The organism is Streptomyces sp. NPDC015345, from assembly GCF_043078805.1.
GTDB lineage: Bacteria > Actinomycetota > Actinomycetes > Streptomycetales > Streptomycetaceae > Streptomyces.
On record NZ_JBIBTX010000002.1, the window covers coordinates 1,319,815 to 1,371,092 of the forward strand.

Annotated in this window: 46 protein-coding genes, 1 tRNA gene and 2 pseudogenes (1 of these 49 running past the window's edge); 37 read left to right on the forward strand and 12 right to left on the reverse strand. The window is 71.6% G+C overall.

Translation table 11 applies throughout. The features are described 5' to 3' along the window. The 10 genes from hpnD to ACF062_RS12115 all read left to right on the forward strand — a co-directional run. A protein-coding gene (gene hpnD / locus ACF062_RS12070; RefSeq protein WP_392137615.1) for a presqualene diphosphate synthase HpnD crosses the window boundary here: on the forward strand, positions 1-385 show its 3' end. The gene continues 566 nt to the left of window position 1, outside the view; only the last 385 of its 951 coding nucleotides appear in the window; its start codon lies beyond the left edge, outside the window; it ends in the stop codon at positions 383-385. Positions 386-509: 124 nt separating this feature from the next. Further along, positions 510-1,919 (forward strand): hydroxysqualene dehydroxylase HpnE, encoded by a 1,410-nt coding sequence (hpnE, locus tag ACF062_RS12075; RefSeq protein ID WP_392137724.1) that lies wholly within the window; start codon positions 510-512, stop codon positions 1,917-1,919. After that, positions 1,916-3,064 (forward strand): polyprenyl synthetase family protein, encoded by a 1,149-nt coding sequence (locus tag ACF062_RS12080; RefSeq protein WP_392137616.1) that lies wholly within the window; start codon positions 1,916-1,918, stop codon positions 3,062-3,064. The genes hpnE and ACF062_RS12080 overlap by 4 nt, the downstream gene beginning before the upstream one ends. Before the next feature lie 101 nt (positions 3,065-3,165). Then, on the forward strand, positions 3,166-5,187 hold the full coding sequence (gene shc / locus ACF062_RS12085) for a squalene--hopene cyclase (RefSeq protein WP_392137617.1): 2,022 nt from the start codon (positions 3,166-3,168) through the stop codon (positions 5,185-5,187). Further along, entirely contained in the window at positions 5,187-5,840 is a 654-nt protein-coding gene (locus tag ACF062_RS12090; RefSeq protein WP_392137618.1) for a 1-hydroxy-2-methyl-2-butenyl 4-diphosphate reductase, read from the forward strand. The genes shc and ACF062_RS12090 overlap by 1 nt, the downstream gene beginning before the upstream one ends. Before the next feature lie 5 nt (positions 5,841-5,845). Then, on the forward strand, positions 5,846-6,868 hold the full coding sequence (gene hpnH, locus ACF062_RS12095; protein WP_223778117.1) for an adenosyl-hopene transferase HpnH: 1,023 nt from the start codon (positions 5,846-5,848) through the stop codon (positions 6,866-6,868). Between the two features lie 172 nt (positions 6,869-7,040). Then, positions 7,041-8,960 (forward strand): 1-deoxy-D-xylulose-5-phosphate synthase, encoded by a 1,920-nt coding sequence (gene dxs / locus ACF062_RS12100; protein ID WP_392137619.1) that lies wholly within the window; start codon positions 7,041-7,043, stop codon positions 8,958-8,960. Continuing rightward, entirely contained in the window at positions 8,957-10,342 is a 1,386-nt protein-coding gene (locus ACF062_RS12105) for an aspartate aminotransferase family protein (RefSeq protein ID WP_392137620.1), read from the forward strand. Before dxs ends, ACF062_RS12105 begins: the two co-directional genes overlap by 4 nt. Positions 10,343-10,425: 83 nt before the next feature. After that, the gene (locus tag ACF062_RS12110) at positions 10,426-11,052 is read left to right on the forward strand and encodes a helix-turn-helix domain-containing protein (RefSeq protein ID WP_392137621.1); all 627 of its coding nucleotides are present in this window, start codon (positions 10,426-10,428) and stop codon (positions 11,050-11,052) included. Between the two features lie 53 nt (positions 11,053-11,105). Beyond that, the gene (locus ACF062_RS12115; RefSeq protein ID WP_223779306.1) at positions 11,106-11,222 is read left to right on the forward strand and encodes a DUF6126 family protein; all 117 of its coding nucleotides are present in this window, start codon (positions 11,106-11,108) and stop codon (positions 11,220-11,222) included. Positions 11,223-11,238: 16 nt separating this feature from the next. Here the strand turns inward: ACF062_RS12115 and ACF062_RS12120 are convergent, their stop codons facing one another. Further along, positions 11,239-12,054 (reverse strand): tyrosine-protein phosphatase, encoded by an 816-nt coding sequence (locus ACF062_RS12120; protein WP_392137622.1) that lies wholly within the window; start codon positions 12,052-12,054, stop codon positions 11,239-11,241. A 181-nt stretch (positions 12,055-12,235) separates the two neighbouring features. On the opposite strand from ACF062_RS12120, the gene ACF062_RS12125 reads away from it, so the two are divergent. After that, positions 12,236-14,323, forward strand: a complete 2,088-nt coding sequence (locus tag ACF062_RS12125) for an alpha-galactosidase (RefSeq protein ID WP_392137623.1) — start codon at positions 12,236-12,238, stop codon at positions 14,321-14,323. Positions 14,324-14,456: 133 nt separating this feature from the next. Beyond that, positions 14,457-15,263 carry an SGNH/GDSL hydrolase family protein gene (locus ACF062_RS12130; RefSeq protein WP_392137624.1) on the forward strand — a complete coding sequence of 269 codons (807 nt, stop codon included), beginning with the start codon at positions 14,457-14,459 and terminating at the stop codon, positions 15,261-15,263. 69 nt (positions 15,264-15,332) lie between these two features. On the opposite strand, the gene ACF062_RS12135 is transcribed toward ACF062_RS12130, so the two are convergent. Then, the gene (locus ACF062_RS12135) at positions 15,333-16,019 is read right to left on the reverse strand and encodes a TetR/AcrR family transcriptional regulator (RefSeq protein WP_392137625.1); all 687 of its coding nucleotides are present in this window, start codon (positions 16,017-16,019) and stop codon (positions 15,333-15,335) included. A 142-nt stretch (positions 16,020-16,161) separates the two neighbouring features. Between ACF062_RS12135 and ACF062_RS12140 the strand changes: the two genes are divergently transcribed. From ACF062_RS12140 to ACF062_RS12165, 6 genes are all read left to right on the forward strand, one after another. Continuing rightward, positions 16,162-17,364 carry an MBL fold metallo-hydrolase gene (locus ACF062_RS12140; RefSeq protein ID WP_392137626.1) on the forward strand — a complete coding sequence of 401 codons (1,203 nt, stop codon included), beginning with the start codon at positions 16,162-16,164 and terminating at the stop codon, positions 17,362-17,364. Between the two features lie 393 nt (positions 17,365-17,757). Then, on the forward strand, positions 17,758-19,719 hold the full coding sequence (locus ACF062_RS12145) for an ATP-binding protein (RefSeq protein ID WP_392137627.1): 1,962 nt from the start codon (positions 17,758-17,760) through the stop codon (positions 19,717-19,719). A gap of 83 nt (positions 19,720-19,802) precedes the next feature. Next, entirely contained in the window at positions 19,803-20,237 is a 435-nt protein-coding gene (locus tag ACF062_RS12150; protein ID WP_223778127.1) for a roadblock/LC7 domain-containing protein, read from the forward strand. A gap of 2 nt (positions 20,238-20,239) precedes the next feature. Beyond that, a complete protein-coding gene (locus ACF062_RS12155) occupies positions 20,240-20,611 on the forward strand; it encodes a DUF742 domain-containing protein (RefSeq protein ID WP_356582502.1) in 372 nt (123 codons plus the stop codon). Then, positions 20,589-21,182 carry an ATP/GTP-binding protein gene (locus ACF062_RS12160; protein ID WP_356582500.1) on the forward strand — a complete coding sequence of 198 codons (594 nt, stop codon included), beginning with the start codon at positions 20,589-20,591 and terminating at the stop codon, positions 21,180-21,182. The genes ACF062_RS12155 and ACF062_RS12160 overlap by 23 nt, the downstream gene beginning before the upstream one ends. Beyond that, positions 21,179-21,745 (forward strand): GAF domain-containing protein, encoded by a 567-nt coding sequence (locus ACF062_RS12165; RefSeq protein ID WP_392137628.1) that lies wholly within the window; start codon positions 21,179-21,181, stop codon positions 21,743-21,745. Before ACF062_RS12160 ends, ACF062_RS12165 begins: the two co-directional genes overlap by 4 nt. A gap of 17 nt (positions 21,746-21,762) precedes the next feature. On the opposite strand, the gene ACF062_RS12170 is transcribed toward ACF062_RS12165, so the two are convergent. Both ACF062_RS12170 and ACF062_RS12175 read right to left on the reverse strand, forming a co-directional pair. Beyond that, positions 21,763-23,655, reverse strand: a complete 1,893-nt coding sequence (locus ACF062_RS12170) for a DUF2264 domain-containing protein (protein ID WP_392137629.1) — start codon at positions 23,653-23,655, stop codon at positions 21,763-21,765. Between the two features lie 117 nt (positions 23,656-23,772). Continuing rightward, positions 23,773-26,244 carry a polysaccharide lyase 8 family protein gene (locus ACF062_RS12175; RefSeq protein ID WP_392137630.1) on the reverse strand — a complete coding sequence of 824 codons (2,472 nt, stop codon included), beginning with the start codon at positions 26,242-26,244 and terminating at the stop codon, positions 23,773-23,775. 398 nt (positions 26,245-26,642) lie between these two features. On the opposite strand from ACF062_RS12175, the gene tdh reads away from it, so the two are divergent. Further along, entirely contained in the window at positions 26,643-27,671 is a 1,029-nt protein-coding gene (gene tdh / locus ACF062_RS12180; protein ID WP_392137725.1) for an L-threonine 3-dehydrogenase, read from the forward strand. 76 nt (positions 27,672-27,747) lie between these two features. Beyond that, on the forward strand, positions 27,748-28,953 hold the full coding sequence (locus ACF062_RS12185; protein WP_392137631.1) for a glycine C-acetyltransferase: 1,206 nt from the start codon (positions 27,748-27,750) through the stop codon (positions 28,951-28,953). A gap of 54 nt (positions 28,954-29,007) precedes the next feature. Here the strand turns inward: ACF062_RS12185 and ACF062_RS12190 are convergent, their stop codons facing one another. Then, complete coding sequence (locus tag ACF062_RS12190; RefSeq protein ID WP_392137632.1) at positions 29,008-29,373, reverse strand: winged helix-turn-helix transcriptional regulator; 366 nt, start codon at positions 29,371-29,373, stop codon at positions 29,008-29,010. 128 nt (positions 29,374-29,501) lie between these two features. Here ACF062_RS12190 and ACF062_RS12195 point away from each other — a divergent pair, with 128 nt between their 5' ends. Continuing rightward, positions 29,502-30,002 carry a luciferase family protein gene (locus ACF062_RS12195; RefSeq protein ID WP_392137633.1) on the forward strand — a complete coding sequence of 167 codons (501 nt, stop codon included), beginning with the start codon at positions 29,502-29,504 and terminating at the stop codon, positions 30,000-30,002. On the opposite strand, the gene ACF062_RS12200 is transcribed toward ACF062_RS12195, so the two are convergent. Together ACF062_RS12200 and ACF062_RS12205 are read right to left on the reverse strand one after the other, a co-directional pair. Further along, on the reverse strand, positions 29,980-30,846 hold the full coding sequence (locus ACF062_RS12200; protein ID WP_392137726.1) for an aminoglycoside phosphotransferase family protein: 867 nt from the start codon (positions 30,844-30,846) through the stop codon (positions 29,980-29,982). The two genes, ACF062_RS12195 and ACF062_RS12200, sit on opposite strands and share 23 nt — an antisense overlap. 148 nt (positions 30,847-30,994) lie before the next feature. Beyond that, on the reverse strand, positions 30,995-32,014 hold the full coding sequence (locus ACF062_RS12205; RefSeq protein ID WP_392137634.1) for a helix-turn-helix transcriptional regulator: 1,020 nt from the start codon (positions 32,012-32,014) through the stop codon (positions 30,995-30,997). Positions 32,015-32,055: 41 nt separating this feature from the next. On the opposite strand from ACF062_RS12205, the gene ACF062_RS12210 reads away from it, so the two are divergent. The 7 genes and pseudogenes from ACF062_RS12210 to ACF062_RS12240 all read left to right on the forward strand — a co-directional run bounded on the left by ACF062_RS12210 (position 32,056) and on the right by ACF062_RS12240 (position 36,619). Further along, positions 32,056-32,421, forward strand: a complete 366-nt coding sequence (locus ACF062_RS12210) for a VOC family protein (RefSeq protein ID WP_392137635.1) — start codon at positions 32,056-32,058, stop codon at positions 32,419-32,421. A 71-nt stretch (positions 32,422-32,492) separates the two neighbouring features. Continuing rightward, positions 32,493-32,991: pseudogene (locus tag ACF062_RS12215) on the forward strand (integrase core domain-containing protein); the annotation flags it as partial. Beyond that, entirely contained in the window at positions 32,988-33,890 is a 903-nt protein-coding gene (locus ACF062_RS12220) for a LysR family transcriptional regulator (protein ID WP_392137636.1), read from the forward strand. The pseudogene ACF062_RS12215 and the gene ACF062_RS12220, both read left to right, overlap by 4 nt. A gap of 121 nt (positions 33,891-34,011) precedes the next feature. Then, positions 34,012-34,638, forward strand: a pseudogene (locus ACF062_RS12225) (ABC transporter substrate-binding protein); the annotation flags it as partial. Next, positions 34,635-35,462 carry an ABC transporter ATP-binding protein gene (locus tag ACF062_RS12230; RefSeq protein ID WP_392137637.1) on the forward strand — a complete coding sequence of 276 codons (828 nt, stop codon included), beginning with the start codon at positions 34,635-34,637 and terminating at the stop codon, positions 35,460-35,462. The pseudogene ACF062_RS12225 and the gene ACF062_RS12230, both read left to right, overlap by 4 nt. 51 nt (positions 35,463-35,513) lie before the next feature. Next, positions 35,514-36,077, forward strand: a complete 564-nt coding sequence (locus ACF062_RS12235; protein WP_392137638.1) for a helix-turn-helix domain-containing protein — start codon at positions 35,514-35,516, stop codon at positions 36,075-36,077. After that, entirely contained in the window at positions 36,074-36,619 is a 546-nt protein-coding gene (locus tag ACF062_RS12240; RefSeq protein WP_392137639.1) for a GNAT family N-acetyltransferase, read from the forward strand. The genes ACF062_RS12235 and ACF062_RS12240 overlap by 4 nt, the downstream gene beginning before the upstream one ends. 76 nt (positions 36,620-36,695) lie before the next feature. Here ACF062_RS12240 and ACF062_RS12245 read toward each other — a convergent pair whose 3' ends face one another. Beyond that, complete coding sequence (locus ACF062_RS12245; protein ID WP_392137640.1) at positions 36,696-37,523, reverse strand: sugar phosphate isomerase/epimerase family protein; 828 nt, start codon at positions 37,521-37,523, stop codon at positions 36,696-36,698. A gap of 123 nt (positions 37,524-37,646) precedes the next feature. On the opposite strand from ACF062_RS12245, the gene ACF062_RS12250 reads away from it, so the two are divergent. Continuing rightward, a complete protein-coding gene (locus ACF062_RS12250) occupies positions 37,647-38,630 on the forward strand; it encodes an alpha/beta fold hydrolase (RefSeq protein WP_392137641.1) in 984 nt (327 codons plus the stop codon). A gap of 36 nt (positions 38,631-38,666) precedes the next feature. Next, entirely contained in the window at positions 38,667-39,047 is a 381-nt protein-coding gene (locus ACF062_RS12255) for an MmcQ/YjbR family DNA-binding protein (protein ID WP_223778139.1), read from the forward strand. Positions 39,048-39,062: 15 nt separating this feature from the next. On the opposite strand, the gene ACF062_RS12260 is transcribed toward ACF062_RS12255, so the two are convergent. Beyond that, the gene (locus tag ACF062_RS12260) at positions 39,063-39,986 is read right to left on the reverse strand and encodes a transketolase family protein (protein WP_392137642.1); all 924 of its coding nucleotides are present in this window, start codon (positions 39,984-39,986) and stop codon (positions 39,063-39,065) included. Between the two features lie 71 nt (positions 39,987-40,057). After that, positions 40,058-40,780, reverse strand: coding sequence for a transketolase (locus ACF062_RS12265; protein WP_392137643.1), 723 nt, complete (start codon positions 40,778-40,780; stop codon positions 40,058-40,060). A 138-nt stretch (positions 40,781-40,918) separates the two neighbouring features. On the opposite strand from ACF062_RS12265, the gene ACF062_RS12270 reads away from it, so the two are divergent. Then, positions 40,919-40,992: transfer RNA gene (locus tag ACF062_RS12270), tRNA-Pro, on the forward strand. A gap of 151 nt (positions 40,993-41,143) precedes the next feature. On the opposite strand, the gene ACF062_RS12275 is transcribed toward ACF062_RS12270, so the two are convergent. Beyond that, a complete protein-coding gene (locus ACF062_RS12275) occupies positions 41,144-41,803 on the reverse strand; it encodes a response regulator (RefSeq protein WP_392137644.1) in 660 nt (219 codons plus the stop codon). Further along, the gene (locus ACF062_RS12280; RefSeq protein WP_392137645.1) at positions 41,800-43,038 is read right to left on the reverse strand and encodes a sensor histidine kinase; all 1,239 of its coding nucleotides are present in this window, start codon (positions 43,036-43,038) and stop codon (positions 41,800-41,802) included. Before ACF062_RS12280 ends, ACF062_RS12275 begins: the two co-directional genes overlap by 4 nt. 134 nt (positions 43,039-43,172) lie before the next feature. Between ACF062_RS12280 and ACF062_RS12285 the strand changes: the two genes are divergently transcribed. The 6 genes from ACF062_RS12285 to ACF062_RS12310 all read left to right on the forward strand — a co-directional run bounded on the left by ACF062_RS12285 (position 43,173) and on the right by ACF062_RS12310 (position 51,165). Further along, complete coding sequence (locus ACF062_RS12285) at positions 43,173-44,084, forward strand: ABC transporter ATP-binding protein (RefSeq protein WP_392137646.1); 912 nt, start codon at positions 43,173-43,175, stop codon at positions 44,082-44,084. Beyond that, positions 44,081-44,938 carry an ABC transporter permease gene (locus ACF062_RS12290; protein WP_392137647.1) on the forward strand — a complete coding sequence of 286 codons (858 nt, stop codon included), beginning with the start codon at positions 44,081-44,083 and terminating at the stop codon, positions 44,936-44,938. Before ACF062_RS12285 ends, ACF062_RS12290 begins: the two co-directional genes overlap by 4 nt. Before the next feature lie 282 nt (positions 44,939-45,220). Continuing rightward, positions 45,221-45,727 (forward strand): YbaK/EbsC family protein, encoded by a 507-nt coding sequence (locus ACF062_RS12295; RefSeq protein ID WP_392137648.1) that lies wholly within the window; start codon positions 45,221-45,223, stop codon positions 45,725-45,727. 305 nt (positions 45,728-46,032) lie between these two features. After that, on the forward strand, positions 46,033-47,616 hold the full coding sequence (locus ACF062_RS12300) for an MBL fold metallo-hydrolase (protein WP_392137649.1): 1,584 nt from the start codon (positions 46,033-46,035) through the stop codon (positions 47,614-47,616). Positions 47,617-47,716: 100 nt separating this feature from the next. Further along, positions 47,717-48,736 (forward strand): 4-hydroxyphenylpyruvate dioxygenase, encoded by a 1,020-nt coding sequence (gene hppD, locus ACF062_RS12305; protein ID WP_392137650.1) that lies wholly within the window; start codon positions 47,717-47,719, stop codon positions 48,734-48,736. Beyond that, entirely contained in the window at positions 48,733-51,165 is a 2,433-nt protein-coding gene (locus tag ACF062_RS12310) for an aminotransferase class I/II-fold pyridoxal phosphate-dependent enzyme (protein ID WP_392137651.1), read from the forward strand. Before hppD ends, ACF062_RS12310 begins: the two co-directional genes overlap by 4 nt. Positions 51,166-51,278 lie beyond the last annotated feature (113 nt).

Consider the following 51,278-nt stretch of genomic DNA (forward strand, 5'->3'; position numbering starts at 1 on the left):
TCGCGAGGACGCCGAGGGCGGGCGGACCTATCTGCCTGCCGAGGACCTCGCGAAATTCGGCTGCTCCGCCGGGTTCTCCGGCTCCGAGCCGCCCGCCGGATCCGACTTCGCGGGCCTCGTCCACTTCGAGGTCCGCCGCGCCCGCGCCCTGTTCGCCGAGGGCTACCGGCTGCTTCCCATGCTGGACCGGCGCAGCGGTGCCTGCGTCGCCGCCATGGCCGGCATCTACCGCCGCCTCCTCGACCGCATCGAGCGGGAACCGGAGGCCGTCCTGCGCGGCCGCGTCTCACTGCCGGGCCACGAGAAGGCGTACGTCGCCGTGCGCGGCCTGTCCGGTCTCGACGCGCGGAACGTCTCACGGCAGACCGTCAGGAGGCGTGCGTGATGCGTGACCGGAGTGGTCGCGGGGGAGCAAGGACGGCCCTCGCGAACCGATGGGCAACCCTCCGCTCCAAGGTCGCGTCCCTGACTGCAACGGCCGAAAAGGAGGGTGCGTGAAGAGCGACGACATGCGGCCCGAGGGGCTGACCGCGGACGCCGAAGGCCGCCCTGGTGGGGCGGCCGCCGTGGTGATCGGCGGCGGACTCGCCGGTGTCACCGCCGCGCTCTCGCTGGCCGACGCGGGGCTGCGCGTGACGCTGCTCGAAGGGCGGCCGCGCCTTGGCGGACTCGCGTTCTCCTTCCGGCGCGGCGAGCTGACCGTCGACAACGGCCAGCACGTCTACCTGCGCTGCTGCAACGCCTACCGGTGGTTCCTCGACCGCGTGGGAGGCGCGCACCTCGCCCCCTTGCAGGAACGTCTCGACGTGCCCGTGCTCGACGCCGACCGGGGCCGGCTCGGGCGGCTGCGGCGCACCGCGCTGCCCGTGCCGCTGCACCTGGCGGCGAGCCTTGCCACGTATCCCCATCTGTCGGTCGCCGAACGCGCCCAGGTGGGACGCGCGGCGCTCGCCCTCAAGGGGCTCGATCCGGCCGATCCCGTGCTCGACGGCCAGGACTTCGGCAGCTGGCTGGCCGCGCACGGCCAGTCGCCGCGCGCCATCGAGGCCCTGTGGGACCTCGTGGGAGTCGCCACGCTCAACGCCGTCGCGGGCGACGCCTCGCTCGGACTCGCCGCGATGGTGTTCAAGACCGGGCTGCTCTCCGACCCGGGCGCCGCCGACATCGGCTGGTCCCGGGTGCCGCTGGGCGAACTGCACGACACGCTGGCCCGCAAGGCGCTCGACGCCGCGGGCGTGCGCACCGAACTGAGGGCGCGGGTCACCTCCATCTCCCGTACGGGGACAGGCGGTTGGCGCGTGGACGTGCCCGGCGATGCCATCGACGCCGACACCGTCGTCCTCGCCGTGCCCCAGCACGAGGCGCACGACCTGCTCCCGGACGGCGCGCTCGACCAGCCCGACCGGCTCCTCGACATCGACAACGCCCCGATCCTCAACGTCCACGTCGTCTACGACAGAAAGGTGCTGAAGCGGCCGTTCTTCGCCGCCCTCGGCACGCCCGTCCAGTGGGTCTTCGACCGGACCGAGGCGTCCGGCCTCGCCGAGGGGCAGTACCTCGCCCTCTCGCAGTCCGCCGCGCACGACGAGATCGACGCGCCCGTCGCCGCGCTGCGCGAGCGCTACCTCCCCGAGCTCGAGCGGCTGCTGCCCGCCGCGCACGGCGCCGAGGTGCGGGACTTCTTCGTGACCCGCGAGCGCACGGCCACCTTCGCCCCCACCCCCGGCGTCGGTCGGCTGCGGCCCGGCGCCCGCACCAAGGCGCGCGGCCTCTACCTCGCGGGCGCGTGGACCGCCACCGGCTGGCCCGCGACCATGGAAAGCGCCGTACGCAGCGGCATCAGCGCGGCCGAAGCCGCCCTCTCCGCACTCGACCGCCCCCGTGATCACCTCTTCGCATTCGAGGAGGCGGCGGCGTGAAGCTCGACTTCCTGGGGTCAGGTCCCCAGCGAACCCGCACCGGAACAACCGGGACAACCGGAACAAGAGGAGAAACTGTGCCGACTGTGCCCTCGGCCGAAACGGCTGCCGACACGGTGGACGTGACCTCACTGCTCGAACGCGGAAGGACCCTGGCCACCCCGGTGCTGCGGGCCGCGGTGGACCGCCTCGCGCCGCCCATGGACACCGTCGCCGCCTACCACTTCGGATGGATCGACGCGGCGGGCAACCCGTCCGACGGCGACGGCGGCAAGGCCGTGCGCCCCGCGCTCGCCCTGCTCTCCGCCGAGGCCGCGGGCGCCGCCCCCGAGGTCGGCGTCCCCGGGGCCGTCGCCGTCGAGCTCGTGCACAACTTCTCGCTGCTGCACGACGACCTGATGGACGGCGACGAGCAGCGCCGCCACCGCGACACCGTGTGGAAGGTGCACGGCCCCGCACAGGCCATCCTCGTCGGCGACGCCCTCTTCGCGCTCGCCAACGAGGTGCTCCTGGAGATCGGCACCGTCGAGGCGGGCCGCGCCACGCGCCGCCTCACCACCGCCACGCGCGCCCTGATCGACGGCCAGGCGCAGGACATCTCCTACGAGCACCGCGAGCGGGTCACCGTCGAGGAGTGCCTGGAGATGGAGGGCAACAAGACCGGCGCCCTGCTCGCCTGCGCCGTCTCCATCGGCGCCGTACTCGGCGGCGCGGACGACCGCACCGCCGACACCCTGGAGAAGTACGGCTACCACCTCGGCCTCGCCTTCCAGGCCGTCGACGACCTGCTCGGCATCTGGGGCGACCCCGACGCCACCGGGAAGCAGACGTGGAGCGATCTGCGTCAGCGCAAGAAGTCCCTGCCCGTCGTCGCCGCGCTCGCCGCGGGCGGCCCCGCCTCCGAGCGCCTCGGCGACCTGCTCGCCGCCGACGCCAAGAGCAACGACTTCGACAGCTTCTCCGAGGAGGAGTTCGCCGCGCGCGCCGCCCTGATCGAAGAGGCCGGGGGACGCGCGTGGACCGCCGAGGAGGCCCGGCGCCAGCACACCATCGCCATCGAGGCGCTGGACACCGTCCAGATGCCGGACCGGGTCCGGGCGCAGCTCGTCGCGCTCGCCGACTTCGTCGTCGTACGAAAGAGATGATCACTATCGCCCGTATATGACTCGCAGTCGCCGGCCGGCGCCCAGCGCGTCGGCCGACGGCGGACCCAGAGCAGAGGAACCGACTGCACGAAGGGGAAGCCATGACAGCGACGACCGACGGAAGCACCGGAGCGGTGACGCCCCGCGCGGCCTCGGCCAGCCAGCCCGCCCACACGACCGCCACGACCGCCGCGACCACCACGGAGACAGACACCCGTGACATCGCCGCACGCGCCATACAACGCTCCACCGATTTCCTGCTCTCCCGGCAGGACGCCGAAGGATGGTGGAAAGGCGACCTCGAGACCAATGTGACGATGGACGCCGAGGACCTCCTCCTGCGGCAGTTCCTCGGCATCAGGGACGAGGAGACCACCCGCGCCGCCGCGCTCTTCATCCGCGGCGAACAGCGCGAGGACGGCACCTGGGCCACCTTCTTCGGCGGCCCCGGCGAACTCTCCACCACCATCGAGGCGTACGTCGCGCTGCGCCTGGCCGGGGACCGGCCCGACGAGGCGCACATGGCCAAGGCCGCCGCCTGGATCCGGGAGCAGGGCGGCATCGCCGCGAGCCGGGTCTTCACCCGCATCTGGCTCGCCCTGTTCGGCTGGTGGAAGTGGGACGACCTGCCCGAACTCCCGCCGGAACTCATCTACTTCCCGAAGTGGGTCCCGCTCAACATCTACGACTTCGGCTGCTGGGCCCGGCAGACCATAGTGCCTCTCACCATCGTCTCCGCCAAGCGGCCCGTGCGCCCCGCGCCCTTCGCGCTGGACGAGCTGCACCGGGACGCCGCCGATCCGAACCCGGCCAAAGCGCAGGCCCCGGCGACCAGTTGGGACGGCGTCTTCCAGCGGCTCGACAAGGCGCTGCACGCCTACCACAAGGTCGCGCCCCGCCGGCTGCGCAAGGCCGCGATGAACAGCGCCGCCCGCTGGATCATCGAGCGGCAGGAGAACGACGGCTGCTGGGGCGGCATCCAGCCGCCCGCCGTCTACTCCATCATCGCCCTGCACCTGCTCGGCTACGACCTCGGGCATCCGATCCTGAAGGCCGGGCTCGACTCGCTCGACCGGTTCGCCGTGTGGCGCGAGGACGGTGCCCGGATGATCGAGGCCTGCCAGTCGCCCGTGTGGGACACCTGCCTGGCCACCATCGCCCTCGCGGACGCCGGACTGCCAGCCGATCACCCGCAGTTGGTCAAGGCCGCCGACTGGATGCTGGGCGAGCAGGTCGTGCGGCCCGGCGACTGGTCGGTGCGCAGACCCGAACTTACCCCGGGCGGCTGGGCGTTCGAGTTCCACAACGACAACTACCCCGACATCGACGACACCGCCGAGGTCGCCCTCGCGCTGCGCCGGGTCGCGCACCCGGACCAGGAGCGCGTGGAGAAGGCGATCGAGCGCGGAGTGCGCTGGAACCTCGGCATGCAGTCGAAGAACGGCGCCTGGGGAGCCTTCGATGTCGACAACACCAGCCCGTTCCCCAACCGGCTGCCGTTCTGCGACTTCGGCGAGGTCATCGACCCGCCCTCCGCCGACGTCACCGGGCACGTCGTGGAGATGCTCGCCGTCGAGGGCAGGTCCCACGACCCGCGCACCCGGCGCGGCATCGCGTGGCTGCTCGCCGAACAGGAGCCCAACGGCGCCTGGTTCGGGCGCTGGGGCGTCAACTATCTGTACGGAACAGGGTCGGTGGTGCCCGCGCTGATCACGGCAGGGCTGCCCGCCGCGCACCCCGCGATCCGCCGCGCCGTGCGCTGGCTGGAGTCCGTGCAGAACGACGACGGCGGCTGGGGCGAGGACCTGCGCTCCTACCGCGACCGGGGCTGGGTCGGCCACGGCACCTCGACGGCCTCGCAGACCGCGTGGGCGCTGCTCGCCCTCCTCTCGGCGGGGGAGCGCGAGGCCGCGTCGGTGCGGCGGGGCGTGGAATGGCTGGCCCGGACGCAGGCCGAGGACGGCTCCTGGGACGAGCCGTACTTCACCGGCACCGGCTTCCCCTGGGACTTCTCCATCAACTACCACCTCTACCGGCAGGTGTTCCCCCTCACCGCGCTCGGCAGATACGTCAACGGAGAACCGTTCGCGGACGGCTCCGGTCACTTCGCCAAGGGGGGCTGATGGGCAGAGCCCCGGCTCGTCGGCCGGGCCCCGCACCGCTGCTGATCGCCTGCGCGCTCGGCATCGAGTGCCTCGCCCTGCGCACCGGCGACCGCGGCGGCGCCCCGGGAGCCATGACGGTGCTGCGCACCGGAATGGGCCCCCTCAACGCCGAGCGCGCCGTCAGGGGGGCGCTCGGCACCGAGCCGCTGCGGGACGCGGCCGTCCTCGCGACCGGGTTCTGCGCCGGGCTCGCCCCCGGCATGCACCCCGGCGACCTCGTCGTCGCCGAGGAGACCAGGGACGGGCGCGGCAGCACCCCTTGCACCGGAACCGGACTGCTGGTCGAGGAGCTGGTGCGGGCCCTGCCCGGACGCACCGTGCACACCGGGCCGCTCACCGGCTCCGACCACGTCGTCCGCGGCCCCGAGCGCGGCGCGCTCCTGGCCACCGGCGCCATCGCCGTGGACATGGAGTCCGCCGCGACGCTGCACAGCGCGGCGCGCGCCGGGCGGCGGCCCGTTGCCGCCGTCCGGGTGGTCGTGGACGCCCCGCAGCACGAACTGGTCCGCATCGGCACGGTGCGCGGTGGAATATCAGCGTTCCGCGTTCTCCGTGCCGTGCTTCCCGCTTTCTTCGAATGGCACCGTTCTTCTTTGCTCCCCCGGAGGTGAGCCAGATGGCCATGCCGCTGCGCCAGACCGTCAAGGTCGCTACGTATCTCTTTGAACAGAAGCTCCGCAAGCGCGACAAGTTCCCGCTGATCGTCGAGTTGGAACCGCTCTTCGCGTGCAATCTCAAATGCGAGGGTTGCGGAAAGATCCAGCATCCGGCCGGTGTGCTCAAGCAGCGCATGCCGGTGGCCCAGGCCGTGGGCGCCGTGCTGGAATCCGGTGCGCCGATGGTGTCCATCGCCGGTGGCGAACCACTGATGCACCCTCAGATCGACGAGATCGTGCGGCAGTTGGTGGCGAAGAAGAAGTACGTGTTCCTTTGCACCAACGCCATGCTGCTGCGCAAGAAGATGGACAAGTTCAGCCCTTCGCCGTATTTCGCGTTCGCCGTGCACATCGACGGCATGCGGGAGCGGCATGACGAGTCGGTCGCCAAGGAGGGAGTGTTCGACGAGGCGGTGGAGGCCATCAAGGAGGCCAAGAAGCGCGGCTTCCGTGTCACCACCAACTCGACGTTCTTCAACACGGACACCCCGCAGACCATCATCGAGGTGCTGAACTTCCTCAACGACGAGCTCCAGGTCGACGAGATGATGCTCTCGCCCGCCTACGCATACGAGAAGGCGCCCGACCAGGAGCACTTCCTGGGCGTCGAGCAGACCCGGGAGCTCTTCAGGAAGGCCTTCGCGGGCGGCAACCGGCGCCGCTGGCGGCTGAACCACTCGCCGCTGTTCCTTGACTTCCTGGAGGGCAAGGCGGACTTCCCGTGCACCGCGTGGGCGATCCCGAACTACTCGCTCTTCGGCTGGCAGCGCCCCTGCTATCTGATGAGCGACGGTTACGTCCCGACGTACCGGGAGCTCATCGAGGACACCGACTGGAGCAAGTACGGCCGCGGCAAGGACCCGCGCTGCGCCAACTGCATGGCGCACTGCGGCTACGAACCGACCGCCGTCCTCGCGACGATGGGGTCCCTCAAGGAGTCCCTGCGCGCCGCCCGCGAGACGGTCTCGGGAAACCGCGGGTGACGTCATCGACGCGGGGGCGCCGATCCGTATCGGGGGCACCGCGGGTCAGTGGCCCGCGGTGACCTCCGCCGCCGGCTTGTGAGGCTCGCCGCCCAGATGGAGAACGACGGCATCCCGTCAGGGGCGCCCGACGTCACCGTGAGCTGAGAAGAACCAGAGAGGGGGCCCGAGCATGACCATTCTCGACACCATTCGGGGGCCGCGCGACCTGAAGGCGCTGACCGAGGCCGAACTCGACGAACTGGCCCAGGACATCCGGGAGTTCCTGGTGCACGCGGTCGCAAGGACGGGCGGTCACCTGGGGCCCAACCTGGGAGTGGTGGAGCTCTCCATCGCCCTCCACCGGGTCTTCGAGTCGCCCGTCGACCGGCTCGTGTGGGACACCGGCCACCAGACCTACGTACACAAGCTGCTGACCGGACGTCAGGACTTCTCCAAGCTGCGCGGCAAGGGCGGACTCTCGGGCTACCCCTCGCGTGAGGAGTCCGAGCACGACATCGTCGAGAACAGCCACGCCTCGACCGCGCTCGGCTGGGCGGACGGCCTCGCCAAGGCCCACCAGGTACGCGGTGAGCCGGGCCACGTGGTCGCCGTCATCGGGGACGGCGCGCTCACCGGCGGCATGGCGTGGGAGGCGCTGAACAACATCGCCGCCGCGAAGGACCGGCCGCTGATCATCGTCGTGAACGACAACGAACGCTCCTACGCCCCGACCATCGGCGGCCTCGCCAACCACCTCGCGACGCTGCGCACGACCGACGGCTACGAGCGGGTCCTCGCCTGGGGCAAGGACATGCTCCAGCGCACACCCGTCGTCGGGCAGCCGCTCTTCGAGTCCCTGCACGGCGCCAAGAAGGGCTTCAAGGACGCCTTCGCGCCGCAGGGCATGTTCGAGGACCTCGGGCTCAAGTACGTGGGGCCCATCGACGGGCACGACATAGGCGCCGTCGAGTCGGCGCTGCGGCGTGCCAAACGCTTCCACGGGCCCGTCCTGATCCACTGCCTCACCGAGAAGGGGCGTGGTTACGAGCCCGCGCTCGCGGACGAAGCCGACCGCTTCCACACGGTCGGCGTCATGGACCCCCTCACCTGCGCACCCCTCGCGCCCGCCAACGGCCCCTCCTGGACCTCGGTGTTCGGCGACGAGATCGTCCGCATCGGCGCCGAGCGCGAGGACGTCGTCGCCATCACCGCCGCCATGCTGGAGCCGGTCGGCCTGAAGAAGTTCGCGGAGGCCTACCCCGACCGGGTGTGGGATGTCGGCATCGCCGAGCAGCACGCGGCGGTGTCGGCGGCGGGGCTCGCCACCGGCGGCCTCCACCCGGTCGTGGCCGTGTACGCCACCTTCCTCAACCGCGCCTTCGACCAGCTCCTGATGGACGTCGCGCTGCACCGAGGCGGGGTCACGTTCGTCCTCGACCGGGCCGGCGTCACCGGCGTGGACGGGGCCTCGCACAACGGCATGTGGGACCTGTCGATCCTCCAGGTCGTGCCCGGCCTGCGGGTGGCCGCGCCGCGCGACGCCGACCAGCTGCGGGCGCAGCTGCGGGAGGCCGTCGCGGTCGACGACGCGCCGACGCTGCTCCGGTTCCCCAAGGAGTCCGTGGGCCCCGCGATCCCCGCCCTCGGCCGGATCGGCGGCATGGACGTGCTGCTGCGGGACGCCGACGCCCCCGACGCCGAGGTGCTGCTCGTCGCGGTCGGAGTGATGGCGCCGGTCTGCCTCCAGGCCGCCGAGCTGCTCCGGGCGCGCGGCCTGCGCTGCACCGTCGTCGACCCGCGCTGGGTCAAGCCGGTCGACGCCGAGCTGCCCGGCCTCGCCGCGCGGCACCGTATCGTGGCGGTCGTCGAGGACAACAGCCGGGCCGCCGGGGTGGGCGCCGCCGTCGAGCTGGCGCTCGGGGACGCCGAAGTGGACGTACCGGTACGGCGGTTCGGCATCCCCGAGCAGTTCCTCGCGCACGCCAAGCGGGGCGAGGTCCTCGCGGATCTCGGGCTCACGCCGGTCGAGATCGCGGGGCGGATCAGCGCCACACTGGCGGTCAAGGAGAGCGCGGGGGAGCAGGGCGAAGGCAAGGAGCACAGCGCATGACCAAGGAGTTCGACCTCGGCCGCCTCCTCGCCGAGCGGGGCGCCGAGCGGTACGAGCTGCATGCCCGGCACCTCAACCACCAGCTGCCGCGCATGTTGCACACCATCGGCTTCGACAAGGTCTACGAGCGGGCCGAGGGCGCGTACTTCTGGGACGCGGACGGCAACGACTACCTCGACATGCTGGCGGGCTTCGGCGTGATGGGCCTCGGCCGGCACCACCCGGTCGTCCGCAAGGCGCTGCACGACGTCTTGGACGCCTCGCTCGCCGACCTCACCCGCTTCGACTGCCAGCCGCTGCCCGGTCTGCTCGCCGAGCAGCTGCTGCGGCACAGCCCGCACTTGGACCGGGTGTTCTTCGGCAACAGCGGTACGGAGGCCGTCGAGACCGCGCTCAAGTTCGCCCGGTACGCGACGGGCAGGCCGAGGGTGCTGTACTGCGCGCACGCCTTCCACGGGCTGACCACGGGGTCGCTCTCCGTCAACGGCGAGAGCGGCTTCCGGGACGGCTTCGCGCCGCTGCTGCCCGACACGGCGGTACCGCTCGGTGATCTGGACGCGTTGCGCGAGGAGCTGCGCAAGGGTGACGTCGCCGGGCTGATCGTCGAACCCATCCAGGGCAAGGGCGTCCACGAGCCGCCGCCCGGATATCTGCGCGCTGCCCAGGAGTTGCTGCACAGGCACAAGGCGCTGCTGATCGCCGACGAGGTGCAGACGGGCCTCGGCAGGACCGGCGACTTCTACGCCTACCAGCACGAGGAAGGCGTGGAGCCGGACCTCGTCTGCGTCGCGAAGGCGCTGTCGGGCGGCTATGTGCCGGTCGGCGCCACCCTCGGCAAGGACTGGATCTTCAAGAAGGTCTACTCGTCGATGGACCGCGTCCTCGTCCACTCGGCGAGCTTCGGGTCCAACGCGCAGGCCATGGCGGCCGGCCTCGCGGTCCTCGCCGTCATGGAGGACGAGAAGGTCGTCGAGAACGCCCGGACGACCGGTGAGCTGCTCAAGTCCCGGCTCGCCGCGCTGGTCGACCGCTATGAGCTGCTGAGCGAGGTGCGCGGCCGCGGCCTGATGGTCGGCATCGAGTTCGGGCGGCCGAAGTCACTGAAGCTGCGCGGGCGTTGGTCGATGCTCCAGGCCGCCCGCAAGGGGCTCTTCGCGCAGATGGTCGTCGTACCGCTGCTCCAGAAGCACCGCATCCTCACGCAGGTCTCCGGTGACCATCTGGAGGTCATCAAGCTGATTCCGCCGCTGACCGTGGGGGAGCGGGAGGTGGACCGCTTCGTCGAGGCCTTCACCGCCGTCATGGACGAGGCGCACAGCGGTGGCGGGCTGATGTGGGACTTCGGCAGGACGCTGGTGAAGCAGGCGGTCGCCAACCGCTGAGGCCGCGCATCGGAACGCCGGGGGCTTTTGCCTCTTAGGCAAGAAAGTTGCCCGGGAGGCAAGGCTCTGGCTCAATGCGGTGTATGAGCCCTGCCGAGCCCGTCGAGCCGCCGGAGGCGGCCGAAGCGCTGCCCGCCGTCGCGCCCCAGCTGCGTGAGCTGCGCCGCCGCGCGTCCCTCACGCTGGAGGCCGCCGCACGCACCGCGGGGCTCTCGCCCGCCCATCTGTCCCGCCTGGAGACCGGGCAGCGCCAGCCGTCGCTGCCGATGCTGCTCGCCCTCGCACGTGTCTACGGTACGACGGTCTCCGAGCTGCTCGGCGAGACGGTCGCCGACCGGGACTCGATCGTCCGCGCCGCGGACATGGAGCCGACCCGCGCGGGCGGCTGGACGTACTGGCAGGCGGGCGCCCAAGGGCGCGGCATGCAGGCGCTGCGCGTGCACGTCCCCCACGGGGCGCAGGGCGACATCGTGCGCGTCCACCCCGGCGAGGAGTGGCTGTACGTCATCGAGGGGCGGCTGCGGCTGTCCCTCGGGGACACCACGCACACCCTCGCGCCCGGGGACAGCGCGCACTTCGACTCGCTGACCCCGCACCGGATCGCCGCCGCCGAGCGGGGCGGCGCCGACCTCCTCTTCGTCCATACGTTGCTGCAGAGCCCCGCCACCGCGCTGTGCCTCGGCGGCCCCAGTCAGGGAGAACCGACATGACCGAATCCGAGCCGCAGGGACCCGCCCGACCGGAGCGGCCCGCCAAGAGCACGATGGAGGAGAAGTTCCCGCGGGCACTCTGGGTCCGGCTGATCATCTATGTGGCGGTCGGCCACGTCTTCGCGGCCTTCATCTACCTGCTGTTCGAACTGGGCGCTCAGAACAAGTGACGGAACCCTTGCGGCGTCAGTCGAGGAGGCGCTCCCGCAGCCGCTCACGCGTCTGCGGAGTCACCTTGAGGCCCTTCGAGAGGTAGGTGTCCGTGTCGCCCCAGGTCTGCTCGATCGTCTCGAAGGCCGCCGCCAGGTACTCGGCGCGGGCGTCGAAGAGCGGGTTGAGCAGCTCCATGACCTCGGGGGACATCGCGTTCGGGGAGTCGCTCGTGCGGTGCACCTTGTAGCGGCGGTGCGCCGCGTTCGATTCCAGGTAGTCCGCCTCGATGGCGTCGCGCTCGACGCCCACGGCGAGCAGCGTGACCGCTATGGACAGGCCCGCGCGGTCCTTGCCCGCCGCACAGTGCATCAGCGCCGGCACGCTGTCCTCGGCGAGCGCGTGCAGCACCTGGCTGTGCTCGGCCGTGCGCTCCTTGATGATCGTGCGGTACGAGGCCGACATCCGGCCGGCGGCCTTGCCGTCGGACAGGATCGCGCGCAGCTGGTCCAGATCGCCGTCGCGGACCATCTTCCAGAACTCGGCGCCGTCGGCCGGGTCGGTCAGCGGCAGGTTCACGTTGCGCACGCCGGGCAGCGCGACGTCCGGGCCTTCGAGGCGCTGGTCGGCGGCGTTGCGGAAGTCGAAGATCGTGTGCAGACCCAGCGACGTCAGGAACGCCGTGTCCTCGGCGGTGGCGTGCGCCAGGTGGCCGCTGCGGAAGAGCCGCCCCTGGCGGACGCGGCGGCCGTCCACGGTCGGCAGTCCGCCCACGTCACGGAAGTTGCGCACTCCGGTCAGCTCGGGCTCTGACAGCTCTGACTGCTCTGTGGACGGGACCTGCTGCGTCACGGGCTCTCCTCGGGCTCTGCTGCCGGCGCGGCTCGCCGGTGAATGCGCCTTCGACGATACGACACGGGTTTCCGGGGCGATCACCCCTTCGCAGACGTTGCCCGATCGACGGAGCGACCGCGAAGATGTGCGTGCACGCGCGTGCTTGTGCGTATCCCGGGACCGGTTCTGTGGGGGTTTGATGATCGAGGTCGGCGCCGACGGTCGTACGTGGCTGCTGTCGGGCCCCACCAGCAGTTACGCCATCCGGCTCACGGACCGGGACGAGCTGCTCCACCTGTACTGGGGGGCGCGGATCGCCCTGGCCGACGCCGAGGCCCTGGCGGCCGAGCCGCCGCCCCTGGAGCGGGGCTTCGAGTCGCCGCTCGACGGACGCGAGGAGTACCCCGTGGAGGGCGGCCCCCGCTTCGTGCGGCCCGTGCTGTCCGTCCGCGACGACACGGTCCGGGGCACCGAGTGGCACCACACCGGATCGGCGGTGGACAGTGACGCGCTCCAGGTCCACTTCCGTGACCCGCTGCACCACCTGCGGATCACCCTCACCTACCGGCTCCGCGGTGACGTCGTCGAACGGTCCGTACGCCTCGCTCACGAGGAGGGGCATGGGGCGCGGCCGCTGGAGGTGCTGCGTGCCGACTCCGCGACCTGGACGCTGCCACGGCGCGAGCGCTGGCGCCTGTCGCAGCTGCACGGCCGCTGGGCGGCGGAGTCGCGGCTGATGCGGTCCGATATCACGTACGGCGAAAAGGTCATCGGCAGCAGGCGCGGGCACACCGGACACCAGCATCTGCCCTGGGTCGCGCTCGACGCGGAGGGGGCCACGGAGGAGCAAGGGGAGGTGTACAGCTGCGCGCTCGCCTGGTCGGGGTCCTGGCGCATCGCCGTGCACCAACTGCCCGACGGCACCGTGCAGATCAGCGGCGGGATGGGGCACGACGACTCCGGCGTCACCGTCCTGGAGCCCGGCGTGGCGCTCACCACGCCTGTCTTCGCCGGGCTGTGGAGCGGGGACGGCTTCGGCGGCGCGAGCCGGGCCTGGCACGCCTACCAGCGCGAGCACGTCATCCCGGACGCGGACACGGTACGGCCGGTCCTCTACAACTCCTGGGAGGCCACCGGCTTCGACATCTCGGAGGAGCAGCAGCGGGCGCTGGCCCGCAAGGCCGCGGGGCTCGGCGTCGAGCTGTTCGTCGTCGACGACGCGTGGTTCGGCGGCCGGGTCAGCGACCGGTCCGGGCTCGGCGACTGGACACCCAACCCGGACCGCTTCCCCGACGGGCTCAAGCCGCTCGCCGACGAGGTGCACGGGCTCGGCATGCGGTTCGGGATCTGGGTGGAGCCCGAGATGGTCAACCCCGACAGCGACCTCTACCGTGCCCACCCCGACTGGGTACAGCATCAACCGGGCCGCACCCGGGCGGAGTTCCGCAACCAGCTGGTGCTCGACCTCTCGCGTGAGGACGTGCGCGCGTACCTGTGGGACCGGCTCGACGCGCTTCTGTCCGGCGCGCCCATCGACTTCGTCAAGTGGGACTTCAACCGGAGCTTCACGGACGCGGGGCGACCGGGCGCGGCGGGACGCGAGCTGTGGTGGGCCCATGGACGGCATCTGTACGGCCTGCTGGACCGGCTGCGCGCGGCGCACCCCGACGTCTCCTTCGAGTCATGCTCGGGCGGTGGCGGCCGAGTCGACCTCGGCATCCTCTCCCGCACCGACCAGGTGTGGACCTCCGACAACACCGACCCGCTGGACCGGCTCGCCATCCAGCACGGCTTCAGCCAGCTGCACCCGGCGCGCGTGATGGCCGCCTGGGTCACCGACAGCCCTAACACCCAGCTCAACGGCCGTGTCAGCTCACTGCGCTTCCGGTTCGTGAGCGCCATGGCCGGGGTGCTCGGGATCGGCGGAGACCTCGCCCGGTGGAGCGAGAGCGAGCTCGCCGAAGCGCGCGACTGGGTGGATCTCTACAAGGAGATCCGGCCCGTCGTACAGCTCGGCGACCTCTACCGGCTGCGGCCGCCGGAGGGCGGCCTCAGCGCCGTGCAGTACGTCCGTGGCGACGAGGCGGTGGTCCTTGCCTGGCTCCGGGCGCAGTCGTATGGGGAGGAGCCGGCACCGGTACGGTTGCGCGCGCTCGACCCGGCGGCGGTGTATGCCTGTCCGGACACGGGGAAGACGTACCGGGGCGCGGTGCTGATGCGGCGGGGGCTGCGGACCGGGCTCAAGGGAGATCTGGACGCGGGGGTGTTCCGGCTCCGGCGGGTGTGACGGTCAGGAACGCCGGTGGGGGGCGGTGCTTATTCCGCCTTTGAATGAATCTTGACCGGTGGCTTATCTCACGCACCGTCAACCCCTCCCTACGGTGGCGTAGGTCACTTAGGGAGGTGAAGGATGTGACGTCGTGAGCGCAGAGTCGACAACCTTCATCAATCACCCCATCAACAACGGCGTATTCAACTCCTACGCAGCGGTCGGCGACAGCTTCACCGAAGGCGTGGGTGACCCGGGCCCCGGCGGCACGTTCGTCGGGTGGGCCGATCGCCTCGCCGTCCTGCTGGACGACCGGGTACCCGAGCACACCTTCCGGTACGCCAACCTCGCCGTGCGAGGCAAGCTCCTCGACCAGATCGTCGCGGACCAGGTGCCGCGCGCCAAGGAGCTGGCCCCCGACCTCGTGACGTTCTGCGCCGGCGGCAACGACATCATCCGCCCCGGCACCGACCCCGACGAGCTGGCGGAGCGCTTCGAGCGGGCCGTCGTCGATCTGTCGTCGGCGGTCGGCACGGTCATGGTGACCACCGGGTTCGACACCCGGGGCGTCGCCGTCCTCAAGCATCTGCGCGGCAAGATCGCCACCTACAACATGCATGTGCGTGCGGTCGCCGATCGCCATGGCTGCCCCGTGCTCGACCTGTGGTCCCTCAAGACCGTGCAGGACCGCCGGGCCTGGGACGGCGACCGGCTGCATCTGTCCGCCGAGGGGCACACGCGGGTGGCGTTGCGTGCCGCGCAGGTGCTCGGCCTGGAGGTGCCGGCCGATCCCGACCAGGCATGGCCGCCGCTGCCGCCTCGCGGAACGCTTGACCTGCGGCGGGACGACATCCACTGGGCGCGGGAGTATTTGGTGCCGTGGATCGGGCGGCGTATTCGGGGGGAGAGCTCGGGGGATCATGTGGCGGCCAAGCGGCCGGATTTGTTGCCGCTTTAGCGCTCCGCCGGGTGGGGCGCTTTCTGGGTGCGGGGTGAGTGTGGTTGCTCGCGCCGCTCCCCGCGCCCCTTAGGGGGTGGGGGATGGGGTTGGGTTTTGGGTGCGGGTTTCTTGTGGTTGCTCGCGCAGTTCCTCGCGCCCCTCACGGGGCCGGGGTTGGGTGGGGTTCAGGCCCAGTTCTCGGGCCAGGGCCTCGTCCGTCCATCTGCGGGCCTTGGCTCGGGGAAGTGCTGCGTCGTAGGCCGTCATCTGGACCGCCAGGCCGTCGAGGAGTGCGGTGAGGCGCAGGGCCGCCCCCTCAGGGTCCGGGCAGTGGAACTCGCCCGCGGCCGAGCCCTCCGCGATGACCGCCGCCAGCGCCGCCTTCCACTGCTGGTCGAGGTCACGGGTCACCGCGCGTAGCGTCGGCTCCCGCAGGGCCGCGGACCAGCCCTCTATCCACAGCCGCCAGCCCTTGGCCTGGCCCGTCGGCGCGTACCACCGCACGGCCGCGCGCAGCCGGCGCAGCGCCGAGGTGCGGCGGCCCAGCAGCTTGCGCAGCCGGATGAGATCGCGCCGGGCGGCGTGCTCGAAGGCCGCGGCGAGGAGCTTCTCCTTGGACGAGAAGTGGTACAACACCAGCGCGTTGCTCACCCCGAGGGCGGCCGCGACGTCCGCGATCCGCACGGCCGCCACGCCCCGCAGCTCGATCTGTTCGACGGTCGCGACGAGCATCTCCGCCCGCCGCTCCGCCACGCTCAACCGCACCCCAGTCACGCCGTGCACCCTACCCAGGCCCGCGACTCCCGGATGCCGAAGGCCGGCCCCTGCGGAATCGGTCGGATCGGGCCTCCGGGAATGTGGCATCGCGGGGCGTGGACATAATGGTTAGGCCTATCCACCCCCCTCAGGAGGTCCCGTGTCCCGGTCCCTGATTCCCGGGCTCCGCTCGCTGCGGACCCCCGCCTTCGGAGCGGATCCGGCCGGTGCGCGGCTGGCGCGGATCCGCAGCTCGCCGAACTTCTCCGTGGCCGATGGCTCCTTCCAGAACCCCGTGGGGGCGCGGACCAGACCCTCGGGGTCCACCATGGAGTTCGCCAAGATCTACTTCCGCAAGGAGGAGCGCGTACGCCGTGGCCCCGCCGGCACGGTCCCCGTGCACGCCACGACCCTCGCCGACCTCGCCAAGCCACCGGCCGACGGGCTGCGGATCACCTGGATGGGGCACTCCAGCGTCCTCGCCGAGATCGACGGGCGGCGCGTGCTCTTCGACCCGGTGTGGGGCGAGCGGTGCTCGCCGTTCTCCTTCGCCGGGCCCAAGCGGCTGCATCCCGTGCCGGTGCCGCTGGCGGCCCTCGGCCCGGTCGACGCCGTGGTCATCTCGCACGACCACTACGACCACCTTGACATGCCGACGATCAAGGCGCTGGCCGGTACGGACACGGTGTTCGCCGTGCCGCTCGGCGTCGGCGCCCACCTGGAGCGCTGGGGCGTGCCCGCCGACCGGCTCCGCGAGCTCGACTGGCACGAGTCGGCGGAGGTGGCGGGGCTGACGCTCACGGCGACGCCCGCACGGCACTTCTGCGGCCGCGGCCTGCGCAACCAGCAGCACACGCTGTGGGCCTCCTGGGTGGTCGCCGGGCCCGAGCACCGCGTCTACCACAGCGGGGACACGGGCTACTTCCCCGGCTTCCGCGAGATCGGCGCCGCGCACGGACCGTTCGACGTCACGATGATCCAGATCGGTGCCTACAGCGATTTCTGGCCCGACATCCACATGACGCCCGAGGAGGGCATGCGGGCCCACCTCGACCTCCAGGGCGGCCACGCACAGGGGCTGATGCTGCCGATCCACTGGGGCACGTTCAACCTCGCCCCGCACCCGTGGTCGGAGCCGGGGGAGGGCACCCTCGCCGCGGCGCGCGGCGCGGGCGCAAGGATCGCGCTGCCCTGCCCCGGCGAGCCCTTCGAGCCCGGGGCCAAGGCCGTGCCCGGCGCCCCCTGGTGGCGCGGCGTCGCGATCGTGCCGGACGGCGGCTGGCCCGAGACGCCGATGGGCAGCAACGGGCCGCAGATCACGACGACGGACAGCGGCGACCAGGAAGCCGCGCCCGTGGCATAGCCCGGCCCCGGTCCTCCTAGCGAGCAGAAGAACAGCGGCGCCCCGGCCCACCGGCCGGGGCGCCGCTGTTCGTTGTCGGCGCCCGAACTGGCCTCCGGCCGCCGAATCGGACTTGAGTGCGAGTTGAATCGCATGGTCGTGCGAGGCGTCATACCAGAGCGGGACGCACCCCCGCTGACTTTGTCAACTGCCCACCGCACATGATGCGCTGCCGACTACCGTGAGTGGCCGTCGGGCGACGCAGCGATCACGACGCAGGCATGCCATCGCGACCTGTCGGTCGGCACGGCGATACCCAAACCATGCTGAACCTGCCGAACCTGCCGAAAACCATGCCGCAAAAGGGAGACGGGCCGCCCGCTGGAGCCCCGTCGCCACGTACCTAGGACGCAGATGTCTCACCTACGCGCACCGGCCGCCCGCGCAGACCGCCGTGAGGGCGGCCGGCACGGCAGGCCCGGGAGCCGCACCGCCACCGCCCTGCCCGAGACCCACATACGGCCGCAGCTCCTGCGTATCGCCGTGCTGCCCGCCGTCGCCGTAGGTCTGAGCGCCTGCGCGGCCGTGCTGTTCACGCTGCGGACGACCGGAGCGCGCCCCGGCCCCGCCCTGCTCGCCGTCCTCACCGCCGCGGCGCTCGTCGGGCTCACCGGCATCGTGGTCGCCGCCGTGGCGGCCGACCGTGCCGCCAGGTCCGTGCGCGACCGGGTCGGCGCCCTGCGCCGCGCCACCGCGCGCGGCCAGTCCGAGCTGCGCGATGTCGTCGAGCGGCTGCGCCGCGGCGACGGACCGCCCGCGCGCGGTACGCCGCCGCGGGCCCGGCCGGACGGCGACGAGTTCGACCGGCTCGCCGACGAGCTGACCCGCGCCCAGGACGTCGCCGTCGACGCCGTCCTCCAGGCCGCGCAGCTCTCCAGCCACGCGGGCAGCGAACAGAAGGTCGAGGTCTTCGTCAATCTCGCCCGGCGCCTCCAGTCGCTGGTGCACCGCGAGATCTCCCTGCTCGACGAGTTGGAGAACGAGGTCGAGGACCCCGAACTGCTCAAGGGGCTCTTCCACGTCGACCATCTCGCGACCCGCATCCGCAGGCACGCCGAGAACCTCGCGGTGCTCGGCGGCGCCGTCTCGCGCCGCCAGTGGAGCAGCCCCGTCTCGATGACCGAGGTGATGCGCTCCGCCATCGCCGAGGTCGAGCAGTACTCCCGCGTCAAGCTGGTGCCGCCCATCGACGGCACCCTGCGCGGGCACGCGGTGGCCGACGTCATCCACCTGCTCGCCGAACTCGTCGAGAACGCCACGGTGTTCTCCGCGCCGCACACCCAGGTCCTGCTGCGCGCCAACCTCGTGACCGCCGGGCTCGCCGTCGAGGTCGAGGACCGGGGCCTCGGCATGCCCCTCGCCGAGCAGAACAAGATGAACCGGCTGCTCGCCGACCCCGACCAGGTGAACGTGGCGAGTCTGCTGCAGGACGGGCGTATCGGCCTCTTCGTGGTCTCGGCGCTCGCCCGTCGGCACGGTGTCGCGGTCCGGCTCCAGGCCAACATCTACGGCGGGGTGCAGGCCGTACTGATCCTGCCGCAGGAACTGCTGGGCGCCGAACCGAGGGACGAGCCCGCCGCCCGCCGGTGTCCGGCCGCGGAGGCGGTGGCCCCGGGTGCCCCCGACGGCGTATTGGACGCGCCCGCAGGACCCGCTCTGCCCGCCGGGCGTCGTGACGAGCAGGACGAGCAGGACCAGCAGGACCAGCAGGATGGGTGGGACGCGCAGGGTGTCGGGGACGTGCGGGATGTACGGGACCTGCGGGACTCGCGGGACGTACGCGGTGACTGTGAGCCGGAGCCGCCGGCGTCCGCCCGGCCGGAGCTCCGCCAGGAGTCCGTGTCCGTGCCGCTCCAGCCGCGGCACGACACGGCGACCGACCAGGCCGGAACCCGGCCCCGCCCCCTGCCCGTGCGCGGCGCCCGCCAGGACCGGCCGACGCCCGCCGACGCCGTCCCCGGCATCCGCCCCGAGGACCGGCAGGCCGCGGCCGAGCACGCCGCCGCGCCGCTGACGCCCCTCGGCGGGGCCGTGCGGGGGCGGGTCGGCAGGCCCCGGCTCCCCAAACGACGCGCGCAGGAACACCTCGCGCCCCAGCTGCGGGGCTCCCCGGCGCCGCGCCCCGACAGCGACCACCCCGTGGGCCACGACCCGGGGCTGATGGCCGCGTTCCAGCGCGGCATCGGGCTGGCCCAGGCGCAGGACGCGCGTGACCTCACCCCCTGGGAGAACGGCACCGGCCGCCCCCGCGACGGGAGCGCACCCGGCGACGGCGGCCTTCCCCGGGACGGCGACGGCAGCGGCCAAGGCGGCTGAGCAGCACGATGACGCCCCACCACCCTCCACCACCTCTGCACACGCAGACCCTCGTACGTCGTACCTCAAGGAGTCGATCCACCATGGCGAGCGATGCGCCGACCGGCCATGTATCCGATCTCGACTGGCTGATGAGCGGACTCGTGCAGCGCGTGCCGCACACCCGCAGCGCCGTCCTGCTCTCCTCCGACGGGCTCGTGAAGTCGGTGCACGGCCTCGACCCGGACAGCGCCGACCACATGGCGGCCCTCGCCTCGGGCCTCTACTCGCTCGGGCGCAGCGCCGGCATCCGGTTCGGGGACGGCGGAGACGTCCGGCAGGTCGTGGTGGAGCTCGACTCCACGCTGCTGTTCGTCTCCACGGCGGGCTCCGGCACCTGCCTCGCGGTGCTCGCGGGCCGCGACGCGGACGCGGCCGTCCTCGGCTACGAGATGGCGATGCTGGTCAAGAGCGTGCGTCCGTACCTGATCACCGCGCCCCGGCAGCCGGCCGGGGAACCCGCGCCGATGAGGCGCTGACCATGGCGGCCCCGCACGACGGGCCCTGGCTCGACGACGCCGCGGGACGGCTCGTCCGTCCCTACACCGTCAGCGACGGACGGACCAGACCGACCACACAACTCGACCTGCTCTCCCAGGTGATGGCCACCGGCTCGACCCCGCTCGGTTACCTCGGACCCGAGCACTCCGCGGCCCTCGGCCTCTGTGGAGCCCCGGCCTCCGTCGCCGAGATCGCGGCCCAGCTGAAGCTGCCCGCGGTCGTGACCAAAGTGATCCTCTGCGATCTCCTCGACTCCGGGGCTCTCACCATGAAGGCCCCGGACTTCTACCACAACCCCACTGACCGGTCCCTGTTGGAGGCAGTGCTCGATGGATTACGACGACAGCTCTGACCCCTTCCCCACCGCCCTGAAGATCCTGGTCGCCGGTGGTTTCGGGGTCGGCAAGACGACCTTCGTGGGCGCGGTCAGCGAGATCGCGCCGCTGAGCACCGAGGAACTGCTCACCACGGTCAGCGAGGCCACCGACGACCTGTCGGGCGTGGAGAACAAGACCACGACGACGGTGGCCATGGACTTCGGACGCATCACGCTCGACCCCGAACACGTGCTGTACCTCTTCGGCACACCCGGCCAGGAGCGGTTCTGGTTCATGTGGGACGAGCTCTCCGAAGGCGCGCTCGGCGCGGTGGTGCTCGCCGACACCCGCCGCCTGGAGGACTGCTTCGCCGCCGTGGACTTCTTCGAACAGCGCGGCATGGGCTTCATCGTCGCGATCAACGAATTCGACGGCGCCTACCGCTACGAACCCGAAGAGGTGCGTTCCGCGATCGACCTCGACCCCGAGGTGCCCGTCGTGCGCTGCGACGCGCGCATCTCCAGCTCGGGCATCCAGACGCTCCTCGTCCTCGTCAAGCACCTCATCAACCACGCCCCGGCGCCCAGCTACGGAGCCCACACATGATGCCCGACCGACACCTGCTGCTCACCCCCGTCGACAAGGAGGCGCCCGCGCGCGTGCGGCGGCTGCGCGGTCTTGGCATCGGAGACCGGCCCGATGCGGCCCTCGACCTCTTCGCGGACCGGCTCGCGGAGCTGACCGGCGCGCCGTACGCGATGGTCAACTTCATCGACGAGAACCGGCAGTTCTTCGCCGGGCTGCACACCCCGGAGGGCACGCGCCCCGGCACGGACCTGGCCGCCGCGGCCGCGGCGGACGGCGGCCTCGGCCGCTACATGGCCCGCGACCACGGGTACTGCCCGCATGTGGTGGTGCGCCGCAAGGCACTCGTCCTGGAGGACGTCTGCGACTATCCGCGGTTCGCGGGCAACCCCGTCGTGGACGAGATCGGCATCCGCTCCTATCTGGGCGCGCCCCTCATCGACCGTACGGGCATCGTGCTCGGCACGGTCTGCGTCGTCGACGTCGAGCCGCGCCGCTGGGGGCGGGCGGGGCTCGACACGATCAAGATGCTGGCCGCGGAGCTGGTCGAGCAGATCCACCGGCGGGAGGACGGCGGCATCTGACGCCGGTCGAACGCCGGTCACAGCTCCAGCTCCGTCCCGTCGGGGAAGCGGACGCGGACCCGTACGCCGTCGTCGTCCACGGCACAGGTGATGGACGCGCGCAGCGCCCGCGGGTCGACCGTGTCCCGCGAGAGGGCGACCAGCGTGACGTGGACGCTGGGCCCGCCCGGGTGCTGAGGGAGGGTCAGGAACGGCGTCGCGGAGTGCGGTCCGTAGGCGTTGGCGGCGACCTCGCGGGCGATGCCCGTCTCCTCATGCCAGCCGCGCAGCGCGACCACGGCGCTGGTGAGCCCCGCCGACGTACGGGCCAGGGCCCAGCCGGGACCGCGTTCGGCGTGCGGAGGTGTTCCGTCCGCCACCGCGTGGCCGCCCTCGCGGACCGTCGCGCCCTCGGGGGCCCGCAGCCGGTGCGCGCGGATCTCCCAGGGGCCGTGCAGGGCGCTCGTCGTCACGACGGGGAACAGGTCGTCGTGGCCCGGCAGCCGGGCGTCGTGGCGGGACGAGGCGAGGCGTCCCTCGCACCTCAGAGGGTGGATGCGCAGGCGGCGCGAGGGCGTGCCGTCGGCGGCGATGAGGGCGAGATGGCCGTCGACGGTACGCTCCCACGCGCGCGGGGCGGTCTCGGGGGCCGTCGCCGTCGAGTAGCCGAACTTGGCGTAGTGCGGGTCGTCCTGGGCCGGGCCTTCGAGGGGGTTGTGGTCGCTGCCGTGGTTGACCAGCCGCACGATGCCGTCGTGCCGGGTGCCGTGCAGGAGCCAGCCGGGTGCGGGGAGCGCGGTGTACTGGTCGGACTCCTCGACGGGCAGCGGGAGTTCGCGTTCGGTCCACACCGGGTGGCCGGCGGGCAGCAGCAGGCCGAGGAACCCCTTGCTCGCCCAGTACGGTGATGCCGGACCCGAGTAGGCCTGGGTGGCGGGCAGGAACGTCCCGTACCAGCCGAGCGGCAGCAGGCCCCGCTCGTCGGGCACGCCGCGCTCCACGAAGTGCCGGGCCGTGCCGGAGGCGAGGCGCCGGGTCAGGCCAGGGGCGAGCGGCGTGCAGTTCGCGAGGGCGCCCATCCACACGGGTGCGGCGGCGGCGAAGCGGTAGGTGAGCGAGCGCCCCTGGTGGACGGGGGCGCCGTCGCCGCCGAAGAAGTGCGGGTAGGTCGCGAGGAACCGGCCGAGGCGCTCGCGGTAGACCTCGGCGCGTCCTCCGTCGCCACCGGGGCCCGCCATCCGCGCCGACAGCAGCGGATAGAGGTGCATCGCCCAGCCGTTGTAGTAGTCGTAGTTGCGCCCGTCGCCGTCGCTGTACCAGCCGTCACCGCGGTACCAGTCCTCGATGCGGTCCAGGCCGCCCTCGATGTCGGCCCTGCGGTGCGGGGCGCCGACCGAGGCCAGGAACTGCTCGGACACCACTTGGAAGAGGCGCCAGTTGTTGTCCCAGGTCTTCGCGCCGACGAACCCGGAGAGCCAGTCGACCACCCGCTCCTGGACCCGGGTGTCGAGCGTGTCCCAGATCCAGGGGCGGGTCTCGTGCAGGCCGATCGCGACCGAGGCGGCCTCGACCATCTGCTGGGACCGGTCGGTGAGTTCGGGCCACGCCTCGCCGCTGCCACGGTCGGTGCCCGCCGCCAGCCCTCGCGCGTAGCGTCCCACGAGGCGGGGGTCCACCTCGCCGCCCGCCCCCGCGATCCGGAAGGAGGCCAGCAGAAAGGAGCGCGCATATCCCTCAAGCCCGTCCGACACCACCCCGGAGCAGCTCACCCGCCCCGGCAGCCGGTACTGCGCGAACCTCGGCGTAGCGTAAGGAACCAACGCCTCCAACTGCCGGTCAGCAAGCGCCTCCCAGTGCGCGCGGCTCCACCCGGTGAACGGCGACAGAACACGGTCGCCGGGCGGCAGAAACAGATGAGGTGCCACGGTCATGGGCTTCCGCCACTCCTGGTCAGTGATGGGACGGGCAAGCCCTTAAGGGGCGCGGGGAACTGCGCGACAAGCCACGACGAACCCGCACACGACAACCAACGGACGGCGGCGGACGACTCACACCACCTCCACCGCATGCGTCCGCCCCCGAGAACCCCCCACCCGCACGGTCACCACACCCCGCCGCCCCACCACGACGGACACCGAATCATCCGCCCGCCGAACCCCCCGCACGGCAAAGGGCAGTTCCACCCGCACCGTCACCCCCGTACGCCCCGGATCCGCCACAGCCACCGACGCACCCCCACGCCCCCGCCGCACCAGGACCGTGCACGGGCCCGACGCCGCCAGCCCCGCCACCACGCCGGCCCGCCAGAAATGCACGGCGAGCACCCCGGACCGGCGCGCCTCGACCGCCTGCGCGACCGCGTCATTGGCCACGATCCGCACGGGCCGGGCCCGCGCCCACGCGGCGGTCGCGGACGCGCTCGCACCGGGCAGCAGGACATAGGCGTACGAGGCCGCGTCCGGGGAGGCGCCATGGTCCAGCCACAGCGTCAGATAGCGGCGGCTGAGCGGAGTCGTACCGCCCGCCGTGTCCGCCCCCGTGTTGATGTCCCGCCACCTTCCGCTGCGCTGCTCGCGCAGGGCGCGCAGGACGTTCGTGCCAGGGCCGTCCGCCCGGCCGGGGTAGTCGGGGAAGACGTACCCGCCGGTGTCCTGGAGATGAGCCCACCGTGCCTCGTCGAGCCGCGCCGACCAGCCGTCGTGGTCCGGCTGTCCGCGGCCGTCCACGGTCAGCGTCCGGGCAGGCCCGCCGGCGTACAGATTCCGGTTCTCGATCACCGTCTCGATGGTGCGGCCGTCGTGCGCGCCGATGCCCGCGCCGAGCGCGACGACCACGTCGTCCAGGCAGAACCACGCCTTCTGGGCGCGCAGGGAGCTGCCGTCGGCGATGAGCTCCATGGCCGCAGCGCCATGGCGTCCGTCCAGGACCGCGCCGCCCGCCACGGCGTTCTTCGGGCGGTACGTCCCCGTGCCGGCGCCGGAGCCGATGTCGGCACGCGCGCGGGTGTCCACGGTCGTGCCCGGCAGGCGGTACGGATCCACGGTGGCCCAGAAGCCGTCGCCGAACTGCCGGAGGTCGTCGCCGTCGTACAGATACGTCATGCCGTCACCGGTGTACCAGCCGTGCAGGTTCTCGCCGTTGCCCGCCTCGTACGCGGCGATCCGCTTCGAGGAGAGCGACAGCGTCAGCGCCCAGCCCGGCCGCCGGTGCACCACGCGGTCCATGTCAGCGAAGACGAAATGCCCGGTGAGCCGCTCCGTGGCCGGGACCGACGGATCGTCGAGGACGGCCTTGGCGCGTGCCAGCGCGGGGATGCCGACCAGGCCCAGATAGGGGGTGGCCGCGTTGCGGCGGATCCAGCCCTTGGCGAGCGCCCGCCAGCGCCGCGCGTACGCGTCCGGGGCTCCGGAGGCGAGATGGAGGATGTGGGAGACCGTCGCCGCGCCGTCGTTGTGGTCCCGCGCCCGCTCCCTGGATATCGCCCGGCCCCGCACGGCGTCCATCATCAGCCCGTCGAAGACCACCGGCGCGAAGGTCCGCTCCACCGCGTCGTACAGCACGGAGGTCTTCGGATCGGTGACCGCCCACGGAGAGTCCGCGAGCAACGCGATCAGCTGGCCCGTGCTGCCGAGCAGGACGCTGCCGTACGTACCCGTGTACGCGACGGAGCCGTGCTGGACGAACGACCCGTCCTCGTAGAAGCCGTCGCCCGAAGTGACGTACCGGAGAAGGCTGTTCCTGCCGCCGTCCCGGACGTCGGACAGACCGTCGCGGGCGAGCGCCACCGTCGCCGCGTCCCGGGCCAGCAGCCCGCGCAGGGCCACGATCACGGCCTTGTCGGCACGGTTGGCGCCGGTCTCGGAGAGCGAGGGGGCGTTGGTGCGGCGGTCCGGGTCCGGGCAGAACCTCGCGACCGTCGCCGTGTACGCGGCCAGGTCGGCGGCGGGCATCCGAGCCCGCAGCAGGACGCAGGTGTCCATCAGCGCGCGGGGCGCCCCGATCTCCCAGAACCACCAGTTGCCGGACTCCGGGCGGCCCGGGTGGTAGCCGGTGGAGTGGAGCAGGCGCAGCGCTTCGAGCAGGGCGTCGGCGACCTCCGTGCGGTCGGTGAGCGAGGTGCCCGGCGTGGCCCAGGCCGTGGCGAGGGTGCGCAGGCGGGTGTAGCTCTGGCTGAAGTTGCCGGGGTCCGAGGCGGGGGAGAGGTCGAGCCACAGGGCGGTTCTGCCCGCCGAGCGGTCCAACTGCCGCCACCAGGAGGCCGCCTGGGTGTCGAGGGTCTTCAGCGCCGCGGCGAAGTCGGGGTCCGTGGCGTCGAACGCGCCGCCGGTCAGCTGTGTCGCGGCGCGGGTGAGGAGGGTGTCGTAGGTGTCGGCGTTCTCGGCGCCCCTGGCGCCCTGGGCGTTCTCGTGGTCGGCGGCCCGGGCCGCGCCGCCCGCCGTCGACACGACGGCTGAAGCCGCCCCGGCGGTGAGCAGTGCGCGACGGCTGGGGCCGGTGGAGCCGGGAAGAGGCAGGGGCATGCGAACTCCCAGAGGTGTCGGGGGACATGGTCGGGGGCGCCCACGAGACGATTCCGCGTCAGCATGTAAGCGGTTGCTATAACGCGCAAGAGGCCGGGGAATCTTTCTGTGGCTTTCTGTGCCCGGCGTGGGCAGGGCGAGCTGTGGTCGAGGGGTAACCGTTCGCGGCGCGCGGTCGCAGATACGGCAGTAAACGATTACTAAGTCGCCGCCCGGCTGGCGGTGGTGGACTGACCGCCTATATCGAACGCGATCAGAGCCGCCGACCCACGAGGTTGTAAGGAAACCTGCGGCGGCGCTTAAGAAATCCTCGATGGACCGGGGCGCCGCCGTAGGGAAGATTCCTCTCTCGTCGAAGCAAGCAGCGACATACGCGACGTACGACAGGAGCCGTGGCCTTGAAGGCGCTGGTCAAGGAGAAGGCAGAGCCGGGACTCCGGCTGATGGACGTGCCGGAGCCGGTCATCGGCCACGGCGACGTCCTGATCAAGGTGCTCCGCACCGGGATCTGCGGAACGGATCTGCACATCCGGGACTGGGACGGCTGGGCGCAGCAGGCGGTCGCCGCGCCGCTGGTGGTCGGGCACGAGTTCGTCGGCGAGGTCGTGGAGACCGGCCGTGACGTCGTGGACATCAAGGCCGGCGACCAGGTCAGCGGCGAAGGCCACCTGGTCTGCGGCAAGTGCCGCAACTGCCTGGCCGGGCGCCGCCACCTGTGCCGCGCCACGGTGGGTCTCGGCGTCGGGCGGGACGGGGCCTTCGCGGAGTACGTCGCGCTGCCCGCGAGCAACGTATGGGTGCACCGTGTCCCTGTCGACCTCGACGTGGCCGCGATCTTCGACCCCTTCGGCAACGCCGTGCACACCGCCCTGTCCTTCCCGCTGGTCGGCGAGGACGTACTGATCACCGGCGCCGGACCGATCGGCCTGATGGCGGCGGCCGTGGCCCGGCACGCCGGGGCCCGCAACGTCGTGATCACCGACGTCAGCGAGGAGCGCCTGGAGCTGGCCCGCAAGGTGGGCGTCAGCCTCGCCCTGAACGTGGCGGACTCGACGATCGCCGACGGCCAGCGCGAAATGGGGCTGCGCGAAGGGTTCGACGTCGGCCTGGAGATGTCCGGCAACCCGCGCGCGATGCGCGACATGGTCGCCAACATGACCCACGGCGGCAAGATCGCCATGCTCGGCCTGCCGGCCGAGGAGTTCCCCGTCGACTGGTCGCGGATCGTCACCTCGATGATCACGATCAAGGGCATCTACGGCCGCGAGATGTTCGAGACCTGGTACGCGATGTCCGTGCTGCTCGAAGGCGGCCTCGACCTGGCCCCCGTCATCACGGGCCGCTACGGCCACAACGACTTCGAGGCGGCCTTCGACGACGCGGCGAGCGGCCGCGGCGGCAAGGTCATCCTCGACTGGACCTCCTGACCCTCCCCGGCTCACCGAAGGCCGACTGACGGCCCACTACCGGCCCATCACCGGCCCACCTCTGAAGGAATCCCGCATGTTCGACTCCGTACGCGAAGACCTCCAGGCCACGCTCGACGAGATCACCGCCGCGGGGCTGCACAAGCCCGAGCGCGTCATCGGCACCCCGCAGTCCGCCACGGTCGCCGTCACCTCCGGGGGCCGCCCCGGCGAGGTCCTCAACTTCTGCGCCAACAACTACCTCGGCCTCGCCGACCACCCCGAGGTCGTCGCCGCCGCGCACGAGGCCCTGGACCGCTGGGGCTACGGCATGGCCTCCGTCCGCTTCATCTGCGGTACGCAGGAGGTGCACAAGGAGCTGGAGGCGCGGCTCTCCGCCTTCCTCGGCCAGGAGGACACGATCCTCTACTCCTCCTGCTTCGACGCCAACGGCGGTGTCTTCGAGACGCTCCTCGGCCCCGAGGACGCGGTGATCTCCGACGCCCTCAACCACGCCTCGATCATCGACGGCATCCGCCTGTCCAAGGCGCGCCGCTTCCGGTACGCGAACCGTGATCTCGCGGACCTGGAGCAGCAGTTGAAGGAGGCGACCGGTGCGCGGCGGCGGCTCATCGTCACCGACGGCGTCTTCTCCATGGACGGGTACGTCGCCCCGCTCGCGGACATCTGTGACCTCGCCGACCGGTACGACGCCATGGTCATGGTCGACGACTCGCACGCCGTCGGCTTCGTCGGCCCCGGTGGCCGAGGCACTCCCGAACTGCATGGCGTCATGGACCGCGTCGACATCATCACGGGTACGTTGGGCAAGGCGCTCGGCGGCGCCTCCGGCGGCTACGTCGCGGCCCGCGCGGAGATCGTCGCGCTGCTGCGCCAGCGCTCGCGCCCCTACCTCTTCTCGAACACGCTCGCCCCGGTGATCGCGGCGGCCTCCCTGAAGGTCCTCGACCTCCTGGAGTCCGCGGGCGACCTGCGCGAGCGGCTCGCCGCGAACACGGCGCTCTTCCGCTCGCGGATGACCGAGGAGGGCTTCGACATCCTGCCGGGCGACCACGCCATCGCCCCGGTCATGATCGGCGACGCGGCCGTCGCGGGGCGCATGGCCGAGCTGCTCCTGGAGCGGGGCGTGTACGTGATCGGCTTCTCGTACCCGGTGGTGCCGCAGGGCGCGGCCCGCATCCGCGTACAGCTGTCCGCGGCGCACTCGACGGAGGACGTGAACCGCGCGGTGGACGCCTTCGTGGCGGCGCGCGCGGAGCTGGGGGAGCCGGGCGGGGCCTGACGGCGTCGGTGGCCTGCCCCTACCCCTACGCCACGCCTCCCCCCCACGCCACGCCTACGCCTGCGCCGCGTCGTAGGCGTGGCGGGCCGCTTCCACGCTCGCCAAGTGGACGTCCGACCAATCGGTGAGCGCCGCGAACACCGGGCCGAGCGACCGCCCGAGCGCGGTGATCTCGTACTCCACCCGGGGCGGGATCTCCGCGTGGTAGGTGCGTGTGACGAGCCCGTCCCGTTCCAGCTGACGCAGCCGCTGGGTGAGCACCTTCGGGGTGATCTCGGGCAGCCGCCGCTGGACCTCGACGAACCGCTGCCGGCCGTGTTCCTTGAGCACCCACAGGATCGGCGTCGACCACCGGCTGAAGACCAGGTCCACCACCGGGCTGATCGGGCACGCCTGGACGGGATCGGGGCGCGACGTCATACGGCCTCCATAGAGCCAGTACCTGCCTGCTGGGGAGTCACTATCTTCTAGGAACCTACTATCCCGCGGCTGTTAGCTTCCGTGGCGGATGCCGGGCCGTCCGGCACCGGCACAAGGAGGAACACGCCATGAGCACGCTTTCCCTGCCCCGCCGCGCCGGTGAACGCCCCCCGACCGGCCCTTCCGTTCCCCACGTCCAGCTCGGCCAGAACAGCCCGGACGCGCTGCGGGAGCGGTTGAAGGAGTGGATGACCGGCCATCTGCACGGCGCCGTCATCCGGCCCAGCGAGATCTCGGAGCCGGGAGCGCTGGCCTTCTTCCTCGGCGACACCACGCCCCTCTCGCCCGGCGCGGTGCTGCTGCCGCCCCGTCTGAACGCCGAGTTCGCCCACGTCCACACCGACGGCAGCCTCCACCTGGCGCTGTCGAGCGAGGACCAGCGGGAAGTCATCGAAAAGGGCTGGGGCGAGCGCCATCCCCTCTACTCGCCCACCGTCAATGTGGTGATGCTCTACGGCCCCCGCACCGACGAGGAACTGGCGAGCGCCCAAGCGGTCGTCGCGGCGTCCTATCGCTACGCCTCGGGTGACGAGCTCGCGCCGCGGCTCAGCCGGTCAGCGCCCCGGTGATCTGGCGGGTGGTCTGCGCGGCGACCCGGCGGTCGGTGGCGGCGTAGGAGGTGTAGGCGTTGAGGCCGGTGGCCAGTGCCCAGCCGCGGCCCCGGAGCCATGTGGCGTCGTCCACGCCGAGCGCGGCGCGGAACACGGCCCGGCTTTCGGCCGACATCAGGGTGAAGGCGATGGTCAGGTCGCAGGCCGGGTCGCCCACGCCGAGCTCGCCGAAGTCGATGACCGCGCTGAGACGTCCGTCGACGGTCAGCAGATTGCCGGTGTGGAAGTCACCGTGGAACCAAACCGGGTGCCGGTCCCACGCGGGGGCGGCGAGGGCGGCGTCCCACAGCCCGGTCATCGCCGCGCCGTCGAACACGCCGTCGACCTCCGCGATGGCGGCCCGTGTGTCGTGATCGCGGTCGGCGAGGCGGTTGACGGTGAGCGCCTCGCGGGCACCTCCGCTCCCCGAGCCCTCGGTCCCGCACCCCTGAAGAGCCTTGAGGAACCGCGCCAGTTGAACGGCGGCGCCCGGCGAGCCGCCCAGCGTCTCCGTGGTCGCCACCTCGCCGTCCAGCCAGCGGGTCACCGCCCACGGCCAGGGGTAACCGAAGCCGGGCTTTCCCACCCCCACCGGTTCGGGGACGGCCAGCGGCAGATGCGGGGCGAGCCGGGGGAGCCACGTGAACTCCTTCTCGGCCTGCCTGATGGCCCCCGAATGCCGGGGCAGCCGGACGGACAGCTCATCGCCGAGACGGTAGATCACGTGATCCGAGCCGGCCGGGCCGAGCCGCTCGAGCGGCAGTCCGGCCCACTGCGGGAACTGCGCTTCGACCAGTCGCCCGGCCAGAGCCGCGTCGATCATCGGACGGCGGTCGTTTCCGGCGGATGCGGTGCTCTCGGTCGGCAAGTGGGCTCCTCGTCGTGGTCACCCGCTCGTGCGGGGCGGCAGGCGGGCGTCTGGGTGTACTGAACGGAGACGTTGATTGAGGGCAGAACGTTCCGATCGGCGCTCACGAAGCTGGGGTTGAGTGCCTTTCAGCCAGGTCTCTGGCGAGCTGACTGATGCGTTCGCGGGCTGTCTCTGGGGTGAGTACCTCGATGTGGTCGCCGAACTGGAGGAGCTGACGCACTGACTCGATGTCGGGGTAGCGGACGACGACGGTGCACCAGCCGTTCTCCGGGTCGGAGATATCGTGGATGCGGTTGCCGAGGATGCGCCATGCCAGGTCGAGGCCATTTTCTGGCAGACGGACGGTCACGCTCACGCGACCTTGCCCCTCGGTACCTTCCTTCAATGCGGTCCATCTGGTGCGGAGGGTTTCGCCTGGTCGGAGAGCAGCGGGCGCGTCGAGTTGTTCGTAGGACGAGAGTCGTTCCAGAGCGAACAGTCGACCGTCCCCCTGGTCATCGGCGATGAGATACCAGCGGCCTGATTTCGCCACGATCCCGTACGGGTCGACCACCCGCGTTGAGGCCTGATTCTCGGCGCTGCGCCGGTACTGGATTCGCAGCCGTCGTCGGCGTCGCAGGGCCGAGGCCAGATCCGATACGTCGACCGCTGCCTTTGAGTCAGCAAACCACGCGGTGCTGTCCACCAGCACCAGGTCCGCCAGTTGCAGCAGGCTCGGCGACCCAGGTGCTACAGCCTGCCGGGCGGCTATCTTGCGCGCGGCCGACTCCCACACCGCAGACAGGCCCATACGCTCAAGTTGCGCGCTGTCCAAACCGGCTACGGAGAGGGCCTCCAGCTCTGGCGGTTCCAGATGGGATGCGTTGAGCCTTGCACTGGGGAGCAAGACGATCCCGCCGTTCCGCCCGCGTTCGGCATAGACAGGCACACCTGCTGTCGAGAGCGCCTCGACATCCCGCAGTACGGTCCGCCGAGACACTCCCAGACGCTCGGCGAGATCGGTGGTGGTGATGCGCTGACGGGTCTGCAGGAGCAGCAAGAGGTGCAACAGCCTCGAAGCCTTCATGCTGACTGATGTTCGCAGAAAAGGTGACAGGTTCTGTCGTGATGAGGCGATCACCTGGAGCGGTATCGAGACTTCAACGATCTGAGGAGCGCTCTATGCCCGCACCCAACCTGTTCCTGATCGGCGTCCGCGACGCCGAGGCCGCTACCGCCTTCTACAGCGACCTGTTCGAGATCGAACCGACCTTCATCAGTCCCCACTACGTAGCTTTCGAGGTTGCCCCCGGTGTCCTGTTCGCGCTGTGGACGGGCTACGGCGAGCAAGCGGTCCCGAGCACCCCTCGCACAAGCGAAGTCGGGCTGATGGTCTCCGGAGCAGCGACTGCGATTGACGAGATCTTCACGAGTTGGGTCTCGAAGGGAGTCCATGTCGTGGAGGAGCCGCACGACGCTGTCTTCGGCCGCACGTTTGTGATCACCGACTCCGACGGCAATCTCATCCGAGTCTCCCCGGTGGACTGATCTGCACGCCCCCTACCCACACGTCTAGTTGTCGACGGGCCGGCCACACGCGATGGTCGGCCCTTCAGTCTGTCCAGGAGCTCAGAAATGTCACATCCGGCCGGCGCTACGTCGGCCGCCGCCAAGGCGAGAAGCACCGCGTCGCGACTCCGGACGGCCGTGACCGCAGTCGGCGTGCTGCATCGCGCGGTGGAGTGGTTCGCCGAGCACGGCGTCACCATCGAGAGGGTGCTCTCGGACAACGGAGGCGCCTACCGGTCCTACGTGTGGCGCGACACGTGCGACGCCCTCTCGATCACGCCGAAGTTCACACGCCCTTACCGTCCGCAGACCAACGGCAAGGTCGAGCGCTTCCACCGCACCATGGCCGACGGCTGGGCCTACGCCCGCTGCTACACCAGCGAGCAACAACGCCGAGACGCTCTGCCACCGTGGCTGCACCAGTATGACCAGCACCGTCCGCACACCGCTTGCGGCAACCAGCCCCACCGTTTTTCACCGGGGCGCCGGAAGCCCGGCGAGACCGGTGGTGCGGGGGAGCCCGGCGGTTTGGGAGAATCGGCCGCATGATCGAAGCGCGGCGGCTGCACATTCTCCGTGCGGTGGCCGACCACCGCACGGTCACGGCCGCTGCCGCCGCGCTGTACCTCACCCCGTCCGCCGTGTCCCAGCAGCTCACGGCCCTGGAGCAGGAGACCGGCCACCGCCTGGTCGACCGCTCGGCGCGCGGCGTACGCCTGACGGCCGCCGGAGAGATCCTGCTCACGCACACCAACGCGGTCCTCGCCCAGCTGGAGCGGGCTGAGGCCGAGCTCGCCGCGTACAGCTCCGGTGAGGCGGGGACGGTCACCGTCGCGTCCTTCGCCACGGGGATCGGCCTGGTCGTCGGCCCGGCCCTGGCCCGCCTCGCCGACACCGCGCCCGGCATCAGGGTGCGCGTCCAGGACGCGGAGGGCGACGCCAGCCTCCCGATGGTGCTCGACCGGCAGGTCGATGTCGCGGTGGCCGTGGAGTACCGCGGCGCGCCGGGCGCGGACGACCCCAGGCTGACGCGCGTCCCCCTCTACGCGGAGCCCTTCGACGCGGTGCTCCCCCTCGGCCACCGGCTCGCCGAGGCCGACCGGGTCCCGCTGGCCGAGCTGGCCAAGGACGCCTGGATCGGCCCCTTCGTCGGCAACCCCTGCCACGACGTCGTCGTCCTCGCCTGCGAGCAGGCCGGCTTTCAGCCGGTGCTTGAGCACTGGTCGGACGACTTCCGCGCGGTGGTGGCGCTCGCCTCGGCCGGGGCGGGCGTCGCCCTCGTACCGCGTTCGGCGCTGCGCGGCATGGACGTGTCGGGCGCGGTGGTGCGTCCGGTGGAGGGCGCGGCCCCGACGCGCAGGGTGTTCGCGGCCGTGCGGTGCGGGGCGGAAGGCCATCCCCTGATCCGCCCGGTCCTGGCGGCGCTCGGAGAAGCCGCGGCGAGCTGAGGCGCTCGACGCCTTCCGCCTCCGGCGTTCCTCCTCCGGCGCTCCGGCCGCTCCCGTCACAGGCCGACCCTCCGCCGCTCCCGTCCCCCGACGCACACGAAACCCAACTCCGACCTATTGATCGGCCGGCGACGCGCTCACCAAGACCTTCCCGATCTTCCTGGAGAAGAACGGCATGGACGTCGAGGACGTCACCGTCCAGAACACCGACCCCGCGGGCAAGATCGCCGCGGTGATCTCCGGCAAGACGGACGCCCTGCTCGGCTACGCGAGCGACCAGGGGCCCACGATGCGGCACAAGGCGGAGAAGGACGTCTCGTATCTGCGGTTCTCCGAACACGGCCTGAACTTCTACTCCAACGGCCTGATCGCCGGTGCCAGGACCCTCCAGGGCCGGGGTGACCTCGCGCGGCGGATGGCCGCGGCCGTCAGCGAGGCGTGGGCCGCCGCGGAGAAGAGCCCGGGGCCCGCGGTCGCGGCCATGGAGGGCGCCTCCGAGCAACTCCCGCCGAAGGACGTGCTGTCCGAGCAGTTCAAGACGACCCTGACGCTGCTGCACACCGAGGCCACCGAGGGCAAGGCGCCCGGTGTCAACACGGAGGCGGACTGGAAGCGGACCATCGAGATCTTCTCCGAGGCGGGCCTGGTCAAGAACCCCAAGTCCGTGACGGAGTACTGGGATGCGGCCAACGGCGTCAAGGACTCCCATGGTGAGCACTCCGAAGGTGAGAAGGGGGCCAAGGGGTGAACGCTCCTGACGAAACGGCGTCGCTCGTGCGGGCCCCGGCCTCCCCGGGCCGCACGCCCGCCGTGCGGATCGACGACGTCGCCGTCCGCTTCCGTACGAAGAAGAAGGACGTCACCGCGCTGCGCGACGTCTCGCTCGACGTCGCCACCGGCGAGTTCACGGCGATCGTAGGGCCGTCGGGCTGCGGCAAGTCCACGCTGCTCAAGCTCGTCGCGGGGCTGCTCGCGCCGTCGGCGGGCGAGGTGCTCCTCGGCGGTGAGCGGGTGCGGGGGCCGCGGCGCGACATCGGATACGTCTTCCAGCGCGCCGCCCTGCTGGACTGGCGCTCGGCCCGGCGCAACATCCTGCTCCAGGCGGAGATGCGGAAGATCCCCGCGGACCGGGCACGCGCGCGTACCGACGAACTGATCCGCATGACCGGGCTCGGCGGTTTCGAGGACGCGTACCCGCACGAGCTGTCCGGCGGCATGCAGCAGCGCGTGGCGCTGTGCCGGGCGCTGCTGCACGAGCCGCCCGTGCTGCTGATGGACGAGCCGTTCGGCGCGCTCGACGCGCTCACGCGCGAGCAGATGAACGTGGAGCTGAACCGCATCTGGCGCCGGACCGGCACCACGGTGCTCCTGGTGACGCATTCGATCACCGAGGCCGCCTATCTCGCGGACCGTGTCGTGGTGATGAGCCCGCGCCCCGGCACGATCACGGAGACCGTCGAGGTCGGTCTGCCCGCGGAGAGGGAGTACGCGGGCACGCTCGCGTCCGCCGCTTTCCGGGCCGCGACCGGGCGGATCAGGGCACTTCTGGGGGCGGTCCCGGTCGACGACTGAGAGCTGGAACACACTTGCCCGTCATCTCATATGCGGGATAGCGTGCCAGATATGGAACACGAAGGAGTCGATGCGCGCCTGGCCGCCCGGCTGTCCGAACTGCGCGCCGAACGCGGCTGGTCCCTGGGCGAGTTGGCCGAACTGAGCGGGATCAGCCGCTCCACCCTGTCCCGGGCCGAGCGCGCGGAGATCAGCCCCACCGCCGCCCTCCTCAACCGCCTCTGTGCCGTCTACGAACGGACCATGTCGCAGCTCCTGAGCGAGGTCGAGGCCGAGCCCGCACAGCTGGTGCGCGCCGTCGACCAGGCGGTCTGGGCGGACGACGACGCGGGGTTCATGCGCTGGGCGGTGTCTCCGCCGCACATCGGGATGCGCGCCGAGCTGGTCGAGGGCCGACTTCAGCCGGGCGCCGACATCGCCTACGACCGGCCGCCCGTGTCCGGCCTGGAGCAGCACATCTGGGTGCTCGAAGGCGGCCTGGAGGTCACGGTGCAGGGGGAGGCGCACGCTCTGCGCACCGGCGACTGCCTGCGGTTCCGTCTGTGGGGCGCGTCGCGCTTCCGCTGCCTGGGGGAGCAGGCCGTGCGGTACGCGCTCGTGGTGGTGAAGCCGTGAGGGCGGGCTCGGCCGCCACCGGCCGGGACGTCGTCACCCGCCTCGACGCCGCCCGGCTCCTGGACTGCGCGGACAGCCTGGCCGGCCTGCTCGTCGACACCGTGCGGGGCGGCGCCTCGCTCGGTTTCCTCGCCGGTCTGGACCGCGCCGAGGCGGGCGCCTGGTGGCGCGGGCTCGCCGGAGCGGTCGAGTCCGGCGGCCTCGCGGTCTGGGCCGCCCATGACGGCACGAGGGTCACCGGTACCGTCGGCGTCGCCTTCGTCGACAAGCCGAACGGCCGCCACCGCGCGGAGATCATCAAGCTGATGGTGCACCCCTCCGCGCGCGGTCGGGGCCTCGCCCGCGCCCTCCTGGCCACCGCCGAGGAGGCAGCGGCGGACGCGGGCGTCACCCTGCTCGTCCTCGACACGGAGACCGGCAGCCCGGCCGAGTCTCTCTACGGCGGGGCGGGCTGGGTCCGGGCGGGGACCATCCCCGACTACGCGACGGACCCGGCCGGGACCCCGCACCCGACGACGCTCTTCTACGAGCGGCTCACGTGAACGCCCGGCCCGGCAAGCCGCCCGGCATCCGCCGCCTGGCGGCCCCCGGCCCCGCAGCCGCCGTGAGGGCCGCGCCTCAGTACCGCAGCGCCGCCAAGTAGCCGTAGCTGTCGCGTGCCGTCGCGAACGGATCCGCCGGGCTGTCGTGCTCGACCAGCCACTGCCGGACGCCGCCCACGCGCGCGTGGGCGAACATCGCGGCGAAGTCGAGCGTCCCCGAACCCACGTCGGCGAAGCCCCCGTCGGCCGCCATGTCCTTTACGTGCAGCGCGGGGAAACGGCGCGGGTGGCGCCGGAAGTACGTGCCGGGATCCGAGCCGCCCCTCACCGCCCAGTACACGTCCAGTTCGAAGCCGACCAGCTCCGGATCGGTCTCCGTGACGAGGATGTCGTACAGGCTGACGCCGTCGACCACCATGTGGTCCGTGCCGTGGTTGTGGAAGAGGACCGGCCCGAGCCCCGCCTCGCGTGAGGCACGGCCGATCCGGTTGAACCGCCGTGCCGCCTCCCGGAACCCGCCCGGCGTGTGCAGCGCGCCCGGCAGGCTCGGCACCACGGGCCACCGGGCGCCCAGGGTGTGCAGATCGTCGAGGGCCCTGGTCAGCCCGTCACCGGTGAGCGTGGCGTACGGGACGTGCTCCAGGACCGCGCGCAGGCCCGCCGCGTCCAGCATCCGCCGGATGCCGGCGGCGTCGTACCCGTGCCGTCCGCTGACGCCCACCGTCGCGTACCCGATCTCCGCGAGCTGCTCCAGCGTGCCCGTGAAGTCCCGCGCCAGGGCGTCGCGCATCGTGTACAGGTGCATGCCGATGCCGCCGCGCGGAATGCGGCGCCGGCGGCCCGGCGCCTCCTCGGCCGACGCCGGCAGTGCCCCACCGACCGCTGCCGCGAGCCCCAGCGACATACCCAAGGGGGTCAATGGGTCGGAAAGGGCGGACGCGGAGCCGGTTCGGCGAGTGATCCGCATGAGGCGCCGCACGTGGGGGAGGCTCAGCCGCAGGAACCACCACCCAAGGGAGCCCGCGCGATGCCCGACCGGCCCGACGACGACACCACCACCCCCAGCGCCACCCACACCGCGGGGCTGCTCAACGCGGCGGACGGCGTGCCCGTCGCCACGTACACCTGGCTGCCCGCCGACGGCAGGCCGCGCGCCTACGTCCAGATCGCGCACGGCGCCGCCGAACACGCCCTGCGCTACGACCGCTTCGCCCGCCACCTGACCGCGCACGGCTACGGCGTGGTGGCCTCCGACCACCGGGGCCACGGCGCCACCGCGCAGGCCACCGGCGGCTACGGGGTGACCTCCGGAGCCGACGGCGCCTCGGACGCCGACAGCTGGCGGGCGATCGTCGACGACCTCAAGGCCATCGGCGACCAGGTCCGCACCCTGCATCCCGGAGTGCCGTTCTTCCTCCTGGGGCACAGCCTCGGCTCGATGCTGGCGCGGGACTACGCCCAGGAGTACGCGGATGGCCTCGCGGGCGTGATCCTCTCGGGCACGTTCCGCTCGCTGCCCGGAGCCGAGCTCGACGGAGCGATCGCCCGCCTGGAGCGCGAGGTCGCCGAGCGGGGGCGCGCCGCGATCTCCTCGTACGTCCCCGACCTCTTCGCCTCGTTCAACGACCCGTACCCCCGCCGCACGGGCTTCGAGTGGCTCTCCAGGGACGAGGCCGAGGTGGACGCGTACGTCGCCGACGAACGCTGCGGGTTCGCCTTCTCCGCGGGCCTCTGCCTGGACTGGGTGCGCGCCGTGCGCAAGATCAACGACCCGCGCAACCTCGCGCGCGTGCCCGTGGATCTGCCGATCCACGTCGCGGTCGGCGAGCAGGACCCCTGCAACCAGCGGATGACGCTGGTCCACGAACTCCTGGAGGACTTCCGGTACGTGGGCGTGGAGGACCTGACGTGGAAGGGCTACCCCGACGCGCGCCACGAGATCCTCAACGAGACCAACCGGGACGAGGTCCAGGAGGATCTCACGGTGTGGCTGGACAAGCGGGTGCTGTGAGGCCTCCTGTCAGTGGCGTTGGCTACGGTTCATGCCATGTCGAAGTCCAGATCCCGGGCCCGCGTCACCTCCGATGACGTGCGCCGCATCGCCCTCGCCCTGCCGGACACGGTGGAGAAGATCGCGTGGAGCATGCCCACGTTCCGTGTCTCCGGAAAGATGTTCGTGACGGTTCCGGACGACGAGACGTCGATCGCGGTGCGCTGCCCGAAGGTCGAGCGGGACGAACTGGTCCTCGCCGAGCCGGACAAGTTCTGGGTCGCCGCGCACGAGGCGAGCTCCGCCTGGGTCCGGGTGCGCCTCGCGGCGCTGGACAAGGAGGAGCTCACCGACATCCTGGCCGACTCCTGGCGCCAGGCAGCACCGCCCCGACTCCTCGAAGAGCACCCCGAGTTGGGGCTCCCTGCCCCGGAGTGAAACCGCGCCCGCACCTCACGGCGTACGGGTGAGTGCCCCCTCGCCCAGGAAGCCGCTGATCCGCTCGCGCAGCGACCCCGCGTCGAGGCCGTGGGCGGCCAGATGCTCCTCGACCTGACCGTAACGACGCAGCTCGCGGCGGCTCACGCCCAGGCCGAGCACGCGGTGCGGCAGGTCGGCGAGCGCGTCGTTCACCGCGCCGGTCGACGTGCCGGCGAGGTACGGCTCGACGACCACGATGTCGGCGGAGTGAGCGGCTCCGGCGGCCCGGCGCAGCGCCTGCTCGTCGAAGGGCCGCACGGTGGTGGCGTAGAGCACACTCACATCGAGCCCCTCCGTCGCGGCCAGCACCTCGTCGAGGAGCGGCCCGACGGCGACCACCACACCCCCGCGCCCTTCGCGCACGGTGAGGAACCGCTCACCGTCCACGGGCAGCGCCCGCGCGTTGGACTGCACGGACAGGCGTACGTACACCTTGTCGTCGCCCGCCGCGACGGCGTGCCGCAGCAGCGTCTCGGCCTCGTCGGGGTGGCCCGGCACGTGCACGGTCCAGCCGTCGAGGGTGTCGAGCAGCGCGACGTCGCCGGGCGACATGTGCGTGAAGCCCCCGGCGGGCCAGTCGAAGGACGCGGCGGCGCTCACGAGGACGCCGCCGAGGCCCTGGTGTCCGAAGTCGAGCTTGATCTGTTCGAAGGGCCGCTCCACCAGGAAGCTCGCGAAGGTGTGCACCACGGGCCGCAGCCCGGCGAGCGCGAGCCCGGCACCCGCCCCGACGAGCAGCTGTTCCCTGATCCCGACGTTGATCACCCGGTCCGGGTGCCTGTGCATCGCCCCTTCGAAGGCATCCTTGCCGATCTCGGCGAGAACGACGGCGACGCGCGGATCCTCGTCCAGCAGCCGCGAGACGACGGGGGCGAAGCGGTCACGCATGGTGTCCATGACAGAACGGTCCTTCCGGAGTTACGGGGGGTGGGTAAGGGGAGTGGGTGAGCAAGGGGACGTCGGTCGACTCACTTGCTCTTGGGCTCGCCCGAGAACTCCTTGGGCTCGACCCGGGCGACCACCACGCGCGGCCGGCCCGGATGCGGCGCGGTGAAGGCCGCGTACAGCGCGTCGTGGTCCCGCCCGTCGACCGTCTCGGTGGACCACCCGGCGGCCTCGAAGCGGGCGGCGATCCCGCCGGGCCTGGCGTAGCTCGCCGAGGCGTTGTCGATCACCAGGGCGTGCAGCTGTTCGAGGGCGGCCGGTCCCGCGTAGGCGACTGCCTCGTGATTGCTGCCCTCGTCCATCTCCGCGTCCCCGACGAGCACCCATACGCGCGGCTCGGTGAGGCCCTGCGCCTTCAGGCCGAGCGCCGTCCCCACGGCGATCGGCAGCCCGTGCCCGAGGGACCCGCTGCCGATCTCGGCCCCGGGCACCAGCACCCGGTCCGGATGGTGGCCGAGCGGCGAGTCGTACGCCCCGAAGCCCTCCAGCCACTCGACGGGCAGGAACCCCTTGGCGGCGAGGACGGCGTAGTAGGCCATGGGCCCGTGCCCCTTGGACAGCAGGAACCGGTCACGGGCCGGGTCGTCGGCCCGCTCCGGCGTGACGTGGAGCACGCGGTCGTAGAGCACCCAGAGGGCGTCCAGTGTCGAGGTCGCGGCGGGCCCGTGCTTCTCGTCCCCGGTCATCAGCCCCATGAGGCGGGGCAGGTCCGCGTATCCGTACGTGGGTTCCGTGGTCGTCGTCATGCGAAGAAGCGTGCGACCTCAACCGCACTTGAGGTCAAGGGGTGGCCCCGGAAGGAAAGGGGTGAGCGATCACCGGTCGGAGTGCGGTATTGTTTCCGTGCGCGTTCGGCCAGGGGAAACCCCAGGTCACACGGGCAACGGGACGTGGCGCAGCTTGGTAGCGCACTTGACTGGGGGTCAAGGGGTCGCAGGTTCAAATCCTGTCGTCCCGACTCGAAAGAGTCGCAGGTCAGGGGCCGTTTCAGAGCAATCTGAAACGGCCCTTTGATCGTTCTTGGGGACCATTCGGGGACCACCGGGGACCAACCGGCCTCAAGGCCCTCGGCGCCGGTCTCGGAGGCGACCTGGCCGGCCCGGCGGTGCCTACCTCGGGCCGCCCACCAGCCCCGTCTCGTAGGCGGTGATGACCAGCTGGACCCGGTCGCGCGCGTCGAGCTTGGCCAGCAGCCGGGTCACATAGGTCTTCGCCGTGGCCACGCTGATGCTCAGCTCGGCGGCGATCTCCGTGTTGGACAGCCCGCTGCCCACCAGCGTCAGAACCTCGTGCTCGCGGTCGGTGATGCTGCCCAGTACGCGCGCGGGCGTGGCCGTCGCCGCCGGGCGCAGCGCGAACTCCTTGATCAGCCGCCGCGTCACGGCCGGCGCGATCAGGCCGTCGCCCGCCGCCACGACCCGGATCGCGGCCAGGATGTCGTCCAGCGCCATGTCCTTCACGAGGAAACCCGACGCCCCGGCGCGCAGCGCACCGTATACGTAGTCGTCCTCGTCGAATGTCGTCAGCACGATCACCTGCGGGCCGTCGGCTCCCTCCGTGATGCGCCGCGTCGCCTCGATGCCGTCCATACCGGGCATCCGGATGTCCATCACCACGACGTCGGGCCGTTCGGCCGCGACCAGCCGGACCGCCTCCTCGCCCGTCCCGGCCTGGCCGACGACCTCCAGGTCGGGCGCTTGGGCGATCACCATCTCCAGGGCGGTGCGCACCAGGGGCTGGTCGTCGACGAGTACGACACGGACGGTCATCGGGCTCCTGAGGTCGCGGTGCTCGGCAGGGGAAGACGGGCGGTGACCAGGAAGCCGCCGCCGGGGCGCGGCGCCGCGCTGAACTCCCCGTGCAGCAGGGCGACTCGCTCGCGCATCCCCGCGAGACCGTATCCCATTCCGGATGTCGAGCCGTCTCCCCGGCCACGGTCGGCGACCTCGATGGCGAGATCACCGGCGCGGTAGTCGACGGTCACCCGGCACACGTCGGCGCCGCGCGCGTGGCGTACGACGTTGGTCACCGACTCCTGGATGATCCGGAACGCGGAGAGGTCGATCTCCGGTGGCAGCGGCCTGTGTTCACCGAGCCGGCGCACCTCCACGCGCACCCCGGCCGCCGCCGTCGTGGTCTCGGCGAGCCGGTCCACGTCAGCGAGCCCCGCCACGGGAGCGAGCGGTGCCCCGGCGGCGTCCCCCTCGCCGTCCGCCAAATCCGCCTCGCGCAGGCTGCCGAGCATCCGCCGCAGCCCCGACAGGGTCTCCCGGCCCGCGCTCTCCACGGCGAGCATCGCCTCGCGCGCGCTCTGCGGCCGGGAGTCGACCACCCGGGCCGCCGCACCGGCCTGGAAGGCGATGATGCCGATACTGTGGGCCACGATGTCGTGCAACTCCCGCGCGATCCGCAGCCGTTCGGCGGCCACCGCGCGTCCGGCCGCCTGCGCCGCGAGTTGTGCGCGCAGCTTCTCGGCGTAATCACGGGACTGATGCACGGAGTTGCCCACGAGCCAGGCGATGACGACGGTCAGCGCCACATACGGCTCCGACGGCGTCCCGCCCTCCTCTCCGTACAGCAGCCGCCCGGTCAGGCAGAGCGCGAGGACGGCGAGCGCCGCCCCGGCGAACGGGAGCGAGGAGCGGCGCGGGCGCGTGGCGGCGACGTAGGCGAGGGCCACGTCGACGGAGAGGAACTGCGGGGGCGGGATCTCCCACTGCCGCCACGCCGCCGTGAAGGCGCCCGCCCCGGCGAGCAGCAGCGCGAACCCGGGCCAGGGGCGGTGCACGAGCAGTGCGCAGCCGGACAGGGCGAGGACCGCGGACAGGGCCAGGAACAGCTGCCCCCACAGGGACGCCAGAGCACCGCTCGGCCCGGCCGTCGCACCGGCCGCGATGGACGGCGACAGGAACAGCGGGTACAGCGCCGCCGCGCACCAGGCGGCGCCCGTCCAGACACCCGGCGGGATCCGCTTCAGCGGCGAGAGACGGGGAGTGACCAGCATGCCGCCGATGGTAACCGGGCGCTGTGGGGCGGGGATCGGACCACGGTTGTACAACCCAGGTCGACAGGAGCGCCCGCAGAGTGTCCACGGTGGTCCGATGACGCCCGGGGTGGCCCGGGGCCACGATGAACCACATGATCGAAGTCAACGAACTCACGAAGCGCTACGGTCCGAAGGCCGCCGTCAGTGACCTGAGTTTCACCGTGCGCCCGGGCCATGTCACCGGATTCCTGGGGCCCAACGGCGCCGGCAAGAGCACGACCCTGCGCATGATGCTCGGGCTGCACCGCCCCACCAGCGGCAGCGTCACCATCGACGGCCGCCCCTTCGCGGACCGCCCCCGCGGCATGCGCCACGTCGGGGCACTGCTCGACGCGCACGACGTCCACGGCGGCCGCACCGCCCGGGCGCACCTGACCGCCCTCACCGTCAGCAACCGCCTCCCGCGCCGCCGGGTCGGCGAGGTGCTGGATGAGGTCGGCCTCGGTGACGCGGGCGGGCGCCGTATCGGCGGCTTCTCGCTCGGTATGAAGCAGCGCCTCGGCATCGCCACCGCCCTGCTCGGCGACCCGCCGGTGCTGCTCTTCGACGAGCCGCTCAACGGGCTCGACCCAGAAGGCGTGAAGTGGGTGCGCGGTCTGTTCCACCGGCTCGCCGCCGAGGGGCGCACCGTGTTCGTCTCCAGCCACCTGATGTCGGAGATGGAGAACACCGCCGACTTCCTCGTCGTCATCGGCAGGGGCCGGCTCATCGCGGCCGAGAGCCTGAAGGACTTCGCCGCGCGCGGTACCCGCCAGAGCGTCAGCGTGCGCACGCCCGACGTCGCGGTGCTGCACACCGTCCTCACCGACGAGGGCGCCCACGTCGAGCCCCATGCCGACAACTCCCTGACGGTGACCGGCCTGAGCGCCTCACGCATCGGCGACCTGGCCTTCCAGAACATGGTCCCGGTGCACGAACTGACCCCGCACGCCGCTTCGCTGGAAGCGGCCTTCATGGAACTCACCGCCGACAGCGTCGAATACGCCGCAGGAGACACCCGATGAGCGTGACCGCCACTCCCCCCACCGCGTCGTCCGTGCGGTCCCGCGACACGACCGAGCCCCGTGCCCGCTTCGTCGACCTCGTCGCCGCCGAGTGGATCAAGCTTTGGTCGCTGCGTTCGACCCTCTGGTCGTTCCTGGGCGGCACGCTGGCCATCATCGGCTTCAACGTGTTCACCGCGTACAACGACTACAGCAACTGGCCCGGCTGGAGCGCCCAGCAGAAAGCCGAGTTCATGCCCAACTGGGCGATGCTCGACGCGTTCACCGACGCCGCCGTGCTGTGCCTGATGCTCACCGCCAGCGCGATGGGCGCCCTCACCGTCGTCGGCGAGTACAGCACCGGACTGATCCGTACGACGTTCACCGCCGTCCCCGCCCGCCGCTCGGTGATGGCCGCGAAGGTCATCGTCGTCACGCTGGTGACGACCGGGCTCGGCCTCGTCGCCGCCGGCGGCTCCTTCTGGCTGACCCAGGCCATCCTGTCCGGACGCGACACCGGCCTCTCGATCGGCGACGCGGGCGTCGTGCCCGCCCTCCTCGCCTCCGCCCTGATCGCCCCGGTCGCCGCGCTCGTCGGCATGGCGATCGGCGCGCTCGTACGGGCCAGCGCCGCCACCATGGGCGTGAGCTTCGCCGTGCTGCTGCTCGTCCCGATGGCCGTGAGCGACGACCACCACGGTACGGCCGTCGTCGACCACCTGCTGCCCTACAGCGCCTGGGCACGGCTCGCCCAGGTCGTCGAGAAGCCCGTGCACTTCCCGTGGTCGGAGGGCGGGGCATGGGCCGTGTACGCGGCGTGGGGCCTCGTCTCCGCCGTGATCACCGTGGTCGCGGTAGAGCGCCGGGACCAGTAGCCCACGCGTCACACGGAAAGCCGCCGTCGGAGATCCGACGGCGGCTTCGTCGTTTTTCGCGCACTCCTCCCGCGCCTCTTTCCGGGCCCTTTCGCGCGCCCCTTCTTTTCAAGAGGTTGCGCGACAGCAGTTGAACAGGTGCCCATTTCGGCAGGGGTTCCTAGGATGGGCGCACTCAAGATCATCGCGTACACCACGAGTCGTACGCGCATGCGCGAACGGGCGGTCAGATCCCGCTGGGCACGCTCCCTCTTCCCCCTTCTTCTCCCTCGCGGAGGCATCGTGCACCGCTGCCCTGATGAAACAGACGAACCCGACGTCTTCCGACGGCTCACCGACATGTTCTCGTCCGGCTCGGTCTCGTACCGGATGATTCCCCACGAGCCCGAGGGCTCCACAGAGGCTGCCAGCAGACTGCGAAGACATCCCCTGCAACAGGCCGCCAAATCCATCGTCGTACGGGTGGCCACGGGCAAGCGCTCACGGCGCTACGTGCTCGCGGTGGTCCCCGGCGACCGCCGCGTCGACCTGGCGGCGCTGGCCGAACGCTACGGCGGGCGGGAGGCGTCGTTCGCCGACCGGGCGGTCGCCGAGCGACTGGCCGGCAGCGTCAGCGGGTCCATCACGCCGTTCGCCTTCTCGTCCGAACTGGATCTCCTCGTCGACGAGAACCTGCTCGTCCACGAGGAGATCTACTTCAACGCCGGTCGGCTCGACCTGTCCGTCGCCCTGTCCGTGTCCGACTACCTCGACCTGGCGGAACCGACCGTCGCGCCGATAGCCGTGTGACGACGCGGCCGAACCAGAGAGAAAGGCGATGGCCCGCCGTGGCCGGCCGTTCAACCGCACCGAGTCAGCGGTTGAACGCCGGTACGAGCGGGCCATCGCCTTTCGTACGTGTTCAGACCGGCCGGTATTGAGCCATGAGACGCCCCCGGGGCATTCTGCTGCGGCAGGGCGTGCCGTGAACCGAGCATTCCCCGCCCTGCGTTTTTCCCCTTGTCATTTTCACGGTCCGCGGTTGCGTCATGGGTAATTGGCGCGTGCGCCCCGGGCGGTCCAATTTCTTCGGTTTTCCTGGAGGGAACGCGCACATGGCTGACGAGCAGCTGTATCTGCGGTCGAAAGCAATCATCGAGCCGCTCGTGGACAGGTTCTTCGCCTGGCCCTACACGATCGCGCCCGTACAGGCGGCGATGAACCTGGCCTTTCTCCAGGTACCGCTGCTCGAGTCCTACCTGCAGTCGCCGCAGGTACACGTCGCGGCCAGCAACAACCCGGAACTGCGCGGCGGTTACTTCATCAACATCCCGGAGGAGCGCGCCGACGAGGTCCGCGACCTGCTCGCCGCGATCAAGCGCGACCGGGCCGACATGCTCAGGTTCGCCGAGGCGATCGCCGCGGGCCAGGAGATCCTGCGCGCCAACGCCACCGGCTTCGACCTCACCCCGCTCTACCCCAAGCTTCCCGCCGAGCTCGGCGGCCTGGTCGAGCTCGCGTACGACACCGACAACCAGGCTCAGATGCGCTTCATGGAGCCGGTCGTCTACAAGAGCGCCGTCTACCAGGAGGCCCGCCAGTCGGTGCAGCTGTCGATGGAGACGGGCATCGAGCGCCCGTTCATCCTCAGCACCCCGCGTCTTCCCTCGCCCGACGTCCTGGAGCTGGACATCCCGTTCCGCCACGAGGGCCTCGCGGAGCTCTTCAAGGCCCGCGTGCACCCGACGACGCTGGCGCACCTGCGCGACGCGCTCGGCCTCGACGATGCCCAGGCGAAGCAGCTGCGTACCCTGCTCACCGACAAGCCGAGCCTCTCCGAGGACCGCCACATCGACAGCGGCGGCCGCATCCGCTACTTCGGCCACGCCTGCCTCGTCCTGCAGACACCCGAAGCGGCCATCGTCACCGACCCGTTCATCAGCGCGGACAGCGACAAGACCGACCGGTACACGCTGGACGACCTGCCCGACTACATCGATCTCGTCCTGATCACGCACGGCCACCAGGACCACATCGTCCTCGAGACGCTGCTCCAGCTGCGCGGCCGCCTCGGCGCGATCGTCGTCCCGCGCTCCTCGCGCGGCAACCTGGCCGACCCGTCGATGGCCCTGATGCTTCGTAACCAGGGCTTCCACGTCATCGAGGTCGACGACTTCGACGAAGTGGAGTTCCCCGGCGGCAAGATCACCGCGACGCCGTTCCTCGGCGAGCACTGCGACCTGGACATCCGCGCGAAGTCGACGTACTGGGCGGAGCTGGCCGGAAGGAAGATCTTTATCGGAGCCGACTCCTCCGGCATCGAGCCGAACCTCTACCGCTACGTGAAGAACCACCTGGGCCGCGCCGACATGGCCTTCCTCGGCATGGAGTGCGACGGCGCCCCGCTGACCTGGCTCTATCAGGCCCTGCTCACCATCCCGGTCACCAAGAAGATGAGCAACTCCCGCAAGCTGTCCGGCTCCAACGCCGAGCAGGCCGCCGCGATCATGACCGAGCTGGGCGCCGGTGAGGCGTACGTCTACGCGATGGGCGAGGAGGACTGGCTCGGCCACGTCATGGCCACGACGTACACGGAGGACACCTACCAGATCAAGCAGATCGAGGAGTTCCTGACCTGGTGCAAGGACCGCGACATCAAGGCCGGCCACCTCTTCAAGCAGCAGGAGTGGCGCTGGTAGCCGCTGCCTGACCACGCAAGTGACAACCCCAGGGCGGGGACCCGGACGCCGCACCGCGCGGCTCGGGTGCCCCGCCCCCGGCAAACAGGAGGTTCCCCCCGTGGTTGCGCATGACATGGCTTACGTGGAGCTGTTCACCAGGGACAAGCTCGCTGCCGTCGACTACTTCGAGTCCGCCATGGGCTTCACGCGCGTCGCCGACTCCGTGGAGGTCGACCGCAGCTCCATCCTGCTCAGACAGGGCGACGCCCAGATCGTCGTCACCTCAGGACGGGGCCTGTGGAAGTTCCTGGACGAACACGGTGACGGCATCGCCGACATCGCCATGACCTGCGACGATGTGGCCGCGACGCGAGACGCGGCCCTCCTCGCGGGCGCCGAGCCGGTCGCCTCCCCGCATGGCAGCACCGTCGTGTCCGGCTTCGGCGACGTGGTGCACACGCTCGTCCCCGCCACCGGCGGCCCCGCCGACCGCATGCCCCCCGGCCGCACCTGGAGACCCGCTGGGCGCGCCGCTCGCCCGCAGGGACGGATCCGGCTCCTCGACCACATCGCGGTCTGTCTCCAGGGCGGCTCGCTCGACGGGTACGCGGACCGCTACCGCGAGGCGTTCGGTTTCTCGCGCTTCTACTCCGAGTACGTCTCCGTCGGCGGCCAGGCCATGGACTCCGTGGTCGTACGCAGCGCGACGGGCGGCGTCACCTTCACCCTCGTCGCGCCGGACCCGGGCAAGGAACCCGGCCAGCTCGACGCGTTCCTCGAGCGCAACGGCGGCCCCGGGGTCCAGCACCTGGCGTTCCTCGTCGACGACATCATCCCCGCCGTACGGGAGTTCAAGGACCGCGGCATCGACTTCCTGACCACCCCGGACACGTACTACGACGTGCTCGTCGAGCGGTTCGAGCAGCTGCGCGGCATCGTCGACGAGTTGCGGGACACTCAGGTGCTCGCCGACCGCGACGAGTGGGGGCACCTGCTCCAGCTCTTCAGCCGGTCCCCGTACGAGCGCAACACGCTCTTCTTCGAGCTGATCCAGCGCCAGGGCTCGCGCGGCTTCGGCAGCTCCAACATCCGTGCGCTCTACGAAGCGGTGGAGCGCGAGCGGCTGACCGCCGGATGAGCGCCACGGACCCCGCAGCCGTACGCCCGCACGCCCTGGCCGACTACGCGGCCAGGGCGCGTCCGGCCTTCGAGCCCGACGTGTGGGACTTCCTGGAGGGCGGCGCGGGCGATGAACGCACCCTCGCCGCCAACCTCGCGGCCTTCGACCGGGTGTCGCTGCGGCCCCGGGTGCTGGCCGGACGCGGTACGCCCGACACCAAGACCGAGATACTCGGCCGTGGTTGGGCCGCCCCGCTCGCGGTCGCGCCGATGGCCTACCACACCCTGGCCCACCCCGACGGTGAGAACGCCACCGCGCGCGGCGCGGGCGCGGCCGGGGTGCCGCTCGTCGTGAGCACCTTCGCGAGCCGTACCTTCGAGGACATCGCGGCCGAAGCCCGGGGCCCGCTGTGGCTCCAGGTGTACTGCTTCCGCGATCGGACCGTCACGCGGCGGCTGGTCGAACGGGCCGAACGGGCGGGCATCGAGGCCCTCGTGCTCACCGTGGACACCCCGCGCCTGGGACGGCGGCTGCGTGACGTGCGCAACGGCTTCCGGCTGCCCGAGGGCATCGGACCCGCCAACCTGGACGGGACCGGCTCCGACTTCACCTCGCCGAGCGCGCACGCCGCCACCGAGTTCGACCCGGCGCTCGACTGGTCGGTGATCTCCTGGCTGCGGTCGGTCAGTTCGCTGCCGGTCCTGGTCAAGGGGATCCTCGCCCCGGACGACGCCCGGCGCGCGCTGGCGGCGGGCGTCGACGGCATCGTGGTGTCCAACCACGGCGGCCGCCAGCTCGACGGCGCCCCGGCCACCCTCGACGTCCTGCCGGAGATCGCGGCGGCCGTCGCCGGAGCGTGCCCGCTCCTCGTCGACGGCGGCGTCCGGCGCGGCGCGGACGTGCTCACGGCCCTCGCGCTCGGCGCCGACGCCGTGCTCATCGGCCGACCCGTCATGCACGGCCTTGCCGTGGCCGGGGACCGCGGCGTCGAGGACGTCCTGGCCCTCGTCACCGAGGAGCTGACGGAGGCGATGGCGCTCACCGGCACCGGCTCGGTCCGCGAGGCCGGACCCGAACTCGTCGGCGGACCGGAACTCGTCGGCGGACACGCCGTGCCTGCCCGCACGGTCCGCGCTCCCGGCCCCTCGGCCCTGCGCCGGGAGGACCTGCACGGCAGCGTCTCGGACCCGGTGCTGGACACGATGAACTTCCTCAACGAGATCACCACCCGCTACCCCGACGCGGTCTCCTTCGCGCCGGGGCGTCCCTACGACGGCTTCTTCGACACCGAGCAGATCTTCACGTACCTGCGCCGCTACATCGGCCACCTGGAGGCGCAGGGCGCCACACCCGCGCGGGTTCGCTCCGCGCTGTTCCAGTACGGACCGGCCGCCGGCCAGATCCGCGAGCTGATCGCCGACTCACTGCGCGAGGACGAGGACATCGACGTCCCTCCGGAGGCGGTCGTGGTCACCGTCGGCGCTCAGGAGGCCATGCTCCTCGCCATCCGGGCGCTGATCCGGGGCCCCGAGGACGTCCTGCTCGTCTCCAGCCCCTGTTACGTCGGGATCACCGGCGCGGCCCGGCTGCTCGACATCCACCCGACCGCGGTCGCCGAGGCCGAGGGCGGGTTCCGCTGCGCCGACCTGGCCGCCGCGATCCGCGCCGAGCGGGCCCGAGGGCGCCGCCCCCGCGCCTTCTACGTCATCCCCGACCACTCCAACCCCTCCGGCACGACGATGCCGCTGGAGACCCGGCGCGAACTGCTCGAACTGGCCGCTCACGAGGACATCCTCCTCATCGAGGACAGCCCATACCGGCTGGTCAGCCCCGGTCGGCAGCTGCCGACCCTCAAGTTCCTCGACCGGGCGCACCGGGTCCTGCACGTGGGCTCCCTGTCCAAGACGCTCTTCCCCGGGGCCCGTGTGGGCTTCGCGGTCGCGGACCAGCCCGTCACCGACGCGTCGGGCCGGACAGGCCTGCTCGCCGAGGAACTCACCAAGATCAAATCCATGGTGACGGTGAACACCTCACCGCTCAGCCAGGCTGTCGTGGCCGGCATGCTGCTCACCGTGGACGGCCGCGCCTCGGACCTCACCAAGGCCACCGCCGCGTACTACGGCGACGCGATGCGGGTCACCCTCCAGGCACTGGAGTCGGCCTTCCCCTACAGCCGGCGCGCCGCGCTCGGCGTGAGCTGGAACGAGCCGAGCGGAGGCTTCTTCCTCTCCGTCACCGTCCCGTTCCGCGCGGACAACGACGCGCTCACGCGTGCGGCGGAGGAGTTCGGGGTCATCTGGACCCCGATGTCGTACTTCTATCCCGAGGGAGGCGGCGAGAACAGTCTCCGGCTGTCCGTCAGCTATCTCACGCATGATCAGATCGAGGACGGCATCGCACGCCTGGCGCGCTTCGTCAGCCACGAGGCGGCCCGCACCCGGACATGAGCGTGCGGCGGGTGGCGCGGCCCCCCCGGGGCCCCCCCCCCCCCCGCGCCCGGCCGCGCCCCCCCACCACACCCCCGGGCGGCCCCCACCGCGGGGGGCGGCGCCCCCGCCCC

Coding starts and splice junctions, on each gene's coding strand:
- hpnE (WP_392137724.1), top strand. CDS start 510: ATGCGGCCCGAGGGGCTGACCGCGGACGCCGAAGGCCGCCCTGGTGGG.
- shc (WP_392137617.1), top strand. CDS start 3,166: ATGACAGCGACGACCGACGGAAGCACCGGAGCGGTGACGCCCCGCGCG.
- ACF062_RS12090 (WP_392137618.1), top strand. CDS start 5,187: ATGGGCAGAGCCCCGGCTCGTCGGCCGGGCCCCGCACCGCTGCTGATC.
- hpnH (WP_223778117.1), top strand. CDS start 5,846: ATGGCCATGCCGCTGCGCCAGACCGTCAAGGTCGCTACGTATCTCTTT.
- dxs (WP_392137619.1), top strand. CDS start 7,041: ATGACCATTCTCGACACCATTCGGGGGCCGCGCGACCTGAAGGCGCTG.
- ACF062_RS12105 (WP_392137620.1), top strand. CDS start 8,957: ATGACCAAGGAGTTCGACCTCGGCCGCCTCCTCGCCGAGCGGGGCGCC.
- ACF062_RS12110 (WP_392137621.1), top strand. CDS start 10,426: ATGAGCCCTGCCGAGCCCGTCGAGCCGCCGGAGGCGGCCGAAGCGCTG.
- ACF062_RS12115 (WP_223779306.1), top strand. CDS start 11,106: ATGGAGGAGAAGTTCCCGCGGGCACTCTGGGTCCGGCTGATCATCTAT.
- ACF062_RS12125 (WP_392137623.1), top strand. CDS start 12,236: ATGATCGAGGTCGGCGCCGACGGTCGTACGTGGCTGCTGTCGGGCCCC.
- ACF062_RS12145 (WP_392137627.1), top strand. CDS start 17,758: ATGTCTCACCTACGCGCACCGGCCGCCCGCGCAGACCGCCGTGAGGGC.
- ACF062_RS12150 (WP_223778127.1), top strand. CDS start 19,803: ATGGCGAGCGATGCGCCGACCGGCCATGTATCCGATCTCGACTGGCTG.
- ACF062_RS12155 (WP_356582502.1), top strand. CDS start 20,240: ATGGCGGCCCCGCACGACGGGCCCTGGCTCGACGACGCCGCGGGACGG.
- ACF062_RS12160 (WP_356582500.1), top strand. CDS start 20,589: ATGGATTACGACGACAGCTCTGACCCCTTCCCCACCGCCCTGAAGATC.
- ACF062_RS12165 (WP_392137628.1), top strand. CDS start 21,179: ATGATGCCCGACCGACACCTGCTGCTCACCCCCGTCGACAAGGAGGCG.
- ACF062_RS12170 (WP_392137629.1), bottom strand. CDS start 23,655: ATGACCGTGGCACCTCATCTGTTTCTGCCGCCCGGCGACCGTGTTCTG.
- ACF062_RS12175 (WP_392137630.1), bottom strand. CDS start 26,244: ATGCCCCTGCCTCTTCCCGGCTCCACCGGCCCCAGCCGTCGCGCACTG.
- ACF062_RS12185 (WP_392137631.1), top strand. CDS start 27,748: ATGTTCGACTCCGTACGCGAAGACCTCCAGGCCACGCTCGACGAGATC.
- ACF062_RS12190 (WP_392137632.1), bottom strand. CDS start 29,373: ATGACGTCGCGCCCCGATCCCGTCCAGGCGTGCCCGATCAGCCCGGTG.
- ACF062_RS12195 (WP_392137633.1), top strand. CDS start 29,502: ATGAGCACGCTTTCCCTGCCCCGCCGCGCCGGTGAACGCCCCCCGACC.
- ACF062_RS12200 (WP_392137726.1), bottom strand. CDS start 30,846: ATGATCGACGCGGCTCTGGCCGGGCGACTGGTCGAAGCGCAGTTCCCG.
- ACF062_RS12210 (WP_392137635.1), top strand. CDS start 32,056: ATGCCCGCACCCAACCTGTTCCTGATCGGCGTCCGCGACGCCGAGGCC.
- ACF062_RS12220 (WP_392137636.1), top strand. CDS start 32,988: ATGATCGAAGCGCGGCGGCTGCACATTCTCCGTGCGGTGGCCGACCAC.
- ACF062_RS12235 (WP_392137638.1), top strand. CDS start 35,514: ATGGAACACGAAGGAGTCGATGCGCGCCTGGCCGCCCGGCTGTCCGAA.
- ACF062_RS12245 (WP_392137640.1), bottom strand. CDS start 37,523: ATGTCGCTGGGGCTCGCGGCAGCGGTCGGTGGGGCACTGCCGGCGTCG.
- ACF062_RS12250 (WP_392137641.1), top strand. CDS start 37,647: ATGCCCGACCGGCCCGACGACGACACCACCACCCCCAGCGCCACCCAC.
- ACF062_RS12255 (WP_223778139.1), top strand. CDS start 38,667: ATGTCGAAGTCCAGATCCCGGGCCCGCGTCACCTCCGATGACGTGCGC.
- ACF062_RS12260 (WP_392137642.1), bottom strand. CDS start 39,986: ATGGACACCATGCGTGACCGCTTCGCCCCCGTCGTCTCGCGGCTGCTG.
- ACF062_RS12265 (WP_392137643.1), bottom strand. CDS start 40,780: ATGACGACGACCACGGAACCCACGTACGGATACGCGGACCTGCCCCGC.
- ACF062_RS12275 (WP_392137644.1), bottom strand. CDS start 41,803: ATGACCGTCCGTGTCGTACTCGTCGACGACCAGCCCCTGGTGCGCACC.
- ACF062_RS12280 (WP_392137645.1), bottom strand. CDS start 43,038: ATGCTGGTCACTCCCCGTCTCTCGCCGCTGAAGCGGATCCCGCCGGGT.
- ACF062_RS12285 (WP_392137646.1), top strand. CDS start 43,173: ATGATCGAAGTCAACGAACTCACGAAGCGCTACGGTCCGAAGGCCGCC.
- ACF062_RS12290 (WP_392137647.1), top strand. CDS start 44,081: ATGAGCGTGACCGCCACTCCCCCCACCGCGTCGTCCGTGCGGTCCCGC.
- ACF062_RS12300 (WP_392137649.1), top strand. CDS start 46,033: ATGGCTGACGAGCAGCTGTATCTGCGGTCGAAAGCAATCATCGAGCCG.
- ACF062_RS12310 (WP_392137651.1), top strand. CDS start 48,733: ATGAGCGCCACGGACCCCGCAGCCGTACGCCCGCACGCCCTGGCCGAC.